Annotated in this window: 52 protein-coding genes, 1 tRNA gene and 1 other RNA gene (2 of these 54 cut by a window edge); 44 read left to right on the top strand and 10 right to left on the bottom strand. The window is 45.0% G+C overall.

Annotated elements, in window-relative coordinates:
* Together JHD44_RS13830 and JHD44_RS13835 are read left to right on the top strand one after the other, a co-directional pair.
* Positions 1–406 carry the final stretch of an EAL domain-containing protein gene (locus JHD44_RS13830; protein WP_199463362.1) on the top strand. 1,628 nt of this gene lie to the left of the window's left edge, so the window shows 406 of its 2,034 coding nt (coding positions 1,629–2,034); its start codon lies beyond the left edge, outside the window; the stop codon is at positions 404–406.
* A gap of 209 nt (positions 407–615) precedes the next feature.
* Complete coding sequence (locus JHD44_RS13835; protein ID WP_199463363.1) at positions 616–2,517, top strand: PhoX family protein; 1,902 nt, start codon at positions 616–618, stop codon at positions 2,515–2,517.
* Positions 2,518–2,669: 152 nt separating this feature from the next.
* Here JHD44_RS13835 and JHD44_RS13840 read toward each other — a convergent pair.
* Positions 2,670–2,755, bottom strand: a tRNA-Leu gene (locus JHD44_RS13840).
* Positions 2,756–2,977: 222 nt separating this feature from the next.
* Here JHD44_RS13840 and queA point away from each other — a divergent pair.
* The 5 genes from queA (at position 2,978) to secF (ending at position 8,451) form a co-directional block, all read left to right on the top strand.
* The gene (gene queA, locus JHD44_RS13845; RefSeq protein WP_199463364.1) at positions 2,978–4,039 is read left to right on the top strand and encodes a tRNA preQ1(34) S-adenosylmethionine ribosyltransferase-isomerase QueA; all 1,062 of its coding nucleotides are present in this window, start codon (positions 2,978–2,980) and stop codon (positions 4,037–4,039) included.
* A gap of 5 nt (positions 4,040–4,044) precedes the next feature.
* A complete protein-coding gene (gene tgt, locus JHD44_RS13850; protein WP_418903734.1) occupies positions 4,045–5,190 on the top strand; it encodes a tRNA guanosine(34) transglycosylase Tgt in 1,146 nt (381 codons plus the stop codon).
* An 86-nt stretch (positions 5,191–5,276) separates the two neighbouring features.
* A complete protein-coding gene (yajC, locus tag JHD44_RS13855) occupies positions 5,277–5,603 on the top strand; it encodes a preprotein translocase subunit YajC (RefSeq protein ID WP_199463365.1) in 327 nt (108 codons plus the stop codon).
* A 74-nt stretch (positions 5,604–5,677) separates the two neighbouring features.
* Positions 5,678–7,531: a protein translocase subunit SecD gene (gene secD, locus JHD44_RS13860; protein WP_199463366.1), complete on the top strand. Its 1,854-nt coding sequence runs from the start codon at positions 5,678–5,680 to the stop codon at positions 7,529–7,531.
* Positions 7,532–7,545: 14 nt separating this feature from the next.
* The gene (secF, locus tag JHD44_RS13865) at positions 7,546–8,451 is read left to right on the top strand and encodes a protein translocase subunit SecF (protein ID WP_199463367.1); all 906 of its coding nucleotides are present in this window, start codon (positions 7,546–7,548) and stop codon (positions 8,449–8,451) included.
* A gap of 73 nt (positions 8,452–8,524) precedes the next feature.
* Here the strand turns inward: secF and asd are convergent, their stop codons facing one another.
* Both asd and JHD44_RS13875 read right to left on the bottom strand, forming a co-directional pair.
* Positions 8,525–9,382 (bottom strand): archaetidylserine decarboxylase, encoded by an 858-nt coding sequence (gene asd, locus JHD44_RS13870; RefSeq protein WP_199463368.1) that lies wholly within the window; start codon positions 9,380–9,382, stop codon positions 8,525–8,527.
* Between the two features lie 18 nt (positions 9,383–9,400).
* Positions 9,401–10,873 carry an HDOD domain-containing protein gene (locus tag JHD44_RS13875; RefSeq protein WP_199463369.1) on the bottom strand — a complete coding sequence of 491 codons (1,473 nt, stop codon included), beginning with the start codon at positions 10,871–10,873 and terminating at the stop codon, positions 9,401–9,403.
* A 128-nt stretch (positions 10,874–11,001) separates the two neighbouring features.
* On the opposite strand from JHD44_RS13875, the gene motA reads away from it, so the two are divergent.
* The gene (gene motA, locus JHD44_RS13880) at positions 11,002–11,856 is read left to right on the top strand and encodes a flagellar motor stator protein MotA (RefSeq protein WP_199463370.1); all 855 of its coding nucleotides are present in this window, start codon (positions 11,002–11,004) and stop codon (positions 11,854–11,856) included.
* 8 nt (positions 11,857–11,864) lie between these two features.
* Positions 11,865–12,767: a flagellar motor protein MotB gene (locus JHD44_RS13885; protein WP_199463371.1), complete on the top strand. Its 903-nt coding sequence runs from the start codon at positions 11,865–11,867 to the stop codon at positions 12,765–12,767.
* Between the two features lie 20 nt (positions 12,768–12,787).
* Here JHD44_RS13885 and rsgA read toward each other — a convergent pair whose 3' ends face one another.
* Positions 12,788–13,822, bottom strand: coding sequence for a small ribosomal subunit biogenesis GTPase RsgA (gene rsgA / locus JHD44_RS13890; RefSeq protein ID WP_199463372.1), 1,035 nt, complete (start codon positions 13,820–13,822; stop codon positions 12,788–12,790).
* 74 nt (positions 13,823–13,896) lie between these two features.
* On the opposite strand from rsgA, the gene orn reads away from it, so the two are divergent.
* The 13 genes from orn to JHD44_RS13955 all read left to right on the top strand — a co-directional run bounded on the left by orn (position 13,897) and on the right by JHD44_RS13955 (position 27,613).
* Entirely contained in the window at positions 13,897–14,445 is a 549-nt protein-coding gene (orn, locus tag JHD44_RS13895; protein WP_199463373.1) for an oligoribonuclease, read from the top strand.
* Positions 14,446–14,563: 118 nt separating this feature from the next.
* Positions 14,564–16,042: an NAD(P)H-hydrate dehydratase gene (locus tag JHD44_RS13900; protein WP_199463374.1), complete on the top strand. Its 1,479-nt coding sequence runs from the start codon at positions 14,564–14,566 to the stop codon at positions 16,040–16,042.
* Positions 16,043–16,084: 42 nt separating this feature from the next.
* On the top strand, positions 16,085–16,552 hold the full coding sequence (gene tsaE / locus JHD44_RS13905; protein ID WP_199463375.1) for a tRNA (adenosine(37)-N6)-threonylcarbamoyltransferase complex ATPase subunit type 1 TsaE: 468 nt from the start codon (positions 16,085–16,087) through the stop codon (positions 16,550–16,552).
* Positions 16,553–16,662: 110 nt separating this feature from the next.
* Entirely contained in the window at positions 16,663–17,991 is a 1,329-nt protein-coding gene (locus JHD44_RS13910) for an N-acetylmuramoyl-L-alanine amidase (RefSeq protein WP_199463376.1), read from the top strand.
* Between the two features lie 24 nt (positions 17,992–18,015).
* The gene (gene mutL / locus JHD44_RS13915; RefSeq protein WP_199463377.1) at positions 18,016–20,028 is read left to right on the top strand and encodes a DNA mismatch repair endonuclease MutL; all 2,013 of its coding nucleotides are present in this window, start codon (positions 18,016–18,018) and stop codon (positions 20,026–20,028) included.
* Positions 20,029–20,031: 3 nt separating this feature from the next.
* Positions 20,032–20,964: a tRNA (adenosine(37)-N6)-dimethylallyltransferase MiaA gene (gene miaA, locus JHD44_RS13920; protein WP_199463378.1), complete on the top strand. Its 933-nt coding sequence runs from the start codon at positions 20,032–20,034 to the stop codon at positions 20,962–20,964.
* An 88-nt stretch (positions 20,965–21,052) separates the two neighbouring features.
* Positions 21,053–21,298, top strand: coding sequence for an RNA chaperone Hfq (gene hfq, locus JHD44_RS13925; protein ID WP_067097470.1), 246 nt, complete (start codon positions 21,053–21,055; stop codon positions 21,296–21,298).
* A 35-nt stretch (positions 21,299–21,333) separates the two neighbouring features.
* Positions 21,334–22,623 carry a ribosome rescue GTPase HflX gene (gene hflX, locus JHD44_RS13930; RefSeq protein ID WP_199463379.1) on the top strand — a complete coding sequence of 430 codons (1,290 nt, stop codon included), beginning with the start codon at positions 21,334–21,336 and terminating at the stop codon, positions 22,621–22,623.
* Between the two features lie 38 nt (positions 22,624–22,661).
* Entirely contained in the window at positions 22,662–23,900 is a 1,239-nt protein-coding gene (gene hflK / locus JHD44_RS13935; protein ID WP_199463380.1) for an FtsH protease activity modulator HflK, read from the top strand.
* Positions 23,900–24,766 (top strand): protease modulator HflC, encoded by an 867-nt coding sequence (gene hflC, locus JHD44_RS13940; protein ID WP_199463381.1) that lies wholly within the window; start codon positions 23,900–23,902, stop codon positions 24,764–24,766. The genes hflK and hflC overlap by 1 nt, the downstream gene beginning before the upstream one ends.
* Before the next feature lie 119 nt (positions 24,767–24,885).
* Positions 24,886–25,083 (top strand): DUF2065 domain-containing protein, encoded by a 198-nt coding sequence (locus tag JHD44_RS13945; RefSeq protein WP_199463382.1) that lies wholly within the window; start codon positions 24,886–24,888, stop codon positions 25,081–25,083.
* 14 nt (positions 25,084–25,097) lie between these two features.
* Positions 25,098–26,273, top strand: a complete 1,176-nt coding sequence (locus tag JHD44_RS13950) for an ATP phosphoribosyltransferase regulatory subunit (protein WP_199463383.1) — start codon at positions 25,098–25,100, stop codon at positions 26,271–26,273.
* Positions 26,274–26,314: 41 nt separating this feature from the next.
* Positions 26,315–27,613: an adenylosuccinate synthase gene (locus JHD44_RS13955; protein ID WP_199463384.1), complete on the top strand. Its 1,299-nt coding sequence runs from the start codon at positions 26,315–26,317 to the stop codon at positions 27,611–27,613.
* A 115-nt stretch (positions 27,614–27,728) separates the two neighbouring features.
* Here JHD44_RS13955 and JHD44_RS13960 read toward each other — a convergent pair whose 3' ends face one another.
* Positions 27,729–28,724, bottom strand: coding sequence for a GGDEF domain-containing protein (locus JHD44_RS13960; RefSeq protein ID WP_199463385.1), 996 nt, complete (start codon positions 28,722–28,724; stop codon positions 27,729–27,731).
* 179 nt (positions 28,725–28,903) lie between these two features.
* Between JHD44_RS13960 and yegD the strand changes: the two genes are divergently transcribed.
* Positions 28,904–30,265, top strand: coding sequence for a molecular chaperone (gene yegD, locus JHD44_RS13965; protein ID WP_199463386.1), 1,362 nt, complete (start codon positions 28,904–28,906; stop codon positions 30,263–30,265).
* Positions 30,266–30,295: 30 nt separating this feature from the next.
* On the opposite strand, the gene JHD44_RS13970 is transcribed toward yegD, so the two are convergent.
* From JHD44_RS13970 to JHD44_RS13990, 5 genes are all read right to left on the bottom strand, one after another.
* The gene (locus JHD44_RS13970; RefSeq protein WP_199463387.1) at positions 30,296–30,700 is read right to left on the bottom strand and encodes a DUF2069 domain-containing protein; all 405 of its coding nucleotides are present in this window, start codon (positions 30,698–30,700) and stop codon (positions 30,296–30,298) included.
* A gap of 99 nt (positions 30,701–30,799) precedes the next feature.
* Positions 30,800–31,402 (bottom strand): NAD(P)H:quinone oxidoreductase, encoded by a 603-nt coding sequence (gene wrbA / locus JHD44_RS13975; protein ID WP_199463388.1) that lies wholly within the window; start codon positions 31,400–31,402, stop codon positions 30,800–30,802.
* Positions 31,399–31,746 carry an arsenate reductase (glutaredoxin) gene (gene arsC / locus JHD44_RS13980; protein ID WP_199463389.1) on the bottom strand — a complete coding sequence of 116 codons (348 nt, stop codon included), beginning with the start codon at positions 31,744–31,746 and terminating at the stop codon, positions 31,399–31,401. The genes wrbA and arsC overlap by 4 nt, the downstream gene beginning before the upstream one ends.
* A 93-nt stretch (positions 31,747–31,839) precedes the next feature.
* A complete protein-coding gene (locus JHD44_RS13985; protein WP_199463390.1) occupies positions 31,840–33,567 on the bottom strand; it encodes a proline--tRNA ligase in 1,728 nt (575 codons plus the stop codon).
* A gap of 33 nt (positions 33,568–33,600) precedes the next feature.
* Positions 33,601–34,470 (bottom strand): SMP-30/gluconolactonase/LRE family protein, encoded by an 870-nt coding sequence (locus tag JHD44_RS13990; protein WP_199463391.1) that lies wholly within the window; start codon positions 34,468–34,470, stop codon positions 33,601–33,603.
* Between the two features lie 84 nt (positions 34,471–34,554).
* Here JHD44_RS13990 and JHD44_RS13995 point away from each other — a divergent pair, with 84 nt between their 5' ends.
* The 21 genes from JHD44_RS13995 to ftsZ all read left to right on the top strand — a co-directional run.
* Positions 34,555–34,983 carry an HIT domain-containing protein gene (locus JHD44_RS13995; RefSeq protein ID WP_199463392.1) on the top strand — a complete coding sequence of 143 codons (429 nt, stop codon included), beginning with the start codon at positions 34,555–34,557 and terminating at the stop codon, positions 34,981–34,983.
* 77 nt (positions 34,984–35,060) lie between these two features.
* On the top strand, positions 35,061–36,764 hold the full coding sequence (locus JHD44_RS14000) for a DUF2786 domain-containing protein (RefSeq protein WP_199463393.1): 1,704 nt from the start codon (positions 35,061–35,063) through the stop codon (positions 36,762–36,764).
* 180 nt (positions 36,765–36,944) lie between these two features.
* On the top strand, positions 36,945–38,462 hold the full coding sequence (locus JHD44_RS14005; protein WP_199463394.1) for a fumarate hydratase: 1,518 nt from the start codon (positions 36,945–36,947) through the stop codon (positions 38,460–38,462).
* A gap of 181 nt (positions 38,463–38,643) precedes the next feature.
* Positions 38,644–39,339, top strand: a complete 696-nt coding sequence (locus JHD44_RS14010; RefSeq protein WP_199463395.1) for a response regulator transcription factor — start codon at positions 38,644–38,646, stop codon at positions 39,337–39,339.
* A gap of 24 nt (positions 39,340–39,363) precedes the next feature.
* A complete protein-coding gene (locus JHD44_RS14015) occupies positions 39,364–40,686 on the top strand; it encodes a HAMP domain-containing sensor histidine kinase (RefSeq protein ID WP_199463396.1) in 1,323 nt (440 codons plus the stop codon).
* Between the two features lie 64 nt (positions 40,687–40,750).
* An RNA gene (gene rnpB / locus JHD44_RS14020) (RNase P RNA component class A) lies at positions 40,751–41,101 on the top strand.
* Positions 41,102–41,261: 160 nt separating this feature from the next.
* On the top strand, positions 41,262–41,717 hold the full coding sequence (gene mraZ / locus JHD44_RS14025) for a division/cell wall cluster transcriptional repressor MraZ (protein ID WP_199463397.1): 456 nt from the start codon (positions 41,262–41,264) through the stop codon (positions 41,715–41,717).
* Positions 41,714–42,652: a 16S rRNA (cytosine(1402)-N(4))-methyltransferase RsmH gene (gene rsmH / locus JHD44_RS14030; protein WP_199463398.1), complete on the top strand. Its 939-nt coding sequence runs from the start codon at positions 41,714–41,716 to the stop codon at positions 42,650–42,652. The genes mraZ and rsmH overlap by 4 nt, the downstream gene beginning before the upstream one ends.
* The gene (gene ftsL, locus JHD44_RS14035; protein WP_199463399.1) at positions 42,645–42,923 is read left to right on the top strand and encodes a cell division protein FtsL; all 279 of its coding nucleotides are present in this window, start codon (positions 42,645–42,647) and stop codon (positions 42,921–42,923) included. Before rsmH ends, ftsL begins: the two co-directional genes overlap by 8 nt.
* Positions 42,920–44,707 (top strand): peptidoglycan D,D-transpeptidase FtsI family protein, encoded by a 1,788-nt coding sequence (locus JHD44_RS14040; protein WP_199463400.1) that lies wholly within the window; start codon positions 42,920–42,922, stop codon positions 44,705–44,707. Before ftsL ends, JHD44_RS14040 begins: the two co-directional genes overlap by 4 nt.
* Position 44,708: 1 nt before the next feature.
* Entirely contained in the window at positions 44,709–46,172 is a 1,464-nt protein-coding gene (locus JHD44_RS14045; RefSeq protein WP_199463401.1) for a UDP-N-acetylmuramoyl-L-alanyl-D-glutamate--2,6-diaminopimelate ligase, read from the top strand.
* Positions 46,162–47,523, top strand: coding sequence for a UDP-N-acetylmuramoyl-tripeptide--D-alanyl-D-alanine ligase (locus tag JHD44_RS14050; RefSeq protein WP_199463402.1), 1,362 nt, complete (start codon positions 46,162–46,164; stop codon positions 47,521–47,523). The genes JHD44_RS14045 and JHD44_RS14050 overlap by 11 nt, the downstream gene beginning before the upstream one ends.
* Positions 47,524–47,537: 14 nt before the next feature.
* Positions 47,538–48,620: a phospho-N-acetylmuramoyl-pentapeptide-transferase gene (gene mraY / locus JHD44_RS14055; protein WP_199463403.1), complete on the top strand. Its 1,083-nt coding sequence runs from the start codon at positions 47,538–47,540 to the stop codon at positions 48,618–48,620.
* A gap of 6 nt (positions 48,621–48,626) precedes the next feature.
* Positions 48,627–49,976 carry a UDP-N-acetylmuramoyl-L-alanine--D-glutamate ligase gene (gene murD, locus JHD44_RS14060; RefSeq protein WP_199463404.1) on the top strand — a complete coding sequence of 450 codons (1,350 nt, stop codon included), beginning with the start codon at positions 48,627–48,629 and terminating at the stop codon, positions 49,974–49,976.
* Positions 49,973–51,241, top strand: a complete 1,269-nt coding sequence (gene ftsW, locus JHD44_RS14065) for a putative lipid II flippase FtsW (protein WP_199463405.1) — start codon at positions 49,973–49,975, stop codon at positions 51,239–51,241. The genes murD and ftsW overlap by 4 nt, the downstream gene beginning before the upstream one ends.
* A gap of 5 nt (positions 51,242–51,246) precedes the next feature.
* The gene (gene murG, locus JHD44_RS14070) at positions 51,247–52,320 is read left to right on the top strand and encodes an undecaprenyldiphospho-muramoylpentapeptide beta-N-acetylglucosaminyltransferase (RefSeq protein ID WP_199463406.1); all 1,074 of its coding nucleotides are present in this window, start codon (positions 51,247–51,249) and stop codon (positions 52,318–52,320) included.
* A complete protein-coding gene (murC, locus tag JHD44_RS14075; protein ID WP_199463407.1) occupies positions 52,317–53,738 on the top strand; it encodes a UDP-N-acetylmuramate--L-alanine ligase in 1,422 nt (473 codons plus the stop codon). Before murG ends, murC begins: the two co-directional genes overlap by 4 nt.
* A 5-nt stretch (positions 53,739–53,743) precedes the next feature.
* On the top strand, positions 53,744–54,694 hold the full coding sequence (locus tag JHD44_RS14080) for a D-alanine--D-alanine ligase (RefSeq protein ID WP_199463408.1): 951 nt from the start codon (positions 53,744–53,746) through the stop codon (positions 54,692–54,694).
* A gap of 4 nt (positions 54,695–54,698) precedes the next feature.
* Positions 54,699–55,391 (top strand): cell division protein FtsQ/DivIB, encoded by a 693-nt coding sequence (locus JHD44_RS14085; RefSeq protein WP_199463409.1) that lies wholly within the window; start codon positions 54,699–54,701, stop codon positions 55,389–55,391.
* Positions 55,392–55,455: 64 nt separating this feature from the next.
* Complete coding sequence (ftsA, locus tag JHD44_RS14090) at positions 55,456–56,730, top strand: cell division protein FtsA (RefSeq protein WP_199463410.1); 1,275 nt, start codon at positions 55,456–55,458, stop codon at positions 56,728–56,730.
* Between the two features lie 43 nt (positions 56,731–56,773).
* A protein-coding gene (ftsZ, locus tag JHD44_RS14095; RefSeq protein ID WP_199463442.1) for a cell division protein FtsZ crosses the window boundary here: on the top strand, positions 56,774–57,671 show its 5' portion. Its footprint extends 362 nt past the window's final position; only the first 898 of its 1,260 coding nucleotides appear in the window; it begins with the start codon at positions 56,774–56,776; its stop codon lies off the right edge, out of view.

A 57,671-nucleotide genomic window follows, 5' to 3' on the forward strand; every position in this document is an offset into this window, starting at 1 on the left:
TCAAATGGTTGAAGTCGAAGTAACGGAAGATGCAGTATTGTCGATCGATGAAGTGGTCAAAACAAACGCTAAGCTATTGCAAGAGCATAAAATAAATATCTGCCTTGATGATTTTGGAACTGGCTATTCTGCATTGAGTTATCTTGGCAAGCTGCCTTTGGATAATCTAAAGATTGATCGTGCTTTCGTTAAAGAAATACACACAGAACGCGGTAAAGTCATGCTAGAAGCCATTGTTTCTATCGCAAAATCTCTTGATCTGACAGTTACTGCTGAGGGAGTGGAAGAATCAGATCAATGTGCCATGTTGGAAGAGATGGGCTGCGACTTTGCTCAAGGTTTCTTATTTTCAAAGGCGCTCCCAATGGAAGAGCTTAACTGCTTTTTGTCAGCTTGGGGCCATTAAACATTTATTACCCATCTACTTATGCGTATCTAAGTCGGTCATAAGTAGAGCTTTAATCTGTAAGCTTAATGAAATAATTTCGTTACGAAACAGTCACTAAATCATCACTTCATTGTCATTCTTTGTTGGCTTAATAACTGTCGAATTTATAAATAACTGCGCAGCCAGCGCGTATACAAATTAAAACGATAGTTATTGAGGGAATACCCATGTCAGTTAAGCAAGATCAAATGCTAGGTTTTGATGAGCATGATGAATTAGTACGTCCAGCTGCAGAAGTAGTGGAATTTGAAGAAACAGCCAAGGCTATGGTGTCACGTCGTGGCTTCTTGACTGGTGGTGCGGCAGTTGGTGCAACAGCATTCGTAATGGGCTCAACAACACTTGCGGCCGGTAATGCTTTGGCAGGCGAAGAAATGAAAATGTCCCGCCTTGCGTTTGAAATGGTAAAAGCGAATGCGCTAGACACTGTGACGGTACCTAAAGGTTACAACTGGCAAGTACTAGCGTCTTGGGGTGAGCCATTGTTCTCAAATGCCCCAGCTTTTGATCCAGCAACAGGCGGTACTGGTGCTTCTCAAGAAATGGCCTTCGGTGATCACAACGATGGTATGGCGTTGTTCACTCACAATGGTCGTCAAATTCTTTGTGTTAACAACGAGTACACAAATGCGACAACGCTTCATGCTAACCGTGCAGATGGTAAGCCGATCAATGCGGATGACGTGCGTAAAAACAAAGCAGCACATGGTGTGTCTGTGGTTGAAATCGCCCGTAAAGACGGCAAATGGGGCATTGTAAAAGATTCTGAGTTTAACCGTCGTATCACAGCGGATACTGAAATGGACATCACAGGTCCGGCACGCGGCCATGACCTAATGAAAACCAAAGCAGACCCTAAAGGCGTCGTTGCAAAAGGTACTTGGAATAACTGTGGTAATGGTCAAACCCCTTGGGGTACTTACCTAACGTGTGAAGAGAACTTCAATGGTTACTTCTCTTCAAGCAATAAAAACTTGGCGCTTACACCACAAATGAAGCGTTACGGCATTAGCCATGATGATCGTGGTTACAACTGGGCCTTAGCGGATGCGCGTTTTGATCTTTCTAAAGATCCACAAGAGCCAAACCGTTTTGGTTACATCGTCGAAATCGATCCACTGAATCCAACTGCACGCCCTAAAAAGCGTACAGCGCTAGGTCGTTTTAAGCACGAAAACGCGGAAGTTGAAGTGGCGGCAAACGGTCATGTTGTAGTGTATCTTGGTGATGACGAGCGTGGTGAATTCCTATACCGCTTCGTATCTAAAAACAAATACGTTGTCGGTGGTGACAACACAGATCTTCTAGAAGAAGGTACTCTGTATGTTGCGAAATTCAACGAAAACAACACGGGTCACTGGATTGCACTAACACCAGAAGCAACAGGCATGACAGCGCCAGAAATCGCTATCTACACTCGTGAAGCGGCGTCTAAAGTGGGTGCGACGACGATGGACCGTCCTGAGTGGGTGGCATCTAACCCGAACAAAGCGGAAGTTTACTGTGCGCTAACGAATAACAAAAACCGTGGTGTTAAACCAAATGCGGGCGGTGATGAAACCCCAGCAGTGGGTCCAAACCCACGCGTTAAAAACAACTACGGTCAGATCGTTCGTTGGCAGCCCGCTAACCAAGATCACACAGCTGAGAAATTCTCTTGGGATCTATTCGTCCTAGCAGGCAACCCAGCTGTTTACGATGACGCTTACGCTGGCTCTAAGAACGTCAACAAAGACAACATGTTTAACTCTCCAGATGGTCTGAAATTCGATAAGAAAGGTATGCTGTGGATTCAAACAGACGGTAACTACTCAAACGAAAAAGACTTTGCTGGTCAAGGTAACAACCAAATGTTGGTGGCTGATCCTGAAACAGGCGAAATCAAGCGTTTCCTAGTAGGGCCGAAAGAGTGTGAAATCACGGGTGCAGCGTGGAGTGCTGATCGTACGACAATGTTCGTTAGCATCCAGCATCCTGGCGAGAAGGGTGATTCAGTTTGGCCAAATGGTGGTGTGCCGCGCTCAAGCGTGATTGCGATCTCTCGTGATGACGGTGAAATGATTGGCTAATTAAGTTTCGTTATAAAGCTTAATTAAGCGGCGCCTTATGGGCGCCGTTTTTATTTAACAATCTGAAGGTTGAACTAAGTCGTGTTCATTTAGTTTAGTGCAACAAAAAAGCCCCGAGGTATACAACCTTGGGGCTTTTCGCATCTTAAAGATGGTACCAGTGGCCGGACTCGAACCGGCACGCTTTATAGGCAATGGATTTTGAATCCATCGTGTCTACCAATTCCACCACACTGGCTTTGAAAAAGGTGAGGCGTATTATGGTGATTTCTCTATACCTGTCAACGGTTTTGCAAAAATTATTTTGATTTGGGCGTAGTAAATGCTGTTTTGTTTAAAAGCTGAACAGTGTTTTCAGAAAACCAAGCAGTGAAATGGGAAATGCTCTTATATCGTACCCAATCGGTTAGAAATTCGCTAAAATGCCGCATCATTTTTCTTGGTGAATTAAATAGCTATTATGCGCGTTTCTGATTATCGCTTTGAGTTACCTGAAGAACTCATTGCACGCTACCCGATGCCCGAACGAACTGCGAGCCGTTTACTTAAGTTAGATGGCCCTTCGGGCGAGCTGACACACAACACTTTTAAAGACGTTCTTGATTTCGTTGAACCTGGGGATTTAATGGTGTTTAACAACACTCGAGTGATCCCAGCGCGTCTATACGGCCAGAAAGAATCTGGCGGTAAGTTAGAGCTATTGGTTGAGCGTTTGTTATCAGAGCATGAAATCTTGGCGCACGTGCGCTGTAGTAAGTCTCCTAAGGTCGGTAATCGACTTAAGTTAGGTACAGATCGTGGTGTCGCTCACGGTGCAGAAATGGTAGGTCGCGAGGACACACTGTTTCACCTACGCTTTGACGAGCCAGTGCTTGAAGTATTGGAAAAGGTGGGACATATGCCTTTACCACCTTATATCGAGCGTCCTGACGACGAGAGCGATCAAGAACGGTATCAGACGGTCTATAACAAGACTCCTGGAGCCGTGGCGGCACCGACTGCTGGTTTGCATTTTGATGATGAGTTGCTGGCGAAACTAAAAGACAAAGGTGTTGATACCGCTTTTGTCACCTTGCATGTTGGGGCGGGTACTTTTCAGCCAGTACGTGTTGATGACGTGAAAGACCACGTTATGCACTCTGAGTATGCAGAAGTATCTCAAGAAGTCGTTGATAAGGTTCGTGCGACCAAGGCAGCAGGCAAACGTGTTATCGCGGTAGGCACAACCAGTGTGCGCTCTCTGGAGTCGGCAAGTCAGTCGGGGCAGATCGAGCCGTTCGCGACCGATACTAGCATCTTTATATACCCAGGTTATGAATTCAAAACGGTTGATGTGCTGGTAACTAACTTTCATTTACCAGAGTCGACTCTCATTATGCTGATCAGTGCCTTTGCTGGTTATGACAGTGTGATGAATGCTTACCGTGTCGCGGTAGAAGAGAAGTACCGTTTCTTTAGTTACGGCGACGCCATGTTTATTACTCGAAACCCAAAGGCCGAAGGGCCAACTACTGAGGAATAATTCGAATGTCAGAAAAACGTCCAGAATGTTTCATGGACTTTGAGGTGTTAGCGACCTCAGGCAAAGCTCGCCGTGCGCGCTTGAGCTTTCCACGTGGTGATATTGAAACACCTGCTTTTATGCCGGTTGGCACCTACGGAACAGTAAAAAGTATGCTAACCAAAGATATTGAAGCCATTGGCGCTGATATCATTCTTGGTAACACATTCCATCTTTGGTTGCGCCCAGGTACGGATGTCATCAAGGCTCATGGGGATTTGCATGACTTTACCCAATGGCAGAAGCCGATCCTGACTGATTCAGGTGGTTTTCAGGTGTTTTCGCTAGGCGATATGCGAAAGATCACGGAAGAGGGTGTGAGTTTCCGCTCACCGGTTAATGGCGACAAGGTTTTCCTGAGCCCTGAAATCTCCATGCAGGTTCAGCGTGATTTGGGCTCTGACATTGTAATGATTTTTGATGAATGTACGCCGTATCCTGCAACCGAAGATGAAGCCGCGCGTTCTATGCGTATGAGTCTTCGTTGGGCGCAGCGTTCGAAAGATGCGCATGGTGACAGCCCATCCGCGCTATTTGGTATCATTCAAGGCAGTATGTATGAGCAGTTGCGTGACGAATCACTGGAGGGCTTAACCAATATTGGTTTTGATGGTTACGCAATCGGTGGCTTGTCTGTCGGCGAACCAAAAGAAGATATGGTTCGCATCCTAGATCATTTGGCTTATAAGATGCCTGAGGACAAACCTCGTTACCTAATGGGTGTAGGTAAGCCTGAAGACCTCGTTGAGGGTGTGCGTCGTGGTGTTGATATGTTCGACTGTGTTATGCCAACACGTAATGCTCGAAACGGTCATTTGTTTACATCAGAAGGCATTGTGCGCATCCGAAATGCTTTTCATCGACATGACACAAGCCCTTTAGATAAAGAATGTGATTGTTATACTTGTAAAAACTTTTCTCGGTCATATTTACATCATTTAGACAAATGCCAAGAAATGGTGGGAGCGCAATTAAACACCATACACAATTTACGTTATTACCAGAACTTAATGGCAGGATTGCGTAAAGCGCTCGATGAAGGTAGATTTGATGCCTTCGTAGATGAGTTTTACGCGAAACGTGGTATGGAGACTCCACCACTGAGTAAATAACTGTCGAAATAATAGCCAAACTAGCGCAACTATTTACATGAATAACATGCGCTTACCTTTTTTTTAACCATTGGAGAGTAAACACCATGATCGCTTTGATCTCACCAGCTTATGCTGAAGGTGCTGCACCAGCTGACGCAGGGATTTTTAACCTTGTTTTGTTAGTTGGTTTTGTTGTTATCTTTTATTTCTTAATGTGGCGTCCACAAGCTAAACGTACTAAAGAGCATCGTAACTTGCTTGCCTCTTTAGCAAAAGGCACAGAGGTGGTAACAAACGGTGGTGTTCTAGGAAAAGTAACGAAAGTTGATGATAACTACGTTGTGCTAGAAGTTGCCGACAACATTGAGATGAAATTCCAGAAATCTGCAGTTGGCGCAGTGTTGCCAAAAGGCACTCTGAAATCGATCTAATGTTATGAGAAAAGCGCCACTCGGCGCTTTTCTGCTTTCTTGGTCATTTTCCTTTCAAGCTCCAAGGACCTTACATGCTTAACAAGTACCCCTTGTGGAAGTATTTGCTTATTCTGCTAGTGATCGCGCTAGGTGTTGTTTATGCGCTACCTAATTTATATCCAGACGATCCAGCACTTCAGCTCTCCACTCAAAAATCCACTTCTGTGGTTGACCAGCGCACTTTAGCCACGGCAGAAAAAGCCCTACAAGACGCTGGCATTGATTTAAAAGAAGCCGAAATTACCAGTGCAGGTGGCACGCTTCGTTTTAATAATGGCGAAGACCAATTGGCCGCAAAACCAGTAATTGCTGCGGCATTGGGTGAGAATTACGTAGTTGCTCTGAACTTGGTTCCGACAACGCCTGAGTGGTTGTCTTCAATCGGAGCTGGCCCTGCAAAGCTGGGTCTAGATTTGCGTGGTGGTGTTCATTTTTTACTAGAAGTTGATACCCCTGCGGCGCTTAAGCAGCGTTTAGATGTGGCTGCAAGTGAAATGAAGAACAGCCTTCGTACTGAGCGTATTCGTTACCGCAGTGTTGAAGTAAGCGGTGGACAAATGTCGATTCGCTTCCTGCGTGAAGAAGATCAGCAGGCGGCGCTTGAGTTGTTGCAAGATGAATTTTCAGAGTATGTTTACTCGACTTCCTCTGAAGGAAATGACTATTTTGTAGAGGTTGGCTTTACTGAGGCGGCCAGTGCAGAGGTTGAGGCCTATGCATTACAGCAGAACTTAACAACTTTGCGTAACCGTGTGAACGAACTGGGTGTTGCCGAGCCTTTGGTTCAGCGCCAAGGTAGCAATCGTATTGTAGTTGAGCTTCCTGGTGTCCAAGATACGGCCGCAGCCAAGCGTATTATCGGTGCTACGGCCAACCTAGAGTTTCGTCTTGAGGCTGGTTTAGATGCCAACGCATCAGATATTGACACACTGACATTCCGCGATGGTAGTGGTCGCACAGCACGTCTTGAGCGTGATGTGATCATTACTGGTGATAGTGTTGCTGATGCGAATTCATCGTTTGATGAAAACGGTCGCCCGCAAGTAAACATCAGTCTTGACGGCAAAGGTGGTTCGCAAATGGCGCGTGTGACGCGTTCTGCAGTCGGCCGTAACATGGCAGTTGTGTTTATTGAGCATAAAAGTCGTAGCCGCTTTGTCGAAGGTGAAGATGGCAAACTTACAGAAGTTCGTCGTAGCTACAGTGAGAAGAGCATCATTTCTTTAGCAACAATCCAAACGACACTGGGTAACTCATTTCGCATCACGGGGCTGGATAGTCCACGAGAGTCATCTGAGCTTGCTCTTTTGCTTCGTGCCGGTGCGTTGGCAGCGCCCATTTACTTTGTTGAAGAGCGTACCATTGGTCCAAGCCTAGGTGCTGAAAATATCCGTTTGGGTGTGTTGTCTGCGCAAATTGGTTTGCTTGTAGTGATGGCATTTATGCTGGTTTACTACAAAGTATTTGGTATCTTCGCCAATATTTCTTTGGCTCTAAACATTGTATTGCTGATGGCGTGTATGTCATTGCTTTCTGCAACGCTAACATTACCAGGCATTGCTGGTATCGTTTTGACCATGGGTATGGCTGTGGACGCTAACGTGTTGATATTCTCCCGCATACGGGAAGAGCTCAAAGCGGGCTTGCCAAGTCAGCAGGCGATACATTCGGGCTTTAACCGTGCATTCACCACAATTTTGGATGCAAACATCACAACATTGTTGGTGGCGGTGATTCTATTCGCAGTGGGTACAGGTCCTGTTAAAGGCTTCGCTGTAACACTTTCTCTTGGTATTTTGACGTCAATGTTTACAGCGATTGTTGTAACACGTGCCCAAATTAACTTGGTGTACGGTGGACGTAAAGATAAGCGCTTATTTATCTAGGAGACAGCGATACGATGAATATTCCATTTATGGCAATGCGTAAAGTCGTCGCGATGTTTTCGATTGCGATGGTGCTGGTGTCCCTAGGTTCGATAGCGGTAAAAGGCTTGAAATTCGGTCTAGACTTCACTGGTGGTAGTTTAATCGAGGTGCAGTATACGGAAGCACCAGCGCTTGATGATGTTCGAACGCTATTGGCGGAAGGTAATTATCAGGATGTGACGGTGCAGAACTTTGGTTCGCCCGTCGATGTTGTGGTGCGTATGGGTAATGCATACACCCCAACTTTGGGTGATGAAGTGTTAAGCACTCTTCGCGATAACGGTAATGTGAAAGTGGAGCTGATGCGCTCTGAATACGTTGGTGGTCAGGTAGGCGAAGAACTGCGTGAACAGGGTGGTTTGGGCATGCTATTGGCGCTTGCGATCGTCATGGTTTACGTTGCAGTGCGCTTCCAGTTCAAGTTCTCTGTAGCATCCGTTGTGGCGCTTGCACACGACGTAATCATTACGCTAGGTATCTTCTCGCTGTTTGAGCTTGAGTTTGATTTAACCGTATTGGCAGCTATCTTGGCGGTAATCGGTTACTCCTTGAACGATACCATCGTAGTGTGTGACCGTATTCGTGAAAACTTCCGTATCATGCGTGATACCACGCCATACGATTTGATCAATGAGTCGATCAATCAGACGCTAGACCGAACTATCATCACCTCTATGACAACCTTGTTTGTTCTGGTAGTGCTGTTCTTCTTCGGTGGAGAGAGTATCCATAACTTCTCTCTAGCATTGTTGATTGGTATTTTGATTGGTACTTATTCTTCTGTGTTTGTGGCGGCAAACTTGCTGCTAGCGCAGAACATCACTAGAGAAGATCTAGTGCCTACGCCAAAAGAAGAGATAGAAGACGAAATGCCATAGCAATTTCATTATTCTGTATATAAATAAGCCCGCATTCGCGGGCTTATTTTATTTAGTCAGGTTTAAGCGGTTATTATACTGTCACTTTACCGAAGCTCATGCCCATACGTGTTTCAACTTCAGCAGCTAATTGACTTTCCCATTCGATTGCATCTTTTCCAAACAGTACGATTGCTGTTGAGCCTAATTTAAATCGCCCCATTTCTTCTCCTTTCTTCAGTTCGATGCTGGCAAGCTTCTCGTAGTCCCAAGTCTGAACTTGCTTGCTAAAAGGCGTGACTTGACCAGTCCAGACCGTTTCAATGCTGGCTACGATCATGGCGCCGACTAAGATGACTGCCATTGGGCCTGCTGCGGTTTCAAAAAGGCACACGGTTCGCTCGTTTCGGGCAAATACATTTGGAATTTGCTCCGCCGTCACTTTATTCACAGAAAACAATTTGCCCGGCACGTGGATAGTTTTAATTAATTTACCATCAAGTGGCATATGAACTCGGTGGTAATCACGGGGCGATAAGTACACTGTTGCGAATTTACCTCCAAGGAATTGGTTGGATAATTCTGCATCGCCGCCTAATAATTCTGTAAGACTGTAGCTATGGCCTTTGGCTTGGTAAATCGTGCCGTATTCAATGTTTCCTAGTTGGCTAATGGCACCATCGGCTGGGCAGGCAATTGTCTTATCGCCTTCAGTAATAGGGCGCAGCTCTGGTTTAATTGCACGAGTAAAGAAATCATTGAAATTTCGATAGCTTCTAGGGTCTTCATTGATTGCTTCACTCATATTGACGTTGTATTTTTTGACAAATTGCTCAATAAAAGTGTTTTTAACAGATGTGTTTGTGCACTCTGCAATGCGCCCAACAAAACGAGACAATGTTTTTTGTGGGACTATATGCTGAATAAAAGCAAAAACTTGATCTTTATTCACGGTTATTCCTAGCGTTGATTATATGTCTGCAAGTTTGATGACTTTTTTAAAGGTGTCAAACTGCTCTCGATTAAGTTGAGCTTGTCCAATAAGCCAGTAGATATAGGTATTTTCTTCGTCCACTGGTGAGGACGCTAAAAACAAATGTTGATTGGCTTCAAATAAATTCTCAGTTCCAGGTGGCATGTCTTTGATCATGTTCATGAGTTTCTGGTGATCAAAGTGCACGGCAACACGCTTACTGGTCAGCTTGGCGATTACTGAGGATGGTGTGCTCCAGCGGATGCTTTTTAGTTTATCTGTCTCTAAGCCAAATTGTAGGATCGGTTTGAGCTTATCATCCCTTTTGTTGTGATGCAGTATGAGGACTTTGTTACTCGAACCTTTAAAAAGGGTAAGCAATGCTTTTAGAGCAAGGGTTGTACGTTGCTTGCTATCAGTAACCCCTTTTAATTTTGTCTGTAATTGACTTAGTGGATTACTTGTCTTTTTAGTCGTAGTACTTGTAGATGTAGTGCGAGTATACAAGATTGGAGAGAGAAGTTGCGCGGCTAGACTGGCTTTTCCTGATGGCTTTTCTTCTCTAGCGGCTTCGGTCGTCGCAAAGTGGGTGATTTGTATGGCATCACCAAGTCGAATATGTAATATAGCTGCAATAACTCGAAAGAAAAATGGCAGATTTTTACTGCCCCAACCGACAATATTGGCCTCATGAGACACTCTGGTCGCACAGTAGGCTAGGGTAAGAGGTCCATTCATTAATATAGTGATTCGTTTATCTTCAGCAAAGCCTGGAAGCTGCTCAGGGGTGTGCGTGAGTCGCGCTATACTTTGTAGCTCTTCAGCGGTAGGTACTTGATCTGTTAGAAATGAATCAATGATAACAGTAGGTGCTTTCCAGTGCTTAAATAGAGCAACGGTTAACTCGTCGATCCGGCAACCTAGAATTGCTACTTCAGCTCTATTGCTGCTTTCCCCACGACGAACTCTTTGAGTGATTTGAGACATCTCTGCAAATGAATGAAACCATAACAGCCAGCGGATCGCATCTCGAAAAAAAGTGATCCAGTAAACGTCCTCTACATGGCTTATTTTCTTCTCAATAGCCCATCGCCTAGCAATTGAGGCAGCTTCATAACTGATTTGAACTTCTCTTAAAAACGCAGCATGGGCATCATGGTTCTTATTGATGTTTACGGGCTCAAGTGTGTCGAATACTTTGCCAATTCCGGACATTCCAATCATTGAAGCGGCATGGATGGGGCTTTTTATGTCATTACGTTTGTACTCAACGATAGTGTTTGCTTGGTTAAGAATTGCGAAAGCAAGAAGCGGCTCTGATGCAATGTTTTTTTGCATGCGATCAAGTGTTTCGTCAGGCGTTTTAACTTGTTTCTTGAGTTTAGCAATGCTGTCAGAGCCAACTGGAAACTTCCTGTCTTGCAGATAGAGTAGCCATTCGTTAAGGCCAAAGGGTGACTTATTCTTCATAGCTCGTTACATTTAAGGCTCAAGGCATTGTTAAATAATCTTTTTAACATCATATTAATTGCTTAGATGTTTCCATCATACTGTATATTGTCTAGCGAGCATACACTGTCAAAAACTAGGATGAAATTATGTTTGTAATTGCTGGAGTGCTGATTGTAATCATTAGTGTTGTGTCAGGCTATCTAGCGTCACATGGAGAGATGCTTGCGTTATGGCAGCCATTTGAAGTTTTAATTATATGTGGGGCAGCCTTAGGTGCTTTCCTCATTGCAAATCCAGCTAACTTACAAAAGAAGACGTTTAAGCTATTGCCCCAAGTTTTATTAGGGAGTCGCCATGGTAGTGCCTTCTATGAGCAGCTATTAACGTGTGTGTACAGCTTATTTCAAAGGAGTCGACAAGAGGGCTTTTTATCAATTGAGCAAGATGTTGAATCACCATTTGATAGTGAATTATTTCTTCGGTTTCCTGATGTCGTTCGTGATCACGAATTGGTGCAGTTTTTTACTGATAATTATCGAGTGTTTACGATTACGGGGCTCCCATCACACGAATTAGAAGCCATGATGGATGCAGAGCTAGAGCTTATATCGGAAGAACTAGTTGCTCCAGGGCATGCTGTTAATAGGGTGGCTGAAGCGCTTCCAGGGTTTGGTATTGTGGCAGCAGTGTTAGGTATCGTCATTACAATGGGGTCAATCGGTGGGCCGATGGATGAGATCGGGGCCCATGTGGCGGCCGCCTTGGTAGGAACATTTCTTGGCGTCTTCTTTGCCTATGGTTTTGTGGGGCCTTTCTCTGCTCACCTTGAACGCTTGGGAGAGCAAGAGCTTCAAGCTTACTTATGCGTAAAGGCTTGTTTAACCGCTATGGCTTCAGGTCATCCGCCAACGATTTCAGTCGAAGCGGGTCGTAAAATGCTACCTCCGCATTTACGACCTAGTTTTGTAGAGCTTTCCGAGCTTGTGAAACAATTCCGCTAGGTGCTCATATGAATCAATATGAACCTGTAATTCGTCGAGTAAAGAAAGTTAAAAAAGGCGGTCATCATGGTGGCGCATGGAAGATTGCCTTAGCGGACTTTGCTTTGGCTATGATGGCTTTTTTTCTGGTGCTCTGGATTATAAATGTGGCATCGCCTGAAGAGCTTGCGGCGATAGAAGGTTACTTTAATGACCCAGTTGGAGTATCGACTTCAGGTTATGGGACAAAGCCAATCGACTTGGGTGGAAGCCCAGCAAAAAGTACCGAAAGAAAACTTGATTTAGATTTGCCTGAGCCCGGTAGTACGCCAGAGGCATCTGATGAGCAGATGTTACGTTCGGGCAATGATGGCGACAAGTTAGAGAAAATGAATGCTATGTTAGTTGAGCAGTTCAAGAGCTTAGATCGTGTCAACTCTAACGAGCATAATATGAAAATCGAGATAACGCCTGAAGGTGTTCGTATCACTCTTATTGATGACCCTGATAAACCAATGTTTGAACGGGGGAGTTCTCAATTAGTTCCGGATATGGAGAATACTCTTCTCTCGATGGCTGCCATTTTTAAACAGATTCAAAATCCAATTGTTATCACGGGGCACACTGATTCATCGACGTATATTGGTAGTGGCTTTCAAGACAATTGGGATTTATCAAGTGAGCGTGCAAACGCTGCAAAACGAGTATTGTTAGAGGGCGGTTTGGAACACAGACGTATTGCTCAAGTCATTGGTCTTGCTGATACCGTACCTTATAATCGGGTGGATCCTCAAAGTGATGAAAATAGAAGGATTTCTATAACATTGATGACAGACGAGGCCTATAAACGTTTATTGACAAGTGCTCGGCTTAGGTATGGTGGTCAGCAAGTAGAACTGGATTCAAGTATGACCCCAGAAACAGTTTTCTAGGGCCATAATTAAGAAGGCTGTTAAAATGCGTCATTATCACGAATAGATTGACGGATACGCAAATAACTTTCAAATCGATGGGGTGTGATCTCGCCCTTTTCTAATGCATCGCGAATGGCGCAACCGGGTTCTTGTTCATGAGAGCAGTCACGAAACTTGCAGTAGCCCAAGTGAGGGCGGAACTCAGTAAAGCCTTCAAGTAGCTCATCTTCACTGATGTGCCATAGACCGAATTCACGTATCCCAGGGGAGTCAATTAAGTCACCGCCAGAAGGCATGTGAAACAAACGAGCTGTTGTGGTGGTATGCGTGCCTTTCTTGCGCTTCTGTGACAGCTCGCCCACGCTAATTTCAATGTCAGGCAATAACGTTCCGATCAGTGAGGATTTGCCTACTCCAGACTGCCCAACGAAGACGCTAATGCGATCTTGCAAAAAACCGTAAAGCTGGCTCATGCCTTCCGCGTCTTTGGTTGATGTGCGTATAACACGATAGCCAAGATCCACGTATGTGCTGAGAAGGTTCTCAAGCTCTTCTTTGTTGGATTCGTCAATCAAATCACACTTATTCAAAAGAATGACAGGCGGAATGTCGACCGTTTCTGCTGCGACAAGGTAACGGTCAATCAGATTGGCATGTGGCACAGGTTCGGCGGCGATTACTACCACAATAAAGTCGATGTTCGCTGCAACAGGTTTTAAGCGACCGTGCATGTCTGGACGCTGTAGCAAGGTGTCACGATCTGCGCGAGCGACTACGACGCCACCTTCATGTTGCTTGGGGCGCCAAACAACCTTATCACCAGTGACCAATTGGCCAAGATTTGCGCGCATATTGCAACGAGTGCTGATGCCTAGATGTGGTTCTTGTGTGCCTTCGACTTCTACTTGGGTACCAAAGTGAGAAATGATGATGCCCTCGGTTTCAGGGCCAAGATCCGATGATTGCAATGTCTCTTCTGCGCGATCAGCGCGCTTTTGAGTGCGCTCCATACGTTCTTTTTGAATACGCTCAATGCGCCAGGCTTGTTGTTTGGTCAGCTTTCGTTTTGACATTCGTATTTGTAGGTCGTTAATTTAAACGCATAGAGTATAATGGACGGCAATTAAAATACAGGATTGAGTGCGATATGAGTTACAGCGAAGACAACCTAATCTGGATTGATTTAGAAATGACCGGATTAGAGCCTGAAACAGACACGATAATTGAGATTGCGACCATCGTAACGGATAAGGATCTGAATGTTTTAGGTCGAGGCCCTAACTTGGCCGTTCATCAAGACAAAGTTGTAATGGATGCCATGGATGAATGGTGTACTACTCATCATGGTCAGTCAGGTTTAACTGAACGGGTGCTTAACTCTGATATTTCGATGACTGAGGCTGAAGCGCAGACCATTGCGTTTTTGGAGCAGTTTGTGCCCCCTGGAAAATCGCCCATTTGCGGTAATAGCGTCGGTCAAGACCGTCGTTTCTTATACCGCTACATGCCAAAACTTGAAGCGTATTTCCATTACCGTTACATTGATGTGAGTACGATCAAAGAGCTGGCAAAACGCTGGAAGCCAGAAGCGTTAGATGGATTTGAGAAAAAGGGCGCACATTTGGCTCTTGATGACATTATCGAGTCAATTGAAGAGCTGAAACACTACCGCAAGACTATGTTTGGACTTGGTTAAGAGGTGAAAAAAAGGGTGTTGCTGTGTTCGTGTCGATACCCTTGTTTTTCAGTTATGCTTGTTTCTACTGCATTGTCATAATGTGGGCAATTTTTTACTGCAATAGGAGACAGCAGTGATGGCATCTATACTTCCTCTTCGTTTTCTAACTCCGCTTTTCGATATCCCTAGTATCCGCTCCATTGAGCAGGCAAGCTTTGCTCATGAGGGAGATAGTTTTCCGATGATGCAGCGGGCCGGTCTGGCTTTGTATCAGCACATCATCCGTCGTCATCCTTCTCTGACTCGTATCGCTGTAGTGGTTGGCGGCGGTAACAATGGAGGCGACGGTTGGATTGTTGCCCAGCTTGCAGCGCAAGATGGTATCAATGTCCGAGTATATGATGTTGCCAGCTCACCACGAAAAGGTGACGCTGCTAAAGCTGAAAGCTTGGCTGTCGCCCAAGAAAACATTCATTTGTGTGCTATCGAGGAGCTTGCAGAAGAATCAGCAGCCGTCATCGTCGATGCTTTGCTAGGGATAGGTTTTCGAGCGCCTTTGTCGGATGTCTTTAAGTGTGCTATCACGATGATCAATGAACTGTCGGCTAAACATGCATGGGTGGTTAGCGTGGATTGTCCCAGTGGTCTGGACCTTCAATCTGGTCAGGCTGAGTTGGCGGTTTGTGCTGATCTAGTGGTCACTTTTATTGGAGATAAGGTGGGGCACTATTTACAGCAAGGGCCCATGCATTGTCATGAAATTGTCACAGAAAACTTGCAAGCTGTTGACTTGTCAGAACAACACCAAGCATACTTTCTTGATCCCGCCGCACTTGCTCTCAATTCCCCTTGTAAACGTCAATTGAACTCTCATAAGGGAACTTATGGGCACGTCACGGTCATAGGTGGGGATTTTGGGTACGGTGGTGCTGCAATTATGGCTAGTGAAGCGGCGGCCAAAAGTGGCGCTGGAACCGTTTCTGTCTATACCCAAGCAAGACATCTAACGGCCTCTTTGGTGCGTAATCCTAATGTGATGGCGCTTGCGTCAGGTGATGCGCTGATTGAAGATACTCTCCGAGGTCTTGACTCCGTTATGGTGATAGGCCCTGGTTTAGGTAAAAGTAACTGGTCTAAGTCGCTTTGGAGTCAATGTTCACAGTTACCTCATGCAAAAGTGATTGATGCTGACGGTTTGTTTTGGCTGAGACAAAAGCCCATTGCTGGTCAAGCAATAGTGTTGACACCGCATCCAGGTGAGGCGGCGGCTCTATTGGATAAGGCCATTACAGATGTCTTGCATGATTTACCAAAAGCAGCTCGAAGTATTGCCAATCAATATCAGGCAATCGTGATCCTGAAAGGTACTACAAGTATTGTGGCATCCCACGAAGGTCAAATGGTTATTGTTGGGAAACCTTGTCCTGGGTTGGCTAAAGGTGGTTCTGGTGATGTCTTAAGTGGCATGGTGGGGGCGTGTCTTGCTTACTATCCCGATGCATTTGAAGCCGCAGTGATTGCAGCGGCTTGGCATAATGATGCAGCGTTTAAATGCGGACAAGATATTGGAATGGTGGCGATGCAGCCATACCAGCTATTAGATTATTTGGAATAAAAATCGCACACAGGTGTGTGTAGAAAAGTGAGTAAATAGAATATGTTAGAAAAAGAGATTTTTGGCGAAGAAGCAATGGAGCTGTTCGGTGAGAAGCTGGCGGCATCACTCAAAAGTGGTGGAGTGGTGTATTTAGATGGCAATTTAGGTATGGGGAAAACAACATTGGTGCGAGGGATGCTTAGAGGGTTGGGTTATAGCGGCCCAGTCAAAAGCCCCACTTACACCATCGTTGAGCCATATGAGCTGGCTGGTATCGAGGCATTTCACTTTGACTTATACCGCATCAGTGATGCCGAAGAGTTAGAGTACATGGGAATTCGTGATTACTTTAAAGAAGGGGCGCTATGTCTGATCGAGTGGGCCGAAATGGGGGAGGGGGTGTTGCCAAAACCTGATCTGGTTGTCCATTTAAACTTAGTGCGTCACGGTCGTTCTATATCGATTGAACCGAAAACTGACTACGGTGTCGAAGCGGTTAACGAGATAACGCAAAGGCTTGCAAGTTAATTGTAAAAAGGAGGTCAATTGTGCCTCCTTTTTTAATTCCAGTTGCTGTCTATTTGAGATCATTCTCAGCAAGCGTTATAGTGTGTCCATACACTTGCTAGATGTCTGATATGTATAAAAAAATCTTTTCCATGAATTGGCTATTGCCAGTACTTCTGCTGACAATGAGTGCTTTTTTGCAGGCCGCTCAGGTCAAAGATATCCGAGTCGGGCAGCAGCCTGGTTCAACACGTCTAGTTTTTGAACTGGATCAATCTACTGGCCATAGGATGTTTCCTTTAAGTAACCCAGATAGAATTGTTTTGGATGTTAGTGACTCTAGTATCACTGAGGAAGTTGTCAGCAGTCTTAAAGCGTTGTCTTCAGATGTCTTAATGCGTGTTCGATATGCGAAGCGCGAAAATGGCATGCGTTTTGTCTTGGATCTGAATCAGAAGGTCAAGGCAAAAAGTACAGAGTTAAGTGCTTCTGGTGAATATGGCCCGCGAATATTAGTTGAGCTTGAACATGGTAATCAAAATAACCAAGCCAAAGTAGTTAAAAGCCTAGCTTCAATCTCAGATGAAAAGCGAGATATCGTAGTAGTGATTGATCCAGGGCATGGTGGTAAAGACCCTGGTGCTCTTGGGCAATACAAAGTGCGAGAAAAGGATGTAGTGCTTTCGATAGGCAAAGAGCTGGCTAAACGCCTTAACGCTACACCAGGCATTAAAGCAGTTATGACTCGTTCAACGGATGTGTTTTTGCAATTGAGAGACCGATCAAGGGTCGCGCGAGAAGCTAATGCGGATTTAATGATTTCTATTCACGCCGATGCCTTTACCAAAGCTTCGGCAAGAGGCGCTTCAGTATGGGCGCTTTCACTAAGTGGTAAAACTTCAGAGATGGGGCGCTGGTTGGCGCAGCAAGAGCAGGCTGCGGACCTTGTTGGAGGCATTTCCCTAGATGATAAAGACCAGCTTTTAGCGGAAGTGTTACTTGATATGTCTATGAACTCTACTATTCAAATGAGTTTAGATATTGGTGATCAAGTATTGGGGCAAATGCGTGGCGTGGCAAAACTCCACAAAGATAGTGTTCAGCAAGCAGGTTTTGTGGTGCTGAAGTCGCCAGATATTCCCTCTATCTTGATTGAAACAGGGTTTGTCTCCAATAAAACAGAAGCTAAAAACTTATCTAGTGCTACTTATCGACGCAAATTAGCCGCTTCGATTGCGAAAGGGGTTGAGAGCTTTTTTAACTCAAACCCACCTGATGGCACTTATATAGCGTGGCGCAAGCAGCAAAAGGGTGGCTATACCTATACTGTCTCAAAAGGTGATACCTTGTCTGAAATTGCGCGTAAAAATGGTGTGTCGCTTGACTCGCTGCGCTCAGCGAATACTCTCCGCAATGATGTTATCTGGGTTGGCCAGAAACTTTCGATCCCTGCTGGTTAATCAGTTATCTCGCAAAGGAATTTTATGTCTAGAATTAACTTACTATCTCCGCGCTTGGCCAACCAAATTGCGGCCGGAGAGGTAGTAGAGCGTCCCGCATCTGTTGTAAAAGAGCTGCTTGAGAATAGTTTGGATGCTGGTGCATCACAACTTGATATTGATGTTGAGCAAGGTGGTGTTCGCGGTATTAAAATCCGCGATAATGGTCGCGGTATTGTTAAAGATGATCTTTCATTGGCACTTAGTCGTCACGCGACCAGTAAAATTATCACGCTTGATGACCTAGAGGCAGTATCTACACTGGGGTTTCGTGGTGAAGCTTTGGCCAGTATCAGCTCTGTTTCTCGTTTGCATTTAACGTCCTGTGCTGAAGGTGAAAGCGCGGCGTGGCGAGTTGAAGCGGAAGGAAAGGATATGGCGACGTCTGTCCGTCCTGCCTCACACCCTCAAGGTACAACCATAGAAGCTCGAGATCTTTTTTTTAATACTCCCGCTCGTCGTAAATTTCTTCGTACTGAAAAAACCGAGTTTGGTCATTTGGAAGAAGTGGTCAAGCGTTTGGCGTTAAGTCGTTATGATGTGGGTTTTCGCCTAAATCATAACGGCAAGCAAGTGTATGATCTGAGGCCTGTGCAAGATCAACTGCATGCTGAGCATCGATTAGCGACTTTGCTGGGTAAGAAATTCATTGAAAATGCACTGACCATTGATGTGGAAGCAGCAGGATTGCGCTTATGGGGCTGGATTGGTTTGCCCACATTTTCACGCTCACAGGCTGATCTACAATACTTCTTTGTAAATGGTCGCGTAGTACGTGATAAGTTGGTTGCTCACGCAGTGCGTCAGGCTTATCGGGATGTTTTATATAATGGACGTCATCCTACCTTTGTTCTCTATCTTGAGTTGGACCCGGGAACAGTAGACGTCAACGTGCACCCCACCAAGCATGAGGTTCGTTTCCGAGATGGGCGGTTGGTGCATGATTTTCTGTTCAGTCGAATCCATAAAGTTCTTGCTGATGTTAGGCCTGAAACTGGTATGTCAGGTAGTGCTGAAAACCCCATTCAAAAGCAAGAGACTCAAATCCAAGAGCAGGAGAATTTGGGGTTAGGGCATCCTAGCCAGGCTCGCGATGTTTCTTGGATGAGCTCTGGTCAAAATACGCAGCCAGAATCTCAAAGTTATTCTGGAAATGGTTTTTCTGGTTTAGGTAGCTATGCACCTAAAGGTTCGCCGGATAGTGCGCACGTTGCTGGACAGTTAGGTGTTGTTGCTCAAATGAGTGACTTTGCTGGGCAATTTGTGCGCGAGGAGATTGATCCCGAAACTGGTGAAATTATGCAGGTTACAGAGCCAGAATCGTCGATTCCAGAGCAGTATTCAGGTTCGGTTTTACCGCAAGTAGATGTTGGTACAGGGCGAGTGCGTGAACCGCTTCCAAGAGAAGGTGTAACGCCGCCACTTGGTTTTGCAGTGGCTCAACTGCATGGCATTTATATTCTTTCAGAAACAGAGCAAGGCATGATTATTGTGGATATGCATGCGGCTCATGAACGAATTGTTTATGAACGTATGAAAACTGCGTTCTATTCGAAAAATGTTCCGTCACAGCCGCTCTTAGTGCCCATTAATGTGTCTATCTCTCAGGCTGAGGCTGATTTAGTCGAAGATAATCATGATGTGTTTGTTCAGTTTGGCTTTAACATTGAGCGTTCAGGGCCTGAAAGTGTCATGGTCCGGGAAGTGCCGGTCATATTGATCAATGGTGATATCGAAAGTTTAGTGCGTGATGTCATCAGTGATCTTGTGGTAAATGGCACAACAGACTTATTGCAAGCAAGGGCCAATGAATTGATGGCGACTATGGCTTGTCATGGTGCCGTCCGAGCAAATCGAAAATTGTCCATTGCCGAAATGAATAGTCTTCTGCGAGATATGGAAATCACAGAGCGCAGTGGGCAGTGTAACCATGGACGTCCAACTTGGACTCAGTTGTCGATGTCTGATTTAGATAAATTGTTTTTACGAGGCCGTTAAGTTATGTCCAAACCTAAAGTTGTCTGTTTGATGGGGCCAACGGCTTCCGGTAAAACAGGCCTAGCAGTCGAACTGGCCAGCCAGCATGGCTATGAGATCATCAGTGTCGACTCTGCGCTTGTGTACAAAGGGATGGATATTGGTACGGCTAAGCCTGATGCTGAAACTTTGGCGCAGGCTCCCCATCGTCTAATAGATATTATTGATCCAAGTGAAAGCTATTCAGCAGCAGATTTTATGGCCGATGCTTGTCGAGAAATAGATGACATCGTTGCGCATGGAAAAACGCCGCTATTGGTTGGTGGAACAATGATGTACTTCAATGCTTTGCAGAAGGGGCTTGCTCCGATGCCTGCAGCGGATCCTGCTATTCGTGCTGAATTTGAGCAACATGCTGCAGAGTTTGGTTTGGGGAGTTTGCATGATCAGCTGAAGCAGATCGATCCTGTGGCTGCTGAACGCATTAACCCAAATGACCCACAGAGGTTACAGCGGGCGTTAGAGGTTTTTCGGTTAACAGGTAAAACAATGACGCAGCTTTGGGCGGAGCAGGAAGCTCAAGAGCTGCCGTTTGATATGATTAACTTGGCTGTTATGCCCCAAGACCGCGCAACCCTCCATCAGCGGATAGAGCAGCGTTTCGAGATCATGATGGAGCAAGGCTTTTTGGCAGAAGTGGAGGCACTTTATCAGCGCGGGGACTTATCGATTGATATGCCTTCTATACGTTGTGTAGGGTACCGTCAGCTCTGGCAATACCTTGAGGGAGAGGATTCTCTAGAGGATGCTATCTTTAAAGGGGTCGTCGCGACTAGACAGTTGGCAAAACGTCAGCATACTTGGTTACGTGGCTGGGACAATTTGGTGATATTCGATAGTTTACAAAAGGATCTTTTAGGACAAACCTTGAAATACTTGCAAAGCGAGATTATATAAGGGGAAATCAGGAAAATTTTGTTGTATTATCTATAGTATTGTTTTGCCAATATTTTAATTATAAGTTTGCTTGCTTAAGGAGAATCCGATGTCAAAAGGGCAATCACTACAAGACCCTTACCTAAATGTGCTTCGCAAAGAGAGAGTGCCTGTGTCAATCTTTCTTGTGAACGGTATTAAACTACAAGGACAAATCGAGTCATTTGATCAGTTCGTGATCTTGTTGAAAAACACTGTTAGCCAAATGGTGTACAAACACGCAATCTCGACGGTTGTCCCTTCTCGTACAATTCGTCTACCGTCCCCTGATCAGGCGGAAGATGCTGCAGAATAAGTTTGCTCGACTAGAGCAAGCAGAGGTTATATAACTTGTTTTTCGAACGCCCAGAAAGTGGTGAAATTGCTGTATTAGTCCATATCGATTTTAATGATCAAGAAGATAGACATGGACCTGAAGAATTCGTAGAACTCGCTATCTCTGCTGGTGCAGACCCTGTCGCAGTCGTGACAGGGTCTCGTCAAAGACCTGACTCTAAGTTCTTTGTCGGCACTGGTAAGTTAGATGAAATCAAAGACATTGTGATTAGAGAAGAAGCTCAAGTAGTGCTTTTCGATCACTCGCTGTCCCCATCCCAAGAACGTAATCTTGAAAGTGTCCTTAAATGTCGAGTGCTAGACCGTACCGGCCTTATCCTTGATATTTTCGCCCAGCGTGCGCGCACCCATGAAGGTAAGTTGCAAGTAGAGCTTGCTCAGCTTCAGCATATGTCAACTCGCTTGATCCGCGGTTGGACCCACCTTGAACGCCAAAAGGGTGGTATTGGTATGCGTGGTCCTGGTGAAACGCAGCTCGAAACTGACCGTCGTTTATTGCGAGATAGAATAAAAGCGATCCAAAAGCGTCTTGAGAAAGTAAACTCTCAGAGGGATCAAAGTCGTAGAGCTCGATCTCGTTCTGATGTGCCTACTATTTCTTTGGTTGGCTATACCAATGCTGGTAAATCAACTTTGTTTAATAGGGCAACAGGAGCAGAGGTTTACGCAGCGGATCAGTTGTTTGCAACTCTTGATCCGACACTGCGTCGGCTGGATCTTGAGCAAGTCGGGCCGGTGGTGTTGGCGGATACCGTAGGATTTATCCGAAAACTGCCTCACCGACTCGTTAAAGCATTTCAGGCGACTTTGAAAGAATCTGCAGAGGCGGATTTGTTGCTTCACGTTGTTGATGCGGCGGACATTAATCGAGATGAAAATATTGCCGCAGTAGATGATGTGTTAAATGAGATTGGCGCAAATGAGCTGCCAATGTTGAAGGTTTTTAATAAAATTGATGCCTTACCCACTGGTGAAGCCAGGATTGATCGTGATGAGCAAGGGAACCCAACGCGAGTTTGGTTGTCTGCACGTGAAGGGGTTGGCATTGATTTGCTTGAGCAAGCGATTGCGGAGTTGCTATCTGACGAAATCGTTAAAGAGACCATTATTGTGCCAGCAAATTTAGGTCGCTTTAGAGCGATGCTTTTTGAACAAGGCGCTGTAAAGGGCGAGACTTATGATGAGTTAGGGCAATCTGTGCTTGAATTATGTTTGCCTCGTAAGGATTATTTGCAAATTCTTGCTAGAGTAGGTATGTCTGAAGAGCAAGTTCAGGCGGCCTAAATAACCGGATTATCATTACAAGAAAGTGGAGATGTAGTATGGCCTGGAATGAACCGGGTAATAACGACAACGACCCATGGAACACGGACAAGAACCGTAATAACAATGGGGGGCGTAACCAAGAGCCTAATAATGACCCTTGGGGTCGTCAAGGACAGAACGGTGGTAAAGATCAATCGCCGCCTGACTTGGATGAGGCTTTCGGCAAGCTAATGGATATGCTTGGCGTGAAAAAGAAGCGCGGTGGTAATGGCGGTTCTGGATCTGGTGGTGGCCCAGGTATGGGAGGCAAATTAAGCGGTGGTCTGTTAGGTGTCGTCGTAATTGGCTTATTTGCTCTTTGGGCAGCTACAGGTATTTATCAGGTGGATCAGCAAGAACGAGGTGTTGTGCTTCGTTTGGGTAAGTTCCATGAAACGGTAATGCCTGGTCTTCATTGGAATCCGCCAATGATTGATTCTGTTGCTAAGGTTAACGTTACTAAAGTTCGTTCACATGACCACAAGGCATTAATGCTGACGGTTGATGAGGCGATCGTAGAAGTTGGCGTTTCTGTTCAATACTCCATTGATAATCCACGTGACTTTGTCATTAACGTGCGTTCTCCAGAAGACTCTCTAGCGCAGGCCGTTGAAAGTTCTTTACGCCACGTCGTTGGTACCACTGAAATGGATCAAATCTTAACAGAAGGTCGTGAAGTGTTAGCGGCTGACGTGAAAGATCGACTTCAGTCATATATTAATGATTACGGTACTGGCCTATTGATTTCCAAGGTTAACGTTGAAAACACTCAAGCACCTAACCAGGTGCAAGAAGCGTTTGATGACGTTATTAAAGCGAAAGAAGACGAGCAGCGTGTTCGTAACGAAGCTGAGTCGTACGCTAATGGCATCATCCCTGAGGCGCGTGGTCGAGCTCAGCGTATTCGTGAAGAGGCTGAGGCGTACCGTTCTGAGGTAGTTGCTCGTGCGCAAGGTCAAGCAGATCGTTTTGATCGTTTGTACCAAGAGTATGTGAAAGCTCCTCAGGTAACGAAGCAACGTTTGTATCTAGAAACATTAGAAACGATCTATAAAGATTCAAACAAAGTCATCATCGACTCGAAAAATGGCAACAACATGATGTATTTGCCGCTAGATCAGATTATGAAACAGCGACCAGCAACGTCCAATGCTAGCAGTATGGGCTCATCGTCTATTAGCTCATTAACCGATCAAGTGATTGCAGAGATTCGTAGTCGTCAATCGGGAAGTTCTGTACGTGAGGGGAGAAACTAATGAAAAACCTATCTTTTGCGATTCTTTTTATCGTACTGGCTGCGGTTTTAGTGGCTTCTCAAACTCTGTTTGTTGTTAAAGAGACAGAGCGAGCAGTGGTGCTTAAATTTGGTGAAATCGTACGTGATGATGTACAACCAGGTTTACACTTTAAACTGCCTGTAATGAATGAAGTTAAAATGTTTGATGCGCGAATTCTGACAATGGACTCTCGTCCTCAGCGTTACCTAACGCTTGAGAAAAAGGCGGTGATCGTTGATTCGTATGTTAAATGGAAAATTTCCAACGTGGCTCGCTTCTATCAAGCGACTTCAGGTGATGAGTTTGTTGCTAACCGAGTGCTTTCATCTCGTGTAGATACTGGTCTACGTAACCAGTTCGGTGAGCGAACCATGCATGAAGTAGTGTCTGGCGAGCGTGAAGAGCTAATGACTGAGCTACGAGATCGTATCGATAGTGTTGCTCAGACTGAACTTGGTATTACGATCGTTGATATCCGAGTGAAACGAATCGACCTACCGCCAGATGTTAGTGAATCCGTTTACCAGCGTATGCGTACTGAGCGTGAGCGTGAAGCGCGTGAGCATCGCTCTAAAGGTTTAGAGTTGGCGGAAGGTATTCGTGCGGATGCAGACCGACAGCGTGTTGTTCTTGAGGCTGAAGCACAGCGTGATGCTGAAATGATTCGTGGTGACGGCGATGCGCAGGCCGCTGCGATCTATGCTCAAGCATATCAGCAAGACCCAGAGTTCTTTGATTTCTACCGTAGTTTGCAGGCTTACCGTGAGAGTTTTGCGAACAATGGCGACTTGTTTGTACTTGATCCAAACAGTGAATTCTTTAAGTACTTTAAAGAGACCAATTAATTCTCTGTTTTTGGCTGACTTGTCAGTGCATTATGCCTGTAAGTCAGTCACCAATTCATGATAGAATCAACAAAACCGGGCAAGGCCCGGTTTTTTAATGGTCAAAATATAGAGAGTCTATGCAGGAATTGTTGCATTCGCTTCTGGTCGGTTTCAGTCTTTTTTTGATTGCCGAAGGGGTATTACCATTTTTAAAGCCTAATTTGTGGCGCGAAATAATGGTAAAAGCGATCTCAAGCTCTGATCGGAGTTTAAGATTGTTAGGGGCGGTGAGTATGTTTCTTGGATTAACGCTCCTATTTCTGGCCCGAAGCTAAGAGGATACAGTTTAATGACACTAGCAGATCGCTGGTTGCTTCCAGATGGGGTTGATGAGGCTCTGCCAAAACAGGCTGCCAAAATTGAACACCTTAGAAGAACCCTGCTAAACCTACATGAAAGTTGGGGTTACCAATTGGTCATTCCACCTCTCATCGAATACCTAGATTCTTTACTTATCGGTGCAGGTTCCGACCTTGAAATCGAAACGTTTAAAGTTATCGATCAACTTACCGGTCGTCTTATGGGGATCCGGGCCGACTTCACATCTCAAGTAGCTCGTATTGATGCTCATTGCCTTAAAAATGATGGTGTAGAGCGACTAAGCTATTGCGGCAGCGTGTTACGCACAACGCCAGCAGGTCTAGATGGAACTCGCAGTCCTATTCAACTGGGTGCCGAGCTCTATGGTCACAGCGGTATTGAAAGTGACTTAGAGATTCTTTCTCTTATGCTGGACACTTTAACTCAAGCTGGCTTGGCAAAGTTAGTATTAGACGTTGGTCATATTGATGTCGTTCGCGGCGTTATGGCAGCATCTGGACTCACTAGTGAGCAGGAAGCGAAGATTGCTTCTTTGTATCGTGCCAAGGGGTTGCCTGAGTTAGAGACTTACTTAGCAACACAAAGTGTTGAGACACAAGCTAAGCAGTGGTTGCTAGCTCTACCACGCTTGTGTGGTGGTGTTGAGGTGTTGGACAAAGCAGAGTCTATCTTAGCAGATGTGAGTGAATCCGTTTCTAACGCTTTAGCTCAAATTCGTGCCGTTGCCGATGTGGTGGCGACGCGCTTTGGTGTCGTTGGTTTGCACTTTGATCTGTCTGATATGGAGTCCTACAGCTATCATACGGGCCTAGTTTTTGCGGCATACGTACCTGGACACGGCAATGCTGTTGCCCGAGGCGGGCGTTACAACTACATTGGCGAAGTGTTTGGTCGTTCACGTCCAGCAACAGGTTTCAGTACTGATGTGAAAACGCTTGTGTCTCTAGTAGATGTAGTGGTTGAGGACCGTTCTAGTGTTCTAGCGCCAGCAACGCACAATGACGCACTTTGGCAAAAGATTAAGTCCCTGCGAGCAGAGGGCTATCGTGTGATCCAGCAATTAGATCAAGACACAAATGCATCAGATTTTGATTTCCAGTTAATTGCCAAAGGTGATGACTGGGAGTTGGTAAAAGTTAATTAATCGATTATCGGTTTAGAACAATCTTAAGCGAGACCATAAAAATGGGTAAGAACGTTGTTATTCTAGGCACTCAATGGGGTGACGAAGGTAAAGGTAAGGTCGTAGACCTTCTAACAGAAGATGTTGCTGCAGTGGTGCGTTTCCAAGGCGGCCACAATGCAGGTCATACTTTGGTAATTGACGGCAAGAAAACTGTCTTGCACTTGATTCCTTCTGGCATTCTTCGTGACGGTGTTCAGTGTGTCATCGGTAACGGTGTTGTATTGTCTCCAGCTGCATTGCAGAAAGAGGTTAAAGAGCTTGAAGAACAGGGTGTACCTGCTGTTGAGCGCCTAAAAGTCAGCCCAGCATGTCCTCTGATCCTGCCATACCATATTGCTATGGATCAGGCTCGCGAAATTGCTAAAGGCGATAAGAAAATTGGTACAACTGGTCGTGGTATCGGCCCTGCGTACGAAGACAAAGTAGCTCGTCGTGCTATCCGTGTAGCGGATATCCTAGATAAAGAGCGTTTTGCTGAAAAGCTAAAAGAAGTATTGGCATACTACAACTTCATGCTAGAAAGCTTCTACAAAGTAGAGCCAGTGTCATTTGACGAAGTGTACGAAGAAGGTCTGAAAATGGCTGAATTCCTGCGCCCAATGGTTGCTGATACAATCACTCTTCTTCATGACTTGCGTAAAGCAGGTAAGAACATCATGTTCGAAGGTGCTCAAGGGTCTCTACTTGATGTTGATCACGGTACATACCCGTACGTAACGTCTTCAAACACAACTGCTGGTGGTGCGCCTGCAGGTACTGGTTTTGGTCCTTTGTACCTAGATTATGTGCTAGGTATTACGAAAGCATACACAACACGTGTTGGTGCCGGTCCATTCCCAACTGAGCTTGATTGTGAAAACGGTCAGCGTCTGGGTGAGCGTGGCCATGAATTTGGTGCGACGACCGGTCGTCAGCGTCGTTGTGGTTGGTTCGATGCGATGGTTCTTCGCCATGCAGTACAAATCAACTCAATCTCTGGTATCTGTCTAACAAAATTAGATGTTCTGGATGGCTTTGAAACAATCAAAGTATGTGTTGGCTACCAAAATGCTAACGGTGAATCTGTTTCAGGTTCATTGGTTGACAGCGAAGGCTACGAACAAGCAATTCCTGTTTACGAAGAGCTTCCAGGTTGGTCTGAGTCTACTGTGGGTGCGCCAAGCTTTGAAGCGCTACCAGCTAACGCTCAGGCTTACATCAAGTTCATCGAAGAGAAAATCGGAGTACCAGTAGATATTATTTCTACAGGTCCTGATCGTAACGAGACAATTGTTCTACGCGACCCATTCAAAGCGTAATAGCGATTTGATTAAAAAAACCGAGACAGTGTCTCGGTTTTTTGGTATCTGATGTCTAGGTAAAAAACGACAGACAAAAAAATAGCTACCGAAGTAGCTATTTTTTCAATAGAGCCTAGAACAGATCAATATCGCCATGTGTGACATTGTTGTCTTTGGCAAGGCCTGCCTCTACGATGTCGTCGTAAAAAGTCACTTGGTTACGGCCGTTTTCCTTACTATGGTATAAAGCTTGATCTGCCTGATCCATTAATGTCACATGGAAGGTGTCTTTCTGGAATTCGCATACGCCCGCACTGATTGTAATAGGATCTAAGTCATTCATTACAATAGACTGAACATTGACTAGAAGCTGTTCGAGTAGCGCTTTACATTTTGATTTGGTCAATCCGCGCATTAAAGCAACAAATTCTTCACCTCCGAATCGAAACAACATGTCATCTTGGCGGAAGGTTTGTTGTAAAACTCTTGATACATGAATTAAAACTTCATCACCATATAAATGACCTGCACTGTCATTAATAGCTTTAAAGTGGTCCAAATCAATGATGGCAATCCAATTAGAAGTGCATTCATTTTCATCTTCAAAAGCTGCGCCTTGATATAGTTTTACTATTGATTCTTCAAAGGTCTTTCTATTCATTAGACCAGTTAGTTCGTCAGTTTGTGACTCTGCTAGTAAAGAGCTGAAGTTAGCATAAATGCTTAGCATGCCTTTGATGATGTAGCTTTCAGAGCGGCTTGGTTTGTTGTTGAGAGTGATAATTAGGTACTGGTTCTGTTGTCGACTTTGTTGCAGTACATGAAAAGAGGTGTACTGCTCGTCGTGTGCTTTCATGAGTTCATCTAGGTGCCAAGTGTTAATGTAGTCAAGGGAAGCTTTCATGCTGTCTGAAACATTAATATCTTGGTAGCGATATTCACAGTTATCGCCATTGCTAAGAGATATTTCTGATGTTGGTTCGTCTTGCCCATTCAGGGTAAGAATGGATGTACGAATAGGGTTTAGTATTTCACGGATGCTTTTAAGTAGGCTAAAGACCAGTAACTCTTTATCTCTTTGCGAGGTGAAGTTCTCAATATGGTGCAATATGTTATTTGAAATGCTCAAACCTACAATCCCCTAGGTACAACGAAGTAATTGTTTATAGCAAGTAACTATAACAGAACTTCATTATATACTCTTTGCTTTAACTTCTACAGCCGTAAAATGATCGAGAATTGTTACTTATCCTTACAGTTATTGTGTGATAAAGTCCGCGCCCGAATATTTTTTGATAGGTAGCTTTTGTGTACTGCGGTTTTGATTACGGCACATCAAATTGTGCGTTAGGCGTCTTGGAAAATGGTAAACCTCGTCTAGCTAACCTAGAAGGGGAACATAAGTACTTACCTTCAACGGTCTATGCATTAAGTCGAGATTTCATAAGTGAGGGTGTTGCAAAAGGGCTTTCTGATGCATTCCGTTCTGATTTTATTGAAATGCGTAAGGGGATCCTAAGTCGTGCTCGCCGCTTTCGTATAGAAGAAGATTATGATGTTGACGATCAGGTTTTGTTTTTCGGCAGAGAGGCATTTTCTGAGTATTACCAGTTTCCGGATGAAGGATACTTTGTAAAGTCTCCAAAGTCCTTTCTTGGTGGGGCGGGACTACGTGCTGAACACATTCATTTTTTTGAAGATGTTGTTACCGTCATGATGATGAATGTTAAGCAGCGCTCCGAAATAAACCTACAGCAAAACATGAAGCATGCTGTAATAGGGCGCCCTGTTAATTTTCAGGGTATCAATGCGGAAGAAAGCAATCAGCAAGCCTTATCAATTCTAACTGTTGCGGCTAAAAGGGCTGGTTTTGATAGTGTTGAGTTTCAGTATGAACCAATTGCAGCGGGACTAGATTTCGAACGTAATCTCGAAAACGATCAGACAGTATTAGTGGTGGATATTGGTGGTGGTACCAGTGACTGTGCCATGGTTCGAATGGGGCCAAGTTATCGGGATCGATTGGATCGTGCAGGAGACTTCTTGTCGTACACTGGTGAGCGTGTCGGTGGTAATGATCTAGATATCCAGCTTGCGGGTCGTCAAGTTATGCCTTTATTTGGTATGGGTGCAGAGCTGAAAACAGGTTTGCCGATGCCGACACAGTTGTATTGGAATGCTGTGACAACCAATGATGTCACAGCTCAGGCGACGTTTAGTAGTCAAGAAACAAAACAACAAATGGACCAGTTGCGTTTAGATATGGTTAAACCTAATCTGATGGATCGCTTCAAGATCATGCGTGAACATAAGCATAACTTTCATGTTGTCAAAGATTCGGAAGAAGCAAAGATAAAGCTCTCAGAGCTGGAGCAGGTGTCTGTGGATTTAGGTTATATTGAAGAGCTGCTGTGCTTAGATATTAACAGAGAGCAGTTTGCCCAATCTATAATTCACCCAGTTGAAAAAATGGTGACGCTTATGTTGGATGCAATAGGTCAAGCTGGCGAAAAGCCTGATGTGATCTACATGACAGGTGGGTCCGCAAAGTCTCCAGTGATTCAAGCGGCTGTTCGTGAACATATTGGAGATATCCCTTTACTAGATGGAGATCACTTTGGCAGCGTAGCGAGCGGCTTAACTGTGTGGGCTGATCGCATATTCCGCTAAAGGCATTTGTTAGTTCATTTCACAATAGGGTTAAGCAATAGGCAATTCACTTAACCCTTTCCAGCGTGCGTAAAGCATTCCAAGGCAGAAAAGGCCTGCTCCAAGCAAAGCTTCACTCATGCCAATCGGCCAAAGTGTAGGATGAAACCAATGTGTTATTCCTGCAGTGAAGTAGAATAAGCTAATGAAACAGATACCGATGGCGCCTTTGTAACTGCCATTGATATTGCCCCATAGTGATAAAGCTAGCGGCAATAAGACGGCGCTCAGTAAAAGTAGTGGGTGTTGTAACTCAATTTCAGACAACACGAGGTGCCACCAGATCAAAACGAGCATTAATCCAATATGATTTAATATCAGGATAGGGCGAAAAGAGCGGCATAAACTCAGATAGTGCTGTTGCTCAGATGCGGAGATTGAAAATCGTTTTGCCATAGCTTAGTTCAATGCTTAGTCAATAAATGAGCGAGCTATAATACTTTCTAATAACTCGCTTTGTATTGATTTAGGTCGTATTGAACGTAGTGAGGTGGCTTAGTGTTTCTTTAGTTTAGTGGCCAGTTCGGCAATACGCTGGCCCTGAGCTTCGCACAATGCAATTTCTTCGTCACTTAAGCCTGTGTACTGGGTGTGGGGGGCAAAATGAGTTACGCCGTAAGGCGTACCACCTGTCGCTGTGTGTATCAGGTCTTTGTTCTTATAGGGGAGCCCAGCCCAGATCATGCCGTGATGAAGCAGTGGGATCATCATGGATTGAATAGTCATTTCATGGCCGCCATGCATGGTGCTTGCGCTAGCGAAACCACAAGCAGGCTTGTCTGCCAGTTGGCCGCTCATCCATATTGGGCTGGTTTGATCGAGCATTAATTTTACGGGTGCCGCCATGCTGCCAAAATAAGAGGGGGAGCCAATAGCTAAGCCATCGCATGCAGCAAAATCCTCAACTTCACAGTACGGATAGCCATCCTCAGGTAGCGCAGGGCTCGTTTGCTCATGGCTAAATGAGGCTTCGGGTAGTTGGCGAATGACGGCATGAGCATTAGGTACTTTTTGTACGCCACGAGCAATGTGTTTAGCCATGGCTGCTACAGAGCCATGGCGAGAGTAAAACACAACCAGAATATTGGCTTGGCTCATGAGAATAGCTCAAGTACGGATTCTGGTGGGCGACCAATTTTCGCTTTGTCATTATGAATAACGATTGGACGCTCTATCAGCTTAGGGTTTGCTGTCATGGCTTCGATCAATGCGTCTTCATTGGGCTCTGACTTAAGGTCTAATTCTTTGTAGATGTCTTCTTTAGTGCGCATAAGCTCACGAGCTGATGTCATACCAAGTTGGTTAAGCAGAGTTTTGATTGTGTCGTTTGAAGGGGGAGTTTGTAGATACAAAACCACTTCTGGAGAAATGCCTTGTTGCTCAAGAAGAGCTAAGGTTTCACGAGATTTTGAGCAACGAGGGTTATGGTAAATTGTTGTCATGTTGACCTCAGTAAAGGCTTAAGTTTTGTCTTAGCTGTGGATCAGATAAGGCGGCAAGATAAATTGTTAAAGCTTGCCGCCTTTGATTTGAGATTACGCTAATTTTTGCTGAATGAAGGCTAGGGCATCAGCAACAGCAACGTCTTCGCCGTCACCAGTTTCACGGCTCTTGTACTCAAGAGTGCCTTCTTTCAATCCACGGTCACCAACCACGATACGGTGTGATATGCCCAGCAGTTCGCAGTCTGAGAACTTAACGCCTGGACGTTCTTTACGGTCATCAAGAATTACGTCAACGCCCTGTGCAAGCAGTGCGTCGTAAAGCTCATCACAAGCCTCCTTAACACTATCAGACTTCTCGTAGTTCATGCCTACAATAGCCACTTCAAACGGCGCAATGGCTAGCGGCCACTTGATGCCTTTGTCATCAAAGTTTTGCTCAATTGCAGCCGCCACAATGCGAGAGACGCCAATGCCGTAACAGCCCATGTGCATGACTTGAGCTTTACCATTTTCATCCAGTACCGTCGCTTTCATCGCTTCAGAGTAGGTTTGGCCTAGTTGGAAAATATGGCCCACTTCGATGCCGCGTTTAATAACGATAGAGCCTTGGCCGTCAGGAGATGGATCGCCTTCAACGACATTGCGAATATCTGCTACCTCAAAGTCATCACAGTCACGGCCCCAGTTTAGGCCGGTGAAGTGGTAATCGTCTTTATTCGCACCAGCACAGAAATCAGAAATCACAGCAGCGGCACGATCAACAACGACTTTTACGCCTGCTTCTTTTAGGCCGCGAGGCCCGATAGAGCCTGGCTGACAGCCAATCTTGGCAACAATATCTGCTTCGGAAGCAAATTCGAATGGAACGACAGCGCCTTTCAGCTTTTCAACTTTGATCTCGTTGATAGTGTGGTCGCCGCGCAGAACCAAAGCAATAATCGTACTTTCACCCTCTTCATCAACACCTTTGATAAGCATGGTTTTAACCGTCTTCTCAACAGGTAGCTTCAAGAATTCAGCAACAGCAGCAATGGTTTTGCAGTTCGGTGTGAAAACTTCTTTAATTTCTTCTGTTGGTGCATCTGGCGCTTGTTTTAGGCAAATTGCTTCAGCTAGCTCTACGTTGGCAGCAAAGTCAGAAGAATCGCTGAACGCGATATCGTCTTCACCAGAGTCCGCTAGTACGTGGAACTCGTGTGAGTAGGCACCACCGATAGAGCCTGTATCCGCTTGAACAGGACGGTAATCTAGGCCGATGCGATCGAAAACCTTGCAATATGCGGAGTGCATTACATCGTAGGTTTCTTGAAGCGACTCGGCAGAGATATGGAACGAGTAAGCATCTTTCATTAAGAATTCACGTGAGCGCATGACACCAAAGCGCGGGCGTACTTCGTCACGGAACTTTGTCTGAATTTGGAATAGATTAAGTGGCAACTGCTTGTAGCTGCTTAATTCGTTACGAGTAATATCAGTGATAACTTCTTCGTGTGTTGGGCCAAGGCAGTAATCACGGTCGTGGCGGTCTTTAAGACGAAGTAGCTCTGGTCCGTATTTTTGCCAGCGGCCAGTTTCTTGCCAAAGCTCAGCGGGTTGAACGCCTGGCATACTCACTTCAAGAGCGCCGGCTCTTTGCATTTCTTCTCGAACAATGTTCTCTACTTTCTTAAGCACTTTTACGCCAGTGGGTAGCCATGTATAAAGGCCTTTTGATACTTGTCGGATCATACCCGCACGGATCATTAGCTGGTGGCTCGCGACGACCGCATCAGATGGGGCGTCACGAAGAGTAGAAAAAAGATAGTTGCTTGCGCGCATAATATGTCGTCTTTCTAAAAATAAGTGATGAAATTAACCCGCAAAGCGGAATTCAATTTGGCCTTCATTTTCAACATCTAAGGCGAAGATGCCGCCGGCTTGAGGGAATTGCTCAAGCTCTGCGTCTGTTTGTGCTGCTCGGCAAGTAGATACAAATAATGTCTTCATATCTTCGCCGCCAAAAGCCACCATCGTTGGGTACGTCGCAGGCAGCGGGTATTCTGCTAGGATTTGACCCTCAGGGCTGATTTTTACCACACGTTGGCCTTGGTAAAGTGCCGACCAGTAGTTGCCGTCTGTATCAACAGCCGCGCCATCTGGGCGTCCATTGCCACGAGGAAACTCGATAAAAGTGCGCTTATTAGTCGCTTCACCAGTTGTTACATCATAATCAAATTTGTAAACGATGTGGTTTGGTGTATCTGAGTAATACATGGTTTTTTGATCTGGTGAAAAAGCTAGCCCATTTGATGTCCATGCCGCTTGATCCAGCAGGCGTTTTTCGCCTTTTTCAAACTGATATAAACCACCTAAGAATGCATCTTTCGGAGAATACATTGTACCTGCTAAAAAGCGACCTCTTGGGTCACAGCGCCCATCATTGAAACGCGTGGTTTTTTGATCGTAATCGGCTTTCCAGTATGGCTCCAGCGGAGCATCGAAGTCAGCAAAGGTGTAAACCCCAGAGCGAAAGGCTGCAATAAACCCACCGCTTTCTGATAAAGCGAAGCAACCAATTTCTTCATCAAATCTGCGTACTGAGTGATTACCAGATGCAGTGTTGTAAGCATGCAATTCAAAGGAATCAATGTCGACAAAGTAAAGAGTCTGGGATTGTTCATCCCAGCGAGGGCACTCTGCGAGTTTGGCTTGTGCGTCAAAGACACAACGCATTTCCGTCATGGGAACTCCAAGTCGTAGGGTAGAATTAAAAATAGAATGCTATAGTGCTTATGTAAGGCCATAAAGTAAATAGGAAGTCGTTACATGTTTGAATTAGATGCAGTTTTAGAGAAGGATTCTGTGCTCATTGGTGATCTAAAACTTTGCCAGGTAAGGCTTATAAATAATCGTAATGCGCCATGGGTTATTTTGGTTCCTAAAAGAGCCTTTATAGAGGAAATCCATCAGTTAGGTCATGCGGATCGCAATCAGCTTATGGCAGAAAGTTGCCTATTGGCGGAAACAATGCAGGACCTTTTTACCCCTGATAAATTGAATATTGCCGCTATCGGCAATAAAGTTCGCCAATTGCACCTTCATCATGTTGCTCGTTTTGAGTCAGATGAGTGCTGGCCTGAGCCTGTTTGGGGTAAATTGTCCCCTGTATGCTATTCTGATCAAGAGTTGGCCAATATTTTGCAAAAAATCAAAAGATTGCTTGGTGATGAGCTGGTTGAGTTAGATGAAGTCTAATAAATGATTGGCTTTGAGAGCATATGAGTCTCCTCATTATTGGGATAACAACCATACAAGACTAGGACATTAGAAGAATGAGTATTAGACGAAGAAAAAAAGCAGTGAATAAAGTAGTTAAACTACTTAATTTAGCAACATCGACTAATTCCAGTGAATCCTCCATGGCTTTGCGCCATGCTGAATCTATCATTTTTCAAAATGGGCTGTCTCAAGGTGATATCCCAATGTATCAGCTTTGCGATAGAACAATGCTGTTTAAGGTGAGTTGGAATGGGACTCCACGCCATATTAAAACGGAGCGTCCTTCAACAACGACGGAGAGTTTTACTCAAAGGCGATTTAGTGAAAAGCCTACCGAGGCAAGTCGATCTTATGCTGGTGCTAAAACCATTCTGGATGATATCGCTGATGATCTGGCTGCAACGCAAGAAGGTGAGTGCAACGAGCAGGCGAGAGCAGATGTGAGAGAATCGCCAGAGCATTTTGATGGAGACGCAGATCTGTTCTCAACAGAGTCTTCAGGTGCGGATACGATGGCTGAAGTTGAGGAAGAATCCCAGCCTGAAGCTAAAGTGGATGAAATGGATGGTTGCTGTGGTCACGATGAAGACACTGTTGGTACGGATGAATTGCAGGAAGAAATGAAGCAACAAAACGACGAACTTAACGATGTAGTAGATCAAGAAGAGCGATTCTTCTCTCATGATAATGTAATCAATGCTGCCAACGCATTTCGCCCTTCGGGTGAGCAATTTAAAGAAACGCTGCGTAATCAGTATGCTTCTAGTAATCCTGATGTTCCGTTTGAGCAGGACGCATATTGGTCAAAGGTCCATGGTTTGCTCATGGACTTTGATGAATCTGAAGTGCTGGTTGAAATGGATGGTCTTGAAAGCCAGCTAACTCTTGCTCAAGAGGCGCTCAAGGCGAAGCGAAGTGAGAGAGCGGCAGTAGAACAGGAAGAGTTAAAAGAGAGAACTGAGCGTGCTCGCATTGAGCAGAGTTTTGAAGAAGCAATTGAGAGGGCTTTTCAGGCAAGAGCTGTTGCCTATGAAGCATGGGAGTCAAAGCGAGCTCAGTTGCGAATGGACTCGATGCGCGCTGAGCAAGATGCACAGCAAGGTTATACCGAGCTAACAGAGCGTATGTCTAGTTGCAAAGAGCAATACGCCCAGCATCTTCAGCTTAAAGAAGATTACCGTGCTGCGAAAATAATGCATGAATTGCGTCGTCATTTGGCCCTGGCCGCAAAGGGAGATGAGCAGTCTATTCAATCTTACGATATGGTCATCAATATTATGTCTGAAAGTGACTTGTCGCTTAGAGATTTAGAGTTTTCAGATATTCGTAATAAAAGCCTTTTCATTCGGTTGTTAGAGCGTGAAGCGGCACAAATTTCAGATGTTCATGAACGCGAAGTATACACTGAAGAGATGCTTGATAAGTTCCTATTAGCCAGTCGGCAGGAGCAGCCAGCTAAAAACTCAGAAAACCCTATTGAGCGTGTAGAGCGACTGTTAAAAAGCATCGAAGGAGTAGGGCACTTCGAGAGTCAAAAAGTCATTGAGCAAGTGCTAAAGTTAATGGAGTCTCACCAAGTTAGTGTTCGAGATCTCGATTATGGTTGTATTAATAAATATTCCGTTTTTATTTGCTTAATAAACTGGGAAGCAGAACAAATACACTCTCTGACTGAGCGTGAGAAGTTTACCTCTTCGATTTTAGAGGATTACGTGCAATATTCAGTGACCAATCCTCGGTCTTCACAAAAAGCCTAACAATCGTTCGAATTAGCTATAAAGACCCCTGCTAGGATTGTTCTGGCAGGGGTTTTTGGTATTGATATGGTGAATGTACGGTATATTTAATGAAAATTTTGCTTTTGCCTTTCAAACCCACTGCGCATCTTTTAACATTCTGCCTCCACATAAAAATATAATACTCAGCAGGAGAGTCGCATGAGCATTATCAAAGAAGATGATCTGATCACTAGCGTTGCAGACGCGCTTCAGTTTATCTCTTACTACCATCCTCTAGATTTCGTAAAGGCAGTACACGAAGCCTATGAGCGTGAAGAGAGTCAAGCTGCAAAAGATTCTATGGCTCAGATCCTTATTAATTCGCGCATGTGTGCGGAAGGTAAGCGTCCGATTTGTCAGGATACCGGTATTGTTACTGTTTTTGTCAAAGTGGGTATGAATGTTCAGTGGGAAAGCGCTATGAGCGTTACTGACATGATTAACGAGGGTGTTCGTCGCGCCTACCTCCACCCTGACAACGTATTGCGTGCATCGATTCTTGATGATCCTGCTGGTGCACGTAAAAACACCAAGGACAACACGCCTGCAGTGATTCATATGGAAATTGTTCCAGGTGATACTGTTGAGGTGCATGTTGCAGCAAAAGGTGGCGGCTCAGAGAACAAATCTAAGCTTGCGATGCTTAATCCTTCGGATTCAATCGTTGAATGGGTTAAAAAGACGGTACCAACAATGGGGGCCGGTTGGTGTCCGCCAGGTATGCTGGGTATAGGTATTGGTGGTACCGCAGAGAAAGCCATGGTGATGGCGAAAGAATCTCTAATGGAGCCAATTGATATTCATGAATTGAAGGCGCGTGGCCCACAAAATCGTGTTGAAGAGCTGCGTCTTGAGATCTTTGAAGCGGTGAATAATTTGGGTATCGGTGCACAAGGTCTTGGTGGCTTGACGACCGTTCTTGATGTGAAAATCATGGATTACCCAACTCACGCAGCGTCTTTGCCAGTGGCAATGATCCCTAACTGTGCGGCAACACGTCATGCGCACTTTGTATTAGATGGTTCTGGTCCTGCGGATCTTGTTCCGCCATCATTAGATGATTGGCCAGATATCACTTGGGAAGTGGGTGAAAACGTACGTCGTGTAAACCTAAATGAAGTGACGCCAGAAATGGTGAAAGAGTGGAAGCCAGGCGAAACAGTTCTTCTTAACGGCAAAATGCTGACTGGCCGTGATGCGGCGCATAAGAAGATGGTTGAGATGATGGCGAACGGTGAAGAGCTGCCTGTTGATCTGAAGGGTCGCTTTATCTACTACGTAGGTCCAGTGGATCCAGTGAAAGATGAAGCGGTAGGTCCGGCAGGCCCGACCACGTCTACCCGTATGGATAAGTTCACACACACCATGCTTGAAAAGACAGGCTTGCTTGGCATGATCGGTAAAGCTGAGCGTGGTCCAGTTGCTATTGAAGCGATCAAAGAGTTTGGTGCTGTTTACTTGATGGCTGTTGGCGGTGCTGCGTACTTGGTATCTAAAGCAATCAAGAAGGCTGAGGTTGTAGCATTTCCAGAGTTGGGTATGGAAGCAATCTACGAGTTTGATGTGGTTGACATGCCAGTTACAGTTGCTGTTGATGCTGCGGGTACGTCAGTTCATTTGACTGGCCCAGCTGAATGGAAAGCGAAAATTGAAGCGCAAGTAATCGAAGTTAAATAACACTTGATTAGTTAGAGCTTTTCGAAACGCCCTACCGGAACGACCGGCGGGGCGTTTTTTATGGGTCAAACTGTCAGCCCTATTGCAAATATTGTCAGATCTTTGAAAAGAGGGGTTTATTTGCTCGCTTACTACCATACTATGGATCTGTCAAATAACTTTACAATATTAAGGGCTAGACATGGTTAAATTGCTATTGGCTGATGATGATGCACGCTTGTCAGATTTGGTGAAAGAGTACTTCGATGGAGAAGGTTATGAGGTCACTCATGTGTGGAATGGTCAAGAAGCTTTGGATCATATGGAGCAAGAGCGACCTGATATTGTCATCCTTGATGTCATGATGCCAGTTTTGGATGGCTTTGAAGCGCTAAAGCAAATTCGAAACAAAAGCTCTATTCCAGTTATTATGTTAACTGCAAAAGGGGATGACATTGATAGAATTTTAGGTCTTGAAATGGGAGCGGATGATTATCTATCAAAACCGTTTAATCCTCGTGAGTTACTGGCGCGTATCAAGGCTATTTTACGACGCTCTTCGCAGGAGAAAGAAGATGATCCAATGTCAGATCTGTCTTTATCTGATGTGTTGTTAAGGCGTCGTGATCGTACTGTATATCTGCATGATGAGGTGGTTGAGTTAACCACATCTGAGTATGCGTTGCTTGAATGTATGATGATGGTGCCAGGACAGGTAATGACTAAGCAAGAACTGTCAGAAAAAGCGTTGGGTCGAAAGCTGACGATGTATGATCGTAGTTTGGATATGCATATCAGTAACCTACGCAAAAAAGTTGGCAGTTTTGAGAATGAAGAACCTCGTATTAAAACTGTTCGGGGTGTCGGGTATATTTTTGTAGATGGAGCTGAATGCTAGTCATCGCGCTAGCTGCCTAGAAGTATGAAAAATACATTTTTGCGTGTTTTTTTGGTTGTGCTTTTCTCCAATATGGTCGTAGTAGCGATCGGCTTGGGAGTTGTGAGTTTTGTTCAAGATAAAGATCAAGTATCAGCAGATGTGCTCGGTGATGTTGGTGTTGACTTGGTTTCTATCTATGAGAAAAGTGGGGCGAGTGAACTTCAGGCTCAAGCACGCATTTATGAACAGCAGCTTCAAGGCAGTATTTATATTTATCAGGAAAATGGACGCCCTCTATTAAGGCCATTGCCAAGGAATTTTCGAGAGCAGTCGGCGCTTGGTTCTGATGTTGAATCGGATACATCAGAAGCGGCAGCTGATGCTCGTCGCAGTCAGTTTATACAGGTGATCGGGGCAAGTAATACGCAATACCTTCTTGTATTTAGGCCGCAAGATAGTAGTGACGAGGTGAGTCCTTGGGTTATTTCTTTGCTGTCTCTTCTTGGGTTGTTAGTGTCTAGTGCGATTTTGGCTTACTGGTTAATGGGGCCGCTTCTTAAGTTGCAGAAAATTACCCGCTCTTTTGGTCAAGGTGATATGGCGGCTCGAGTGGATCGTCGCCTGGTGCGTCGAAATGATGCTATTGGCAACTTGGCGCGTGAGTTTAATGAAATGGCAGGTCGCATAGAGACTTTGTTGAGCTCCAAGGAAAGGTTGTTACGCGATGTTTCTCATGAACTGCGTACGCCTTTGGCGCGGATTGAGGTGGCACTGACGATTGCAGAGGATAAGCAAGGACAGTCAACACAGCAAAACTATTTAGACCGTATTCGTAATGAATTGCATGAACTTGATGAGCTGATTGGTCAGGTGTTGACGCTTTCTCGGCTTGAGGCTGCTTCTATGCAAAAATCGGAAATTGATATGCAGGCTTGGCTTGGTGAAATAGTTGAAGATGTGCAATTTGAGTCTCAGTTACGTGGCATCACTATCACCAAATCAGGAGATTCACCAAAATTGCTGCATGGGGATTCAGTGCAGTTAAGGCACGCGGTAGAGAATGTGCTGCGCAATGCGTGTTTTTACTCTGGCGAAGGAAGTCTTGTTGAGGTGGTTTCTTCTATGCAAGGTAAGCGTGCCATTGTCTCTATAAAGGACAATGGTCCGGGTGTGGCAGATGAAATGTTAGAAAAGATCTTTCATGCATTCTTTCGCTCTTCTTCGGCGCGTGAATCAAATAGCGGCGGTTTTGGTGTTGGGTTGACCATCGCTAAGCGTATTGTTCAAGCACATAACGGTGAAATAAAAGCGTTTAACCGACCTGAAGGCGGTTTGGAAGTATGCTTCTGCTTGCCTATTGCATGAAAAATGAGGGCTGATGTGTGATTTTTCTTGCAATTCCAGCTTCACCCTGTAGTATGCCCGTCCGCAAGTTGGCCAGACAGTCGCCGCTTTGATATATCAAAGGGGAGGAAAGTCCGGGCTTCGCAGGGTGAAGTGCCAGGTAACGCCTGGGGGGCGAGAGCCTACGGAAAGTGCAGCAGAAAATACACCGCCTAAGCAGTTTACTGCCGGTAAGGTTGAAATGGTGCGGTAAGAGCGCACCGCGCACCTGGTAACAGTGTGTGGCAAGGTAAACCCCACTTGAAGCAAGACCAAATAGGAACTCATTGGTGTGACCCGCACTGAGTTCGGGTAGGTTGCTTGAGCCATGTAGCGATACATGGCCTAGATGAATGACTGTCCACGACAGAACCCGGCTTATCGGCCAACTTGCTCATTCTATTCTTCGATTGACTCTCAACACTAAAGATTCCGTCAACTTTTCCCATAGATATATAAAGAATTCGCTTTAGGCGAATTTTTTTTTGGAATTTTTTAACTAAAATTAAAATTAGTGTTAAATTGTGGGAGAAAGTGTCGATAAGTGGGATATGGGCGTGTTTAGAGGAATTCATCAGGTGAGTGTGGACGCAAAGGGGCGGTTGTCTCTGCCGGCGCGCTTACGCGATGAATTTATCCAGTATGAGGACGCAGGTGTGGTGATTACCATTGACCCACAGGCTCGTTGTCTCTTGCTTTACCCACTGTCTGAGTGGGAGCAAATTCAAGAAAAATTAGATCGCTTGCCATCTTTTCAGCCGCAAGCTAGACGCTTGCAGCGTTTGTTGGTAGGTCATGCGACTGACTTGGAGTTCGATAGTGCGGGGCGCTTGTTATTGCCAGCGCCGCTTCGTGAATACGCCAAGATAGATCGTAAATCGACCCTGTTAGGTCAGGGTAAAAAGCTAGAAATATGGGGCTTGGAAGAGTGGGAAGCTCAACGTGAGGAGTACCTGTCCGAAGTCGCTTTAGATAATTTAGAACTCGATACATTAATGGATATCTCTTTATGACAGACACAACACCAGAACATATTAGTGTGATGCTGAACGAATCGGTCGACATGCTAGTGACCGATGCGGCTGGGACTTACGTCGACGGAACGTTTGGCCGCGGTGGGCACACACGATTGGTGTTGTCTCGCCTAACCACTGGCAAAATGCTTGGTTTTGATAAAGATCCAGTGGCGATTGGCCATGGCCGTGTGCTGGAAGCCGAGGATGCACGTTTTACCATTGTACAAGACAGCTTTGCCAACATGGCAGAACACATCCCTAGCGTATTTGGCGTCGATAAAGTCGATGGCGTGATGATGGACCTAGGTGTGTCATCGCCGCAACTGGATGATGCCAGTCGTGGTTTCAGCTTTATGAATGATGGTCCGCTGGACATGCGCATGAACCCTAACGCTGGCATGAGTGCCGCTGACTGGATTGCCGTAGCAGCGGAGAAAGAGATCGCTGATGTGATGTACCAGTACGGAGAGGAACGTTACTCCCGCCGTATTGCCCGTGCCATTGTCGAATATCGCAATCACACACCGATTACGACTACCAAGCAACTGGCCAAAATTGTGGCTGAAGCACACCCTGCTTGGGAAAAAGGCAAGAACCCAGCGACGCGCGCGTTCCAAGGTATCCGCATTCACATTAATAACGAACTGGGCGATTTAGAAACAGGCTTAGAGGCAGCGGCTAAGGCGCTGAAAGTTGGTGGGCGCTTAGTAGTCATCAGTTTCCACTCGCTAGAAGATCGAATTGTGAAGCAGTTCATGAAGAAGCTCTGTAAAGGCCCGGATTTACCACGCCACTTACCTATCCAGAATGCTCACCTTGATATTCACTTTAAAACGGTTGGAAAGGCTATTAAGCCTTCAAAAGGTGAGGTGGATGACAATGTTCGTTCACGCAGTGCTGTGCTTCGTGTCATGGAGCGCGTGAGTGAGTAAGAGCACAAAAGGATTGCTATCGTTTTTATTTGCCTTGCTCTTATTGGGAGGGATGGCAATCACTTTAGTAGTGCAGGTGTATGACTTTCGCAGGGGATTTGCGTACCTGCAGCAATTGAAAAAAGATGAAGTGAACTACGAGGTGGTTTGGGGACAACTTCTGTTGGAGCAGAGTGCCCTAACCCAGCCAAGTCGATTGGAACAAGCGGCTATAAAGGATTTAAAAATGCATGCTCCGACCCCAGAAGAATTGGTCATAGTGAAGCCATGAATACAAACGATAATAGCTATTCTCCTAGTAAGTGGCGTTTATATTTGGTTTATGCCATTGCGTTTGCACTGTTTTCTGTGGCAGCGGGCCGTTTGTTTTATTTGACGGTCTTAGATAAAGAATTCTTGCAGAATCAAGGTGAAATGCGCGCTGTTCGAACCGAGTCAATTCCTGCAACACGAGGCATGATTCTGGATCGGAATGGTGAGCCTCTGGCTGTCAGTACTCCGACTTGGACAGTGATTGCCAACCCTAGAGAATTATGGGGATTGGCTGACGATCCTGAAAATCTTGCTAAACCTATTGGTGAGCGAAAAAATCCAGAAGAAGAAATTGTTCGTTTAGCTGAAGCGATGGGGGTCGGCAGTGCATTGTTGAAAGAGCGCTTCGAAATAAACCGTAACAAAGGCTTTATGTATTTGAAGCGACAGGTGCCACCTCATGAAGCAGAAGCTGTACTGGATGCCAAAGTGAAGGGTGTATCCAAGATTAAGGAGTACAAGCGGTTTTATCCAGCGGGAGAGGTTACTGCGCAAGTAGTAGGCTTCACCAATATTGACGACAAAGGTCAGGAGGGGCTTGAGCTCGCTTACGACCAAGCGCTTCAAGGTAAGCCGGGTAAGCTGTCTTATATTAAAGACCTTAAAGGTAATATCATTAGTACACTCGGCCAGGAGATTCCTGAGCAAGCCGGTGAAAACATCGAGCTTAGTATCGATATGCGATTGCAATACCTTGCCTACCGAGAGCTAAAGGCTGTGGTTACAGAGCAGCGTGCTAGCTCGGCGTCTGCGGTGATTCTTGATGTCCGGACGGGCGAAATCTTGGCAATGGTTAATCAGCCTTCTTTTAATCCAAATGATCGCTCCGATTTGGAACCTGATGAACTTCGTAACCGTGCAGTAATTGATTTATTTGAGCCTGGCTCCACAATGAAGCCTTTCTCTGTAGCTGCTGCGCTACGTTCTGGGCAATACAATACTGAGTCTGTGATCGATACCAGTCCTGGTTACATGCGTTTCGGCAAATTTACCATCCGAGATTTCAGAAACTACGGTAAAATTAACCTAGAAACCGTGCTGGTGAAGTCTAGTAACGTTGGTACTTCTCATATTGCCTTGTCGTTACCGCAAGATACGATCTGGAACATGTTCTATGAGTTAGGGATAGGGTCGCCCGTAGGGCTTGGTTTTCCAGGGGAGGCAACTGGTAAGTTGCCGATGCATCCAAAATGGCATCCTTCAGAGATTGCGACGTTATCTTATGGTTATGGTTTAGCTGTATCTACTTTGCAACTAGCACAGGCTTACATGGTGTTAGCAAATAATGGTTACAAGGTGCCTGTTACTATTTTTAAACAGGATATACAGCCTAATGGTGAGCAAGTGGTGCCGTCTGATATCGCGCAAGATGTGGTTCATATGTTGCAATCGGTTGTAACAGAAGGGTCTGGTAAAAAAGCGCAAATCCCAGGCTATAACGTAGCTGGTAAGACCGGAACGGTTCACAAGGTTGGGGTTGGTGGTTATCAATATGACCAATATATTTCTTTATTTGCTGGTATCGCTCCAGCAACAAATCCACGCCTAGCTATGGTGGTCATGGTAAATGATCCTAAGGGACGTAAATACTATGGTGGTGAAGTGTCGGCACCTGTTTTTTCGCGTGTTATGGAAGGTGCTTTGACAACGCTGAATGTGCCACCTGACCGTCCAGAAGGACTTCGAGAAGTGCGTTTGGATGATAACACTGATTCATCTTACCGAATCGTACAAGGAAACTAAAATGTTTACCTTAGAACAGCTTTTAGAGTGGTTAGATCTAAAAAACTGTTGGAAATATGAGCAGAATTTATATCGGTCTTTAGAGACCGATTCTCGTTTAGTGGGCCCTGAATCTGTTTTTATAGCCTTGCCAGGGGTATCCAGTAATGGTTGGGACTATTTTAAGCAAGTAGTCAATAAGGGCTGTCAGGTCGCAGTCGTTCCTAAGGGCTTAGGTTTAAAGCATGATACTCTCCAGCTAATTGAAGTAGATAATATCGAAGAGCAGGTAGCGAAGCTTTGTCGACGTGTTTATGGTCCTGCTCCTCAGCACGTTGTTGCCGTTACAGGAACGAACGGTAAATCCAGTATTTGCTACTATATCGCTCAACTTGCTCAAGCGGTTGGTTTGTCCAGTGCTATGATAGGTACATTTGGGATAGGCCCTCTTACTCATCTCCAAGAAGCTCAGCAAACAACGCCTGATTTGTTGACTTTACATAAATTGTTGTCGTCTTTTGCTGCACAAGGTATTCAACTGGTTGCATTTGAAGCCTCTTCTCACGCTTTAGATCAAAAGCGCTTGGCTGGCGTGCCTGTGTCAACAGCGGTTTTCTCAAACCTTACGCGTGATCACCTTGATTATCACGGCTCAATGGAGTCTTATGCTGTCGCAAAGAGGAAGTTGTTTGAATTTGACTCTTTGCAACAAGCAATTATTTGTGCCGATTCCGAGTATGCTTCATTTATGCTGCAAGCCTGTGCTGCAAATGCTTGGCAATATTCAGCGCAGAATAGGCTTGAGGCGGATTTCTCTGTAGTGACAAAAAGCTTTAAGCAAGATGGGGTGGATCTAACGATTCGAGTGCATGATAAAGAGTACGAAGTATCGATTCCTTTGTTGGGGGATTTTAATGTACAGAATGCTTTAGCCGCTCTAGCTGCTGTTGAGAGTGTTGCTGGGGAGGTGGGAAGTCTAGTGTCTGCCTTATCCGAGTTGCAAGGTGCTCCAGGTCGAATGCAACCCAGCAAATGCAAAGGTGCTCCACTCGTATTGGTGGACTATGCACATACATCTGATGCATTAGAGGTGGCTCTTAAGGCCGTTCATGATCATGCTTCAGGTGATGTTGTGTGTGTGTTTGGTTGTGGTGGGGACAGAGATTCAGGGAAACGCCCGCTCATGCTGCAGGCAGCCCAGCGTAATGCTCATAAGGTATTTTTGACCTCCGATAACCCTCGATCAGAAGCACCAATGGCCATTATTGCTGATGCGATGAAGGGACTCGATAAAAGTTTATCCGATGTGGTAATTGAAGTTGATCGTCGCAAAGCCATCAGAGAGGCGATATTGTCATCGAAACCTGAAGATATTGTTTTAGTGGCAGGTAAGGGGCATGAGAACTACCAAGAGGTCGATGGTGTAAGGTATCACTTTGACGATAGAGAGGAGGCGCAAACAGCGCTAAGTCATTATGTTAGTTGAACTTAAACTATCCGAAATTGCTGCTATCGTAGAGGGCCGCTTGATTGGTAGTGATTGCTATGTGAAAGGTGTTTCTACCGATTCCCGTGAAGATCTTTCGAGTAAGCTTTTTTTGGCGCTTGTTGGGGAGCGCTTTAATGGTAATGAATTCGCCAGTAAGGCCTTAGAGATTGGGGCTGCAGCAGTATTAGTAAGCGAGCCTATACCCTTAGAGCCGCGTATTGAAGTAACGGATACTGCGGCTGCATATCGTGCCATTGCAAGGCATGTGCGTCGCCACTTTTCTCGTCCTGTTATTGCAATCACTGGCAGTAATGGCAAAACCAGCGTGAAAGACTGGTTAGCACATACCTTATCTTTGTGTGCTGACACGTTGAAAACCCAAAGTAATTTAAATAACCAGATTGGTGTACCTAAAACTCTTTTAGGTTTAGCCGTTCAGCATCAGTACGCTGTGATTGAAGCAGGTACGAGTTTTCCGGGTGAAATCGAAATTCTTGGTAACACCATTGAAGCGGATGTTGTTGTTCTAACCAACGCCAGTGGCAGTCACTTGCTTGGCTTTGGCTCGATTGAGGGGATTGCAGTAGAAAAGGGTAAGTTGATTGAAACGGCAAGGCCGAATGCAACGATTATCCTTAACGCGGATGATCCTTCCTACGAATATTGGAAAGGTCTGCTTGATGGGCGATCCATGTTGAACTTCTCGTTTGCAGATGCCAGCGCAACGTTGTTTGCGAAAAAGCTTGAAGAGACGGTGGCGGGCTCGACGACAACTTTGACCTATCAAGGAAGAGATATTCAGTTGAAATTGGATCGGCCTGGCAAGCACCATGTGGCCAATGCCATGGCTGTGGCTCTAGCAATGTTGGCTTTAGGGTTTGAAATTGATCGTATTATCAATAGCTTGAAGCACCCTGAACAAGTTCCTGGGCGAATGGAGTTGCTTACAGCAAAAAGTGAAGCCGCGATTATTAATGATTGTTACAATGCTAGCCCAAAGTCTGTTGAAGCGGCGATCGATGTGCTTTCATTATACAAAGAGCAAAGTACATGGTTGGCTCTAGGGGCACTTGGAGAATTAGGTGACGAAGAAGTTACGATTCACCAATCCCTCGGCAATTACGCAGCTAAAGCTGGTATCGATCATCTCATTACGATCGGGCCTGTTGCACAGCATGCTGCAGATGGATTTTCATTGAATAAAACGTCGAAACAAGTGGTTTACTCTTGTCAGACAAAAGACGATGCGTTGAATATTCTATCTACGCTCGATTCAAGACATGTCATTTTGGTTAAAGGCTCCCGTTCAGCCAAAATGGAAGATATTGTAAACGCACTAAAAATTTAGGAATTAGCCTAACCATGCTACTGCTTTTAACAGCTTATCTTAGCAAATACCTTACGTTCTTTACGGTGTTCAATTATCTATCGCTACGTGCGATTTTAGGGGTTTTGACGGCACTTTTTATATCTTTGTTAATCGGCGGCAAAGTCATTCGTTTACTACAGCGTTTGCAAATCGGCCAAGCTGTTCGTGACGATGGTCCACAATCCCATTTAAGCAAGGCAGGCACTCCAACTATGGGTGGGGTGATGATTTTGTTCTCAATCAGTATTAGTACATTGCTGTGGGGGGATCTAACAAATCCATATGTCTGGATTACATTGCTGACAATGATTGCATTTGGTGCAGTCGGTTGGGTGGATGACTATCGCAAAGTCGTAGAGAAAAACTCTCGCGGCTTGCCTGCTAAATGGAAATATTTATGGCAAAGTATTTTTGGTCTATCTGCTGCAATTTATTTATACAGTCTTGCTTCGACGCCAGCCGAGACAGAGCTTTTGATCCCTTTATTTAAAGATGCTGCCATTCCTTTAGGTATTTTCTTTGTCGTGTTTACTTATTTTGTCATTGTTGGGACAAGTAATGCGGTGAATTTAACTGATGGTTTAGATGGCTTGGCAATTTTACCAACAGTGTTAGTGGGTGGGGCGTTAGGTATCTTTGCTTACCTTACAGGTAACGTGAAATTTGCCGACTATTTATTGATTCCTTATGTTCAGGGCACAGGGGAGTTGATTGTCTTCTGTTCTGCTCTTGTGGGAGCTGGCTTAGGTTTTCTTTGGTTTAACACTTACCCTGCCCAAGTGTTTATGGGTGATGTTGGAGCATTGGCTTTAGGGGCTGCCTTAGGTGTGATTGCGGTGATTGTTCGTCAAGAATTAGTGCTATTTATTATGGGAGGTGTGTTTGTTATGGAAACTGTTTCCGTGATACTTCAGGTTGCCTCTTATAAGCTTACAAAACGTCGTATTTTTCGAATGGCACCGATCCATCACCACTTTGAACTTAAAGGTTGGGCAGAACCTAAGGTGATTGTACGTTTCTGGATTATCACTGTATGTCTTGTGCTTATTGGTTTAGCGACCCTAAAAGTAAGGTAAAGCGATATGTCTCTGATTTCCTCTGATCGTATTCGTGCAGTCGTTGGTTTGGGTGTGACTGGTGTTTCAACGGCAAAGTTCCTAGCCAAGCAAGGTCTAGACTTTTATGTTGTTGACTCTCGAGAGAACCCTCCGGGTTTAGATCAAGTTAAGTCTATTTGTCCAGCTGAACGTATCTTTACAGGTAGTCTTGAACACCTTAAAAAACTGGGAGTAACAGAGCTATTTGTGAGCCCAGGAATAGCACTTGCGACGCCAGTATTAAAAGAGTTGGCGGAAGACGGTGTTACGATGCGTGGTGATGTGGATTTGTTTTGCGATTATGCGAATGCGCCATTTATTGCAATAACTGGTTCAAATGCCAAAAGTACAGTCACGACGTTAGTGAATGAATTACTCGTTGCGCTGGGTAAAAAATCGGTAGCTGGTGGTAACCTTGGTCTCCCAGCATTAGATTGTTTGGCGGAGGGTGTTGATGTATACGTGCTTGAGCTCTCAAGCTTTCAATTAGAGACGTCTCATGCTTTGAAAGCAGATGTAGCGTGTTTACTAAACGTATCTGAAGATCATATGGATCGTTACGATGATCTATACAGCTACCAGCGAGCTAAGCAGCGTATTTATCGTGGTTGTAAAGCTGCCGTTTGTAACAAACAAGATATTCTGACTGCGCCATTGTTGGCTCAATATACCCCTGTTAGAGCTTTTACTAAAGGCAGTCCTGATTTAAAAGAATTTGGTCTGTTGAAAGACCCTGATGGTACCTGGTTATCCCATGGCGTAAAACGTTTGTACAACACGAATGACATTAAGCTAAAAGGTGAGCACAACTATGCCAATGTTTTAGCGTGCTTGGCAATCCTAGATGTTATGGGTTTGCCAACGGATGCTCCCGAAGTAGCCCAAGTACTGGCTAGTTTTTCTGGGCTTGCACATCGTTGTGAAACAGTTCGCGAGCTGGAAGGTGTTATTTATATCAATGATTCTAAAGGCACGAATGTTGGGGCAACGCTAGCCGCTTTAGAAGGATTGGGTAGCAAACAGTCTAAGAATATCCACTTGTTAGCAGGAGGCGTTGGGAAGGGTGCTGATTTTTCACCTTTAGCTCCAGCGCTGTCCAATTATGTCTGCCATTTTTATGTCTTTGGTAAAGATGCTGATCAAATTATAGATATTGTGCCTGCAGGCACTGATTACACTCAATATCAAGATTTAACAGAGGTGATGGAAGCTGTTAAAAGTCATGTCAAGGAGGGGGATATTGTCTTGTTTTCGCCAGCTTGTGCAAGCTTTGATCAGTATAAGAATTTTGAGGCGCGAGGAAATCATTTCATTGATTTGGTTAACCAGCTATGAATTTTCGAGTGCTTCTGCATCCTATTAAATTCCTGCGTGACAACCTTGAGCGGATTCGTTTCCAAGAGTTTTGCAAAATAGACCCTATTTTTTTAGCTTCAGTTGCTTGTGTATTGATGCTTGGGATTGTGATGGTGTCAAGCGCGTCTATTTTTCTATCAGAAACGAAGTATGCACATCCTTTCTACTTCATGACACGTCAGATCATTTATTTAATAATTGGGCTTGGCTTTGGTTATTTTATGATGGCCATTCCAACTGCTTCATTACAGAAGATCAGTATTATTTTAATGTGGATAGGGTTGTTGCTACTACTGGCGGTTTTGCTTCCTGTACTCGGTAAAACAGTAAATGGTAGTCAGCGATGGATTAATTTAGGCGTATTTAACTTACAGGCTTCAGAAGTCGCAAAAGTTTGTATGGTCGTTTACGTATCGGGTTACTTGGTACGGCGAGCTGATCGGGTAAAACAGCGATTGATAGGCTCTGTAATGCCTATGCTTGTCTCCTCTTTTTTCGTTTTCCTGCTCTTATTAGAGCCTGACTTTGGTGCCTCTGTGGTTTTGCTGGGTACTGTTGTTGCATTGCTTTTCATAGCGGGAGCCCCCGTAAACCAGTTTATAATATTACTGCTTGGCGTTATCGGTTTCTTGGGTTTGATCGCTGTATCAGAGAGTTACCGAGTTAAACGTCTACTGAATTTTATGGATCCATGGGCGGACCCCTATAATGATGGATATCAGTTGTCACAAGCCCTGATCGCCTATGGTCGTGGAGAATGGTTTGGTCTAGGTCTTGGTAACAGCGTACAGAAATTGGCGTACCTTCCTGAAGCACACACAGACTTTGTGTTTTCAATTTGGGTGGAAGAAACAGGCATGCTTGGTGGGCTGATGCTCTTAGGGGTATTTGGCGTTATGCTATCTCGGATGTTTAAAATCGGTCAGTTTGCCATGAAGCTTGGAAGGTTATTTCAAGGGTATATGTGTTTTGGGTTTGCTATTTTAATTATCGCTCAAGTTATTATTAATGTGGGTGTTAATACTGGCTTTCTTCCAACTAAAGGTTTAACGCTACCACTTATTAGTTATGGTGGAAGTAGTTTAATTATTACTCTGTCTAGTTTGTTTGTTGTTGGACGAGTAGATATCGAAAACCGGCTAATAGCGGCTGACAGTAATCTTGCCCCTTCACTTAAACAAAAGAAGTGGCCCAAGCTGTTTGGGAAAATGAAGGCTGAACAACGGACCGAAGTAGGGGAGTGATAGACGTGTCAAAGCCAAAGAAAGTGATGTTAATGGCCGGTGGCACCGGAGGTCACATTTATCCTGCGTTAGCATGTGCTGAAAAATTCGCCTCACTTGGTATGGATGTATGCTGGATGGGGTCTGCAGGGGGTATGGAAGAAACCCTTGTACCAAAGCACGATATCCCGCTGTTCACGGTTTCTATTAAAGGTGTTCGTGGCAAAGGTATGTTGGGGGTATTGAGTGCACCTTGGAGGATCGCTCATTCAATAGGTCAAGCCATAGCCATTCTGCGGCGAGAAAAACCCGATTTTGTGCTTGGTATGGGTGGCTTCGTAGCAGGGCCTGGTGGTGTTGCAGCGAAGCTGTTAGGTATACCGCTTGCTATTCATGAGCAAAATGCGGTGGCAGGCACGACCAATACGCTCTTGTCCAAAATTGCTAAGTTAAAGATGCAGGCTTTTGATGGCGCCTTAGCAGGTGCCTTGACGGTTGGTAATCCTGTCAGAGGAGCGATTTTATCGCAAACCGCTCGTTCAGTGCGTGATGAGTCTGTCAGACCATTGCGTCTACTGGTTGTTGGTGGGAGTTTGGGGGCAAAAGCCATTAATGATGTCGTCCCACAATTGCTAGCGCATTGGCAGGACAGTATTCGTTTAGATGTTTGGCACCAAACAGGTAAGCGAAATTATGAGGCAGTCCAAAAGAGTTATGATGACCTCAATATATCAGCACGAGTCGATGCTTATATTGATGACATGAGCCAAGCGTATTATTGGGCCGATGTGGTTTTATGTCGAGCAGGCGCGATGACGGTCAGTGAACTGGCAATAGCGGGTTTGCCTTCTATTCTTGTGCCTTACCCGCATGCAATTGATGATCATCAAACATCCAATGCGCGTTCCTTATCTCAGGTAGGGGCTGCGTATCTTTTGCCGCAAACGGAACTTAATATCCAAGCTCTTGAGAAATGTTTACAGGAGCTTGCAAGCAGCGAGAATAAATTACAAACAATGGCTAATGCGGCAAAATCTGTCGCTCATCCTGATGCCACGCAAACCGTGGTTTCACAGTGTATAAGGTTAATTAAGAAATGATGGAAGCTAAATTTCGTTACGATATTCCAACTATGCGCCGTATCCAGAACATTCACTTTATCGGTGTTGGTGGAGTGGGGATGTCGGGTATTGCCGAGGTCTTGTCAAACCAAGGTTATAATGTCAGTGGTTCTGACATGAGAGCTTCCGCAACGACTGAACGCCTGGCAAAACTAGGTGTAGAGATTTTTATCGGTCATCAAGAAGAGAATGTAAAAAACGCCCATGTAATCGTCGTGTCCAGTGCGATTGATAAAAGCAATCCAGAAATTAAATGGGGCAAAGAGAATCGCATTCCAATTGTACGTCGTGCTGAAATGTTGGCGGAATTGATGCGTTATCGCCATGGAATTGCTGTAGCAGGAACGCATGGTAAGACTACTACTACCAGCCTGATGGCTTCTATCTTAGCCGCAACAGATGAATCGCCTACTTTTGTGATCGGTGGTCGCTTAACCAGCGCTGGGGCAAATGCACAATTAGGAAGCAGCAAGTATTTAGTGGCTGAGGCAGATGAAAGTGATGCTTCGTTCCTACATTTACAGCCACAAACAGTGATCGTTACAAATATCGATGAAGATCACATGGATACCTATAACGGTGATTTTGAGCAAGTAAAGCGAACCTTCATAGAGTTTATTCATAACTTGCCATTCTACGGGTTAGCCGTTTTATGTGTAGATGATGAAAATGTGCGTGAAATCATGCCTGAGCTAAGCCGTCCTGTATTAACGTATGGTATTGATGAAAAAGCTGATTTTTATGCAACCGAAATCTCACAAAAAGGCCGGTTCTGTGAATTCTTAGCACATCGTCCTGAATGCGAACCTTTGCGTATTAGGCTGCCTATGCCTGGCCGTCATAATATTTTAAATGCTTTGGCGACTATTGCGGTTGCAACGGATTTAGGTGTTGAGGCCAGTGCTATTCAGGCTGGTTTAATGGGATTTGAAGGAGTTGGTAGACGTTTTCAAGAGCAGGGAGATCTTAAGTTGCCTGAAGGTGGAAGCGTCATGTTTATTGATGATTATGGGCATCACCCAAGTGAAGTAAAGGCAACCATCAAATCGATAAGAGCAGGCTGGCCTGAAAAACGCTTAGTGATGGTATATCAGCCGCATCGATTTACTCGTACTCGTGATCTCTATGAAGATTTTGTAAAGGTCTTATCTGAAGTGGATGTGCTCCTTCTTTTAGATGTGTATTCGGCTGGTGAAAGCCCTATTAATGGCGCAGATAGCAAGTCTATGTGTGGTAGCATTCGTCAACGTGGATCGGTTGACCCCATTCATGTAAGTTCAGAAGATGACCTAAGGTCCATTTTGTCTAATGTCCTTCGATCTGGTGATTTATTGATTACTCAGGGCGCAGGAGATATCGGCTCAATTTCGAAAAAACTAGCTGCTGAAGGGGTGTAGTTTCAATGCTTCTCAAAGATAAAATTATCGCCGTTATTTATGGTGGCAGATCAGCGGAACGAGAAGTGTCCTTAGAGAGCGGTGAGCGTGTCACTCAGGCTTTGATTAATAAGGGCTATAAAGTAGAAGCCATTGATTTGTTTGGTCCTGGTGGACGGTTAAATCCTGTTAAGCAGCTAAGTGATGCGCATTTTGATTTTGCTTTCATTGCATTGCATGGTGGCGAAGGTGAAGACGGGCGGGTGCAAGCGGTATTAGATATGCTGCAAAAACCTTATACAGGGAGTCGCCCTTTAGCTTCAGGTTTTGCAATGGATAAGGCTTTAACAAAAAAGTACTGGCAAGGTTTAGGGATTCCGACTCCCAATTATTTATGCTTCAGCGATAAACCTGATCTAGAAAAAATTCATCGTGAGATGAGTTTTCCCCTCATTATTAAACCCTCTAGAGAAGGCTCCACTATTGGTATTAGCAAAGTTCATACTCAGGCAGAGCTAACAAAAGCGCTTGAAGACGCTAAAAAATACGACTCAGATATATTGGTTGAAGAGTTTGTGTCTGGGCCTGAGTTTACAGTAACCATCATTGATGATGTGGCGTATGCGCCAATCGGTCTTAAGCCGTCTTCGGAGCATGAACTGTATGATTATGAGGCAAAGTATATTGCTGAAGATACTCAATATTTGTTGCCATGTGGTCTTTCTGATGATTTAGAGCTTGAGGTTCAGGCATTGGCTCTTGAAGCTTATCGATCTTTAAATTGCTCTGGATGGGGGCGTGTAGACATCATGCAGGGCTCTGATGGATGCTTTACTGTACTTGAAGTGAATACATCACCAGGGATGACTTCTCATAGTCTTGTTCCAATGGCAGCTAACTACGCGGGAATTGATTACGATAGCTTAGTTGAAATGATTGCTGAACAAGCTTGGCATTCCTTTTTAGAGACTTGCTGAGCAAATGAGAAATGCAGCGCTGATAGGTGCAATTTTATTAATTATCTTTGCTCTTATGCAAGAAAACCCTGATCAAGTGGCCAGTAGTGCTCCAATGTTCGATATTCGTAAAGTCGAAGTGATAGGAGATTTACATTTTGCTGACCGCGAAAATCTTCAGAAAAGTTATAATCGCCTTATTGGACTTGGCTTATTCTCTGAACCAATGTCAGCGTTAAAATATGCAGCTGAGCAACCAGCGTGGATTGAGTCGGTAAAAATTAGACGGGTTTGGCCGCATACCTTAAGGATAGAGGTGACTGAGCATAGCCCTGTAGCCTTTTGGAATGATAGGAAAATTATTACCACTGAGGGGAAGGTTATTGCGCCCCAGAGTATAGTCGAATTGCCGCTAACACACTTATCAGGTCCAGCAGAAACTGAGGGTGCTGTACTGGATCAGTTTACGTTAATTAGCCAGATGCTCTCTACGACATCACTTAGGGTGGCTAAACTTGAGCTCGAAGACCGAGGTGCCTGGAATATTTGGTTTACAAACGGTATTGCAGTAAGGCTTGGTAGGGACGATGTTTTAGAGCGATTACAAAGGTTTGTAGCAGTGTATAAAAGTGATTTATCGGGTAGAATAGATCGGATTTCATCGGTTGACGCGCGATACCCCCATGGGGTTGCTGTTAAATGGTTGGCAGAAGAGTAAAAGTTGGTCTAATTGTTGCTTTTTTGAGCATTGGTTGGTTGATTAAAGGGTTTCTAGGATATTTATGATTGTTGGATTAGACGTTGGCACTTCTAAAATCACCTGTGTGGTAGGAGAAAAAAGTGTCGATGGTGTAATGGAAGTAGTAGGTGTTGGGACGCATGCGGCTAAAGGCATGAAGCGTGGTGTCGTAATCAATATCGAATCTACCGTGCAATCAATCCAAAGAGCAGTGGAAGAAGCTGAGTTAATGGCTGGCTGTAACATACACTCTGTTTTTGTGAGTGTTGCAGGGAGTCATATTAGAAGCCAAAATTCGCATGGTATTGTCGCTGTCAAAGACGGTGAGGTGCATGTTGAAGATATTGAGCGAGTAATTGATGCTGCTCAGGCTGTCCCCATATCATCTGACCAGCGTTTGCTTCACGTTTTGCCTCAGGAGTTTAATATTGATTCGCAGGAAGGCATACGTGATCCACTTGGTATGTCTGGTGTGAGGTTAGAGGCGAATGTTCATCTTGTTTCAGGTGCCTCGAATGCAGTGATGAATGTAGAAAAATGCATTCGTCGCTGTGGTCTAGAAGTTGATGGGGTCATTTTATCTCAATTGGCTTCCAGTGAGGTATGTCTCAGTGAAGATGAAAAAGATCTAGGAGTTTGCTTAGTTGATATTGGCGCCGGTACAGCTGATTTAGCTGTATGGCTTGATGGTGCAATGCATCACACGGCAGTTGTAGCGATTGCTGGTGATCAAGTTACTAACGATATATCAATGGCTTTGCGAACGCCGACCTTACATGCCGAAGATATTAAAATTAAGTACGCATGCGCTATGTCAAGCCTCGCTTCTGCTGAACAGAGAATTGAGGTGCCTAGCGTAGGTGATCGTAAGCCACGAGCAATTTCTCGACACGCTCTTGCTGAAGTGGTTGAAGCAAGATATGAAGAAATCTACAAAATGGTACTGGATGAGTTAAGTCGCAGTGGTTATGCCGAGCGAATTCCTGCCGGTATCGTTTTAACGGGGGGGACCTCGTTAATGGAAGGTGCAGAAGCCCTTGCTGAGCGTATTTTTGATATGCCAGTAAGAATTGCAGCACCGAGTTCGAAGAGCGGACTCAATGAAATGATTGATGATCCGAGTTACTCTACCGCCATTGGCCTGTTGGAGTATGCCGGAAAAGGGGCTCCAGTACCTGATAGCGGGGAAACTCGAATCAGTACTCGAGAGCCTAAGAAAAAGTTTCTGCCCGAAGTGGCGAGCGGTGAAGCCAAGCCTGCTTTCAGTCCAGCGAAGGCGTGGCACAAGGTAAAAGACTGGTTTCAAAGTTATATTTAGTCAGGAATGACAGCAGAATTATAGGAGCTTAACGCCCATGTCTATGAACGTATTTGATTTAGCTGAAGAAAATTTATCCGACAATGCTGTCATTAAGGTTGTTGGTGTCGGTGGTGGCGGTGGTAACGCCGTTAAACACATGCTTGAGAGTAATTTGGATGGTGTTGAGTTTATTTGTGCCAACACTGATTCTAAGGCTCTCATTGGCTTAGACTCAGGGATTACCTTGCAACTTGGTACAACAGTTACTAAGGGCTTAGGCGCAGGAGCGAATCCAAATATTGGTCGTGATTCAGCGCTTGAGGACCAAGAGAAAATCACTGAGCTACTTACCGGTGCAGATATGGTGTTTATCACTGCTGGTATGGGTGGTGGTACGGGCACAGGCGCTGCGCCTGTAATTGCTAAGGTAGCCCGTGAGCTTGGTATTCTTACGGTTGCAGTCGTTACCAAGCCATTTCCATTCGAGGGTCGTCGTCGAGCAAAAGTCGCCGATGAGGGTATTAAAGAGTTGCGTGACAATGTTGACTCTTTGATTACTGTGCCAAATGAGCGTTTGCTACCAGTTTTAGGTAAAAACATTTCGTTGTTGAAAGCATTTGGTGAGGCTAATAACGTTTTGTTAAATGCTGTGCAGGGTATTACCGATTTGATCATGCGCCCAGGTCTGATTAACGTCGACTTTGCTGATGTGCAGACAGTTATGAAAGAAATGGGGATGGCGATGATGGGCTCTGGCTCAGCGACGGGCGAAGATCGCGCTCGTGTGGCGGCGGAAGCGGCCATTCATAACCCATTGCTAGAAGATATCAATCTGAAAGGCGCGCGAGGTGTGTTAGTAAACATTACTGCGAACGATGAGGTCGGCCTTTCTGAGTTCACAGAAGTTGGTAATATCATTGAAGAATATGCTTCTGAAGACGCAACGGTTGTAATTGGCT

The sequence above is a fragment of the Marinomonas ostreistagni genome, assembly GCF_016461785.1.
Classification (GTDB): domain Bacteria; phylum Pseudomonadota; class Gammaproteobacteria; order Pseudomonadales; family Marinomonadaceae; genus Marinomonas; species Marinomonas ostreistagni_A.

What these genes read in the sequence shown, in the direction of transcription:
- JHD44_RS13835 (WP_199463363.1), top strand. Translation starts at nt 616, where the DNA reads ATGTCAGTTAAGCAAGATCAAATGCTAGGTTTTGATGAGCATGATGAA.
- queA (WP_199463364.1), top strand. Translation starts at nt 2,978, where the DNA reads ATGCGCGTTTCTGATTATCGCTTTGAGTTACCTGAAGAACTCATTGCA.
- tgt (WP_418903734.1), top strand. Translation starts at nt 4,045, where the DNA reads ATGTCAGAAAAACGTCCAGAATGTTTCATGGACTTTGAGGTGTTAGCG.
- yajC (WP_199463365.1), top strand. Translation starts at nt 5,277, where the DNA reads ATGATCGCTTTGATCTCACCAGCTTATGCTGAAGGTGCTGCACCAGCT.
- secD (WP_199463366.1), top strand. Translation starts at nt 5,678, where the DNA reads ATGCTTAACAAGTACCCCTTGTGGAAGTATTTGCTTATTCTGCTAGTG.
- secF (WP_199463367.1), top strand. Translation starts at nt 7,546, where the DNA reads ATGAATATTCCATTTATGGCAATGCGTAAAGTCGTCGCGATGTTTTCG.
- JHD44_RS13875 (WP_199463369.1), bottom strand. Translation starts at nt 10,873, where the DNA reads ATGAAGAATAAGTCACCCTTTGGCCTTAACGAATGGCTACTCTATCTG.
- motA (WP_199463370.1), top strand. Translation starts at nt 11,002, where the DNA reads ATGTTTGTAATTGCTGGAGTGCTGATTGTAATCATTAGTGTTGTGTCA.
- JHD44_RS13885 (WP_199463371.1), top strand. Translation starts at nt 11,865, where the DNA reads ATGAATCAATATGAACCTGTAATTCGTCGAGTAAAGAAAGTTAAAAAA.
- rsgA (WP_199463372.1), bottom strand. Translation starts at nt 13,822, where the DNA reads ATGTCAAAACGAAAGCTGACCAAACAACAAGCCTGGCGCATTGAGCGT.
- orn (WP_199463373.1), top strand. Translation starts at nt 13,897, where the DNA reads ATGAGTTACAGCGAAGACAACCTAATCTGGATTGATTTAGAAATGACC.
- JHD44_RS13900 (WP_199463374.1), top strand. Translation starts at nt 14,564, where the DNA reads ATGGCATCTATACTTCCTCTTCGTTTTCTAACTCCGCTTTTCGATATC.
- tsaE (WP_199463375.1), top strand. Translation starts at nt 16,085, where the DNA reads ATGTTAGAAAAAGAGATTTTTGGCGAAGAAGCAATGGAGCTGTTCGGT.
- JHD44_RS13910 (WP_199463376.1), top strand. Translation starts at nt 16,663, where the DNA reads ATGTATAAAAAAATCTTTTCCATGAATTGGCTATTGCCAGTACTTCTG.
- mutL (WP_199463377.1), top strand. Translation starts at nt 18,016, where the DNA reads ATGTCTAGAATTAACTTACTATCTCCGCGCTTGGCCAACCAAATTGCG.
- miaA (WP_199463378.1), top strand. Translation starts at nt 20,032, where the DNA reads ATGTCCAAACCTAAAGTTGTCTGTTTGATGGGGCCAACGGCTTCCGGT.
- hfq (WP_067097470.1), top strand. Translation starts at nt 21,053, where the DNA reads ATGTCAAAAGGGCAATCACTACAAGACCCTTACCTAAATGTGCTTCGC.
- hflK (WP_199463380.1), top strand. Translation starts at nt 22,662, where the DNA reads ATGGCCTGGAATGAACCGGGTAATAACGACAACGACCCATGGAACACG.
- hflC (WP_199463381.1), top strand. Translation starts at nt 23,900, where the DNA reads ATGAAAAACCTATCTTTTGCGATTCTTTTTATCGTACTGGCTGCGGTT.
- JHD44_RS13945 (WP_199463382.1), top strand. Translation starts at nt 24,886, where the DNA reads ATGCAGGAATTGTTGCATTCGCTTCTGGTCGGTTTCAGTCTTTTTTTG.
- JHD44_RS13950 (WP_199463383.1), top strand. Translation starts at nt 25,098, where the DNA reads ATGACACTAGCAGATCGCTGGTTGCTTCCAGATGGGGTTGATGAGGCT.
- JHD44_RS13955 (WP_199463384.1), top strand. Translation starts at nt 26,315, where the DNA reads ATGGGTAAGAACGTTGTTATTCTAGGCACTCAATGGGGTGACGAAGGT.
- JHD44_RS13970 (WP_199463387.1), bottom strand. Translation starts at nt 30,700, where the DNA reads ATGGCAAAACGATTTTCAATCTCCGCATCTGAGCAACAGCACTATCTG.
- wrbA (WP_199463388.1), bottom strand. Translation starts at nt 31,402, where the DNA reads ATGAGCCAAGCCAATATTCTGGTTGTGTTTTACTCTCGCCATGGCTCT.
- arsC (WP_199463389.1), bottom strand. Translation starts at nt 31,746, where the DNA reads ATGACAACAATTTACCATAACCCTCGTTGCTCAAAATCTCGTGAAACC.
- JHD44_RS13985 (WP_199463390.1), bottom strand. Translation starts at nt 33,567, where the DNA reads ATGCGCGCAAGCAACTATCTTTTTTCTACTCTTCGTGACGCCCCATCT.
- JHD44_RS13990 (WP_199463391.1), bottom strand. Translation starts at nt 34,470, where the DNA reads ATGACGGAAATGCGTTGTGTCTTTGACGCACAAGCCAAACTCGCAGAG.
- JHD44_RS13995 (WP_199463392.1), top strand. Translation starts at nt 34,555, where the DNA reads ATGTTTGAATTAGATGCAGTTTTAGAGAAGGATTCTGTGCTCATTGGT.
- JHD44_RS14000 (WP_199463393.1), top strand. Translation starts at nt 35,061, where the DNA reads ATGAGTATTAGACGAAGAAAAAAAGCAGTGAATAAAGTAGTTAAACTA.
- JHD44_RS14005 (WP_199463394.1), top strand. Translation starts at nt 36,945, where the DNA reads ATGAGCATTATCAAAGAAGATGATCTGATCACTAGCGTTGCAGACGCG.
- JHD44_RS14010 (WP_199463395.1), top strand. Translation starts at nt 38,644, where the DNA reads ATGGTTAAATTGCTATTGGCTGATGATGATGCACGCTTGTCAGATTTG.
- JHD44_RS14015 (WP_199463396.1), top strand. Translation starts at nt 39,364, where the DNA reads ATGAAAAATACATTTTTGCGTGTTTTTTTGGTTGTGCTTTTCTCCAAT.
- rsmH (WP_199463398.1), top strand. Translation starts at nt 41,714, where the DNA reads ATGACAGACACAACACCAGAACATATTAGTGTGATGCTGAACGAATCG.
- JHD44_RS14040 (WP_199463400.1), top strand. Translation starts at nt 42,920, where the DNA reads ATGAATACAAACGATAATAGCTATTCTCCTAGTAAGTGGCGTTTATAT.
- JHD44_RS14045 (WP_199463401.1), top strand. Translation starts at nt 44,709, where the DNA reads ATGTTTACCTTAGAACAGCTTTTAGAGTGGTTAGATCTAAAAAACTGT.
- JHD44_RS14050 (WP_199463402.1), top strand. Translation starts at nt 46,162, where the DNA reads ATGTTAGTTGAACTTAAACTATCCGAAATTGCTGCTATCGTAGAGGGC.
- mraY (WP_199463403.1), top strand. Translation starts at nt 47,538, where the DNA reads ATGCTACTGCTTTTAACAGCTTATCTTAGCAAATACCTTACGTTCTTT.
- murD (WP_199463404.1), top strand. Translation starts at nt 48,627, where the DNA reads ATGTCTCTGATTTCCTCTGATCGTATTCGTGCAGTCGTTGGTTTGGGT.
- ftsW (WP_199463405.1), top strand. Translation starts at nt 49,973, where the DNA reads ATGAATTTTCGAGTGCTTCTGCATCCTATTAAATTCCTGCGTGACAAC.
- murC (WP_199463407.1), top strand. Translation starts at nt 52,317, where the DNA reads ATGATGGAAGCTAAATTTCGTTACGATATTCCAACTATGCGCCGTATC.
- JHD44_RS14080 (WP_199463408.1), top strand. Translation starts at nt 53,744, where the DNA reads ATGCTTCTCAAAGATAAAATTATCGCCGTTATTTATGGTGGCAGATCA.
- JHD44_RS14085 (WP_199463409.1), top strand. Translation starts at nt 54,699, where the DNA reads ATGAGAAATGCAGCGCTGATAGGTGCAATTTTATTAATTATCTTTGCT.
- ftsA (WP_199463410.1), top strand. Translation starts at nt 55,456, where the DNA reads ATGATTGTTGGATTAGACGTTGGCACTTCTAAAATCACCTGTGTGGTA.